This window comes from Aeromonas australiensis (assembly GCF_000819725.1).
Lineage (GTDB): Bacteria > Pseudomonadota > Gammaproteobacteria > Enterobacterales > Aeromonadaceae > Aeromonas > Aeromonas australiensis.
Genome location: NZ_CDDH01000009.1, coordinates 1 through 57,124 on the forward strand (window position 1 = coordinate 1; position 57,124 = coordinate 57,124).

At 59.5% G+C, this 57,124-nt stretch carries 48 protein-coding genes and 2 pseudogenes (1 of these 50 cut by a window edge); 29 read left to right on the top strand and 21 right to left on the bottom strand.

Translation table 11 applies throughout. The annotated features are described in order from the left end of the window. The first annotated feature begins 473 nt into the window (after positions 1 to 473). From cadB to pdxY, 3 genes are all read left to right on the top strand, one after another. Positions 474 to 1,808, top strand: coding sequence for a cadaverine/lysine antiporter (cadB, locus tag BN1117_RS01465; protein WP_040094342.1), 1,335 nt, complete (start codon positions 474 to 476; stop codon positions 1,806 to 1,808). Positions 1,809 to 1,885: 77 nt separating this feature from the next. Continuing rightward, positions 1,886 to 4,018: a lysine decarboxylase CadA gene (locus tag BN1117_RS01470; protein ID WP_040094343.1), complete on the top strand. Its 2,133-nt coding sequence runs from the start codon at positions 1,886 to 1,888 to the stop codon at positions 4,016 to 4,018. A 93-nt stretch (positions 4,019 to 4,111) separates the two neighbouring features. Further along, a complete protein-coding gene (pdxY, locus tag BN1117_RS01475) occupies positions 4,112 to 4,972 on the top strand; it encodes a pyridoxal kinase PdxY (protein ID WP_040094345.1) in 861 nt (286 codons plus the stop codon). Between the two features lie 76 nt (positions 4,973 to 5,048). On the opposite strand, the gene BN1117_RS01480 is transcribed toward pdxY, so the two are convergent. Both BN1117_RS01480 and BN1117_RS01485 read right to left on the bottom strand, forming a co-directional pair. Continuing rightward, the gene (locus BN1117_RS01480; protein ID WP_040094347.1) at positions 5,049 to 5,492 is read right to left on the bottom strand and encodes a PliI family lysozyme inhibitor of I-type lysozyme; all 444 of its coding nucleotides are present in this window, start codon (positions 5,490 to 5,492) and stop codon (positions 5,049 to 5,051) included. A gap of 58 nt (positions 5,493 to 5,550) precedes the next feature. After that, the gene (locus BN1117_RS01485; protein WP_040094348.1) at positions 5,551 to 7,584 is read right to left on the bottom strand and encodes a M13 family metallopeptidase; all 2,034 of its coding nucleotides are present in this window, start codon (positions 7,582 to 7,584) and stop codon (positions 5,551 to 5,553) included. 167 nt (positions 7,585 to 7,751) lie between these two features. Here BN1117_RS01485 and tilS point away from each other — a divergent pair, with 167 nt between their 5' ends. Beyond that, positions 7,752 to 9,110 (top strand): tRNA lysidine(34) synthetase TilS, encoded by a 1,359-nt coding sequence (tilS, locus tag BN1117_RS01490; protein ID WP_040094350.1) that lies wholly within the window; start codon positions 7,752 to 7,754, stop codon positions 9,108 to 9,110. A gap of 88 nt (positions 9,111 to 9,198) precedes the next feature. On the opposite strand, the gene BN1117_RS01495 is transcribed toward tilS, so the two are convergent. The 10 genes from BN1117_RS01495 to BN1117_RS01540 form a co-directional block, all read right to left on the bottom strand. Then, positions 9,199 to 10,101 (bottom strand): GGDEF domain-containing protein, encoded by a 903-nt coding sequence (locus tag BN1117_RS01495; RefSeq protein ID WP_040094351.1) that lies wholly within the window; start codon positions 10,099 to 10,101, stop codon positions 9,199 to 9,201. Between the two features lie 317 nt (positions 10,102 to 10,418). Then, a complete protein-coding gene (locus BN1117_RS01500; RefSeq protein ID WP_040094353.1) occupies positions 10,419 to 11,564 on the bottom strand; it encodes a patatin-like phospholipase family protein in 1,146 nt (381 codons plus the stop codon). A gap of 112 nt (positions 11,565 to 11,676) precedes the next feature. Next, positions 11,677 to 12,555 carry an alpha/beta hydrolase gene (locus BN1117_RS01505; RefSeq protein ID WP_040094355.1) on the bottom strand — a complete coding sequence of 293 codons (879 nt, stop codon included), beginning with the start codon at positions 12,553 to 12,555 and terminating at the stop codon, positions 11,677 to 11,679. An 82-nt stretch (positions 12,556 to 12,637) separates the two neighbouring features. Next, a complete protein-coding gene (locus BN1117_RS01510) occupies positions 12,638 to 13,234 on the bottom strand; it encodes a TetR/AcrR family transcriptional regulator (RefSeq protein WP_040094358.1) in 597 nt (198 codons plus the stop codon). A 113-nt stretch (positions 13,235 to 13,347) separates the two neighbouring features. Continuing rightward, the gene (locus BN1117_RS01515) at positions 13,348 to 13,992 is read right to left on the bottom strand and encodes a response regulator (protein WP_040094359.1); all 645 of its coding nucleotides are present in this window, start codon (positions 13,990 to 13,992) and stop codon (positions 13,348 to 13,350) included. A gap of 222 nt (positions 13,993 to 14,214) precedes the next feature. Then, complete coding sequence (locus tag BN1117_RS01520; RefSeq protein WP_040094361.1) at positions 14,215 to 16,323, bottom strand: alpha-amylase; 2,109 nt, start codon at positions 16,321 to 16,323, stop codon at positions 14,215 to 14,217. A 221-nt stretch (positions 16,324 to 16,544) separates the two neighbouring features. Continuing rightward, entirely contained in the window at positions 16,545 to 17,711 is a 1,167-nt protein-coding gene (locus BN1117_RS01525; RefSeq protein WP_040094363.1) for a membrane protein, read from the bottom strand. Continuing rightward, a complete protein-coding gene (locus BN1117_RS01530) occupies positions 17,711 to 18,082 on the bottom strand; it encodes a GtrA family protein (RefSeq protein WP_040094365.1) in 372 nt (123 codons plus the stop codon). Before BN1117_RS01530 ends, BN1117_RS01525 begins: the two co-directional genes overlap by 1 nt. Next, the gene (locus BN1117_RS01535) at positions 18,079 to 19,095 is read right to left on the bottom strand and encodes a glycosyltransferase family 2 protein (protein WP_040094367.1); all 1,017 of its coding nucleotides are present in this window, start codon (positions 19,093 to 19,095) and stop codon (positions 18,079 to 18,081) included. The genes BN1117_RS01530 and BN1117_RS01535 overlap by 4 nt, the downstream gene beginning before the upstream one ends. 56 nt (positions 19,096 to 19,151) lie before the next feature. Next, complete coding sequence (locus BN1117_RS01540) at positions 19,152 to 19,697, bottom strand: hypothetical protein (protein ID WP_040094369.1); 546 nt, start codon at positions 19,695 to 19,697, stop codon at positions 19,152 to 19,154. Positions 19,698 to 19,971: 274 nt separating this feature from the next. Between BN1117_RS01540 and BN1117_RS01545 the strand changes: the two genes are divergently transcribed. From BN1117_RS01545 to BN1117_RS01560, 4 genes are all read left to right on the top strand, one after another. Beyond that, entirely contained in the window at positions 19,972 to 20,736 is a 765-nt protein-coding gene (locus BN1117_RS01545) for a substrate-binding periplasmic protein (RefSeq protein WP_040094371.1), read from the top strand. A gap of 92 nt (positions 20,737 to 20,828) precedes the next feature. Further along, complete coding sequence (locus BN1117_RS01550) at positions 20,829 to 22,313, top strand: L,D-transpeptidase family protein (RefSeq protein ID WP_040094373.1); 1,485 nt, start codon at positions 20,829 to 20,831, stop codon at positions 22,311 to 22,313. A 148-nt stretch (positions 22,314 to 22,461) separates the two neighbouring features. After that, the gene (gene mepK / locus BN1117_RS01555) at positions 22,462 to 23,007 is read left to right on the top strand and encodes a peptidoglycan L,D-endopeptidase MepK (protein ID WP_040094374.1); all 546 of its coding nucleotides are present in this window, start codon (positions 22,462 to 22,464) and stop codon (positions 23,005 to 23,007) included. 47 nt (positions 23,008 to 23,054) lie between these two features. Then, complete coding sequence (locus BN1117_RS01560) at positions 23,055 to 23,306, top strand: hypothetical protein (protein ID WP_040094376.1); 252 nt, start codon at positions 23,055 to 23,057, stop codon at positions 23,304 to 23,306. An 84-nt stretch (positions 23,307 to 23,390) separates the two neighbouring features. Here BN1117_RS01560 and BN1117_RS01565 read toward each other — a convergent pair whose 3' ends face one another. Both BN1117_RS01565 and cysZ read right to left on the bottom strand, forming a co-directional pair. After that, positions 23,391 to 24,005, bottom strand: a complete 615-nt coding sequence (locus tag BN1117_RS01565; RefSeq protein WP_040094378.1) for a trimeric intracellular cation channel family protein — start codon at positions 24,003 to 24,005, stop codon at positions 23,391 to 23,393. Between the two features lie 146 nt (positions 24,006 to 24,151). Then, positions 24,152 to 24,916, bottom strand: a complete 765-nt coding sequence (cysZ, locus tag BN1117_RS01570; RefSeq protein ID WP_040094379.1) for a sulfate transporter CysZ — start codon at positions 24,914 to 24,916, stop codon at positions 24,152 to 24,154. Positions 24,917 to 25,025: 109 nt separating this feature from the next. Here cysZ and BN1117_RS01575 point away from each other — a divergent pair, with 109 nt between their 5' ends. From BN1117_RS01575 to BN1117_RS01590, 4 genes are all read left to right on the top strand, one after another. Beyond that, complete coding sequence (locus tag BN1117_RS01575) at positions 25,026 to 28,400, top strand: AAA family ATPase (protein WP_040094381.1); 3,375 nt, start codon at positions 25,026 to 25,028, stop codon at positions 28,398 to 28,400. Between the two features lie 15 nt (positions 28,401 to 28,415). After that, positions 28,416 to 29,579: a cell division protein ZipA gene (gene zipA / locus BN1117_RS01580; protein WP_040094382.1), complete on the top strand. Its 1,164-nt coding sequence runs from the start codon at positions 28,416 to 28,418 to the stop codon at positions 29,577 to 29,579. A gap of 99 nt (positions 29,580 to 29,678) precedes the next feature. Continuing rightward, entirely contained in the window at positions 29,679 to 32,042 is a 2,364-nt protein-coding gene (gene ligA / locus BN1117_RS01585) for an NAD-dependent DNA ligase LigA (RefSeq protein WP_040094384.1), read from the top strand. Further along, positions 32,032 to 32,343, top strand: a complete 312-nt coding sequence (locus BN1117_RS01590; protein ID WP_040094386.1) for a hypothetical protein — start codon at positions 32,032 to 32,034, stop codon at positions 32,341 to 32,343. The genes ligA and BN1117_RS01590 overlap by 11 nt, the downstream gene beginning before the upstream one ends. A gap of 63 nt (positions 32,344 to 32,406) precedes the next feature. On the opposite strand, the gene BN1117_RS01595 is transcribed toward BN1117_RS01590, so the two are convergent. Next, entirely contained in the window at positions 32,407 to 33,381 is a 975-nt protein-coding gene (locus BN1117_RS01595) for an ABC transporter substrate-binding protein (protein ID WP_040094388.1), read from the bottom strand. A gap of 444 nt (positions 33,382 to 33,825) precedes the next feature. Here BN1117_RS01595 and nrdD point away from each other — a divergent pair, with 444 nt between their 5' ends. The 4 genes from nrdD to BN1117_RS01615 all read left to right on the top strand — a co-directional run bounded on the left by nrdD (position 33,826) and on the right by BN1117_RS01615 (position 37,387). After that, a complete protein-coding gene (gene nrdD, locus BN1117_RS01600; RefSeq protein ID WP_040094390.1) occupies positions 33,826 to 35,943 on the top strand; it encodes an anaerobic ribonucleoside-triphosphate reductase in 2,118 nt (705 codons plus the stop codon). Positions 35,944 to 36,073: 130 nt separating this feature from the next. Next, on the top strand, positions 36,074 to 36,583 hold the full coding sequence (gene nrdG, locus BN1117_RS01605) for an anaerobic ribonucleoside-triphosphate reductase-activating protein (RefSeq protein ID WP_040094467.1): 510 nt from the start codon (positions 36,074 to 36,076) through the stop codon (positions 36,581 to 36,583). A gap of 64 nt (positions 36,584 to 36,647) precedes the next feature. Then, positions 36,648 to 36,818, top strand: a complete 171-nt coding sequence (locus BN1117_RS18830; RefSeq protein WP_005343870.1) for a YqaE/Pmp3 family membrane protein — start codon at positions 36,648 to 36,650, stop codon at positions 36,816 to 36,818. A gap of 176 nt (positions 36,819 to 36,994) precedes the next feature. Next, entirely contained in the window at positions 36,995 to 37,387 is a 393-nt protein-coding gene (locus BN1117_RS01615) for an energy transducer TonB (RefSeq protein ID WP_040094391.1), read from the top strand. Positions 37,388 to 37,443: 56 nt separating this feature from the next. Here the strand turns inward: BN1117_RS01615 and BN1117_RS01620 are convergent, their stop codons facing one another. From BN1117_RS01620 to BN1117_RS01635, 4 genes are all read right to left on the bottom strand, one after another. Next, positions 37,444 to 37,800 (bottom strand): MliC family protein, encoded by a 357-nt coding sequence (locus tag BN1117_RS01620; protein ID WP_040094393.1) that lies wholly within the window; start codon positions 37,798 to 37,800, stop codon positions 37,444 to 37,446. A gap of 236 nt (positions 37,801 to 38,036) precedes the next feature. Next, positions 38,037 to 39,134: a DUF2955 domain-containing protein gene (locus BN1117_RS01625; protein ID WP_040094395.1), complete on the bottom strand. Its 1,098-nt coding sequence runs from the start codon at positions 39,132 to 39,134 to the stop codon at positions 38,037 to 38,039. Next, entirely contained in the window at positions 39,124 to 40,179 is a 1,056-nt protein-coding gene (locus BN1117_RS01630) for an HlyD family secretion protein (RefSeq protein ID WP_040094397.1), read from the bottom strand. The genes BN1117_RS01625 and BN1117_RS01630 overlap by 11 nt, the downstream gene beginning before the upstream one ends. Before the next feature lies 1 nt (position 40,180). Then, entirely contained in the window at positions 40,181 to 40,693 is a 513-nt protein-coding gene (locus BN1117_RS01635) for a MarR family transcriptional regulator (RefSeq protein ID WP_005349886.1), read from the bottom strand. Between the two features lie 975 nt (positions 40,694 to 41,668). Here BN1117_RS01635 and BN1117_RS01640 point away from each other — a divergent pair. Genes BN1117_RS01640 through BN1117_RS01655 form a run of 4 tightly spaced genes read left to right on the top strand, consistent with a single transcriptional unit; the run spans position 41,669 to position 46,844 of the window. Further along, entirely contained in the window at positions 41,669 to 42,985 is a 1,317-nt protein-coding gene (locus tag BN1117_RS01640; RefSeq protein WP_040094398.1) for a 2-hydroxycarboxylate transporter family protein, read from the top strand. A gap of 23 nt (positions 42,986 to 43,008) precedes the next feature. After that, positions 43,009 to 44,559, top strand: a complete 1,551-nt coding sequence (maeA, locus tag BN1117_RS01645) for an oxaloacetate-decarboxylating malate dehydrogenase (protein ID WP_040094400.1) — start codon at positions 43,009 to 43,011, stop codon at positions 44,557 to 44,559. A 17-nt stretch (positions 44,560 to 44,576) separates the two neighbouring features. Further along, positions 44,577 to 46,145 (top strand): ATP-binding protein, encoded by a 1,569-nt coding sequence (locus tag BN1117_RS01650; protein ID WP_040094401.1) that lies wholly within the window; start codon positions 44,577 to 44,579, stop codon positions 46,143 to 46,145. 3 nt (positions 46,146 to 46,148) lie between these two features. Then, complete coding sequence (locus BN1117_RS01655; protein WP_040094403.1) at positions 46,149 to 46,844, top strand: response regulator; 696 nt, start codon at positions 46,149 to 46,151, stop codon at positions 46,842 to 46,844. A 74-nt stretch (positions 46,845 to 46,918) separates the two neighbouring features. On the opposite strand, the pseudogene BN1117_RS18835 reads toward BN1117_RS01655, so the two are convergent. Then, a pseudogene (locus BN1117_RS18835) lies at positions 46,919 to 47,100 on the bottom strand (EamA family transporter); the annotation flags it as partial. 13 nt (positions 47,101 to 47,113) lie between these two features. Here BN1117_RS18835 and BN1117_RS01660 point away from each other — a divergent pair. Next, positions 47,114 to 47,476: pseudogene (locus BN1117_RS01660) on the top strand (helix-turn-helix transcriptional regulator); the annotation flags it as partial. Here BN1117_RS01660 and exaC read toward each other — a convergent pair. Continuing rightward, a complete protein-coding gene (gene exaC / locus BN1117_RS01665; RefSeq protein WP_040094406.1) occupies positions 47,473 to 48,990 on the bottom strand; it encodes an acetaldehyde dehydrogenase ExaC in 1,518 nt (505 codons plus the stop codon). The pseudogene BN1117_RS01660 and the gene exaC sit on opposite strands and share 4 nt — an antisense overlap. Positions 48,991 to 49,226: 236 nt before the next feature. Here exaC and BN1117_RS01670 point away from each other — a divergent pair, with 236 nt between their 5' ends. The 8 genes from BN1117_RS01670 to BN1117_RS01705 all read left to right on the top strand — a co-directional run. Further along, a complete protein-coding gene (locus BN1117_RS01670; protein WP_040094408.1) occupies positions 49,227 to 50,906 on the top strand; it encodes a sigma-54-dependent Fis family transcriptional regulator in 1,680 nt (559 codons plus the stop codon). 130 nt (positions 50,907 to 51,036) lie between these two features. Beyond that, entirely contained in the window at positions 51,037 to 51,447 is a 411-nt protein-coding gene (locus BN1117_RS01675) for a VOC family protein (RefSeq protein ID WP_040094410.1), read from the top strand. 101 nt (positions 51,448 to 51,548) lie between these two features. Then, positions 51,549 to 52,238, top strand: coding sequence for a phosphate regulon transcriptional regulator PhoB (gene phoB / locus BN1117_RS01680; protein ID WP_040094411.1), 690 nt, complete (start codon positions 51,549 to 51,551; stop codon positions 52,236 to 52,238). 8 nt (positions 52,239 to 52,246) lie between these two features. Continuing rightward, a complete protein-coding gene (phoR, locus tag BN1117_RS01685) occupies positions 52,247 to 53,542 on the top strand; it encodes a phosphate regulon sensor histidine kinase PhoR (RefSeq protein ID WP_040094412.1) in 1,296 nt (431 codons plus the stop codon). Positions 53,543 to 53,872: 330 nt separating this feature from the next. After that, a complete protein-coding gene (locus tag BN1117_RS01690) occupies positions 53,873 to 54,847 on the top strand; it encodes a PstS family phosphate ABC transporter substrate-binding protein (protein ID WP_040094413.1) in 975 nt (324 codons plus the stop codon). Between the two features lie 180 nt (positions 54,848 to 55,027). Then, the gene (locus BN1117_RS01695; RefSeq protein ID WP_040094414.1) at positions 55,028 to 55,834 is read left to right on the top strand and encodes a M48 family metallopeptidase; all 807 of its coding nucleotides are present in this window, start codon (positions 55,028 to 55,030) and stop codon (positions 55,832 to 55,834) included. Continuing rightward, positions 55,822 to 56,328, top strand: a complete 507-nt coding sequence (locus BN1117_RS01700; RefSeq protein ID WP_040094415.1) for a GNAT family N-acetyltransferase — start codon at positions 55,822 to 55,824, stop codon at positions 56,326 to 56,328. Before BN1117_RS01695 ends, BN1117_RS01700 begins: the two co-directional genes overlap by 13 nt. Positions 56,329 to 56,435: 107 nt before the next feature. Further along, positions 56,436 to 57,124: the 5' portion of an ROK family protein gene (locus BN1117_RS01705; RefSeq protein ID WP_040094416.1), read on the top strand. Its footprint extends 214 nt past the window's final position; only the first 689 of its 903 coding nucleotides appear in the window; it begins with the start codon at positions 56,436 to 56,438; the stop codon falls past the right edge of the window.

Sequence of the window (57,124 nt, forward strand, 5' to 3'; positions counted from 1 at the left end):
ACCATTCACCATTCACCATTCACCGGCTATTGCCGTTGCGCTTTACCTCTGAGCCTGGATTGTGATGAGCCGAGCGGCGGGTCAAACAGGAGGTGAGTGGCCACTCAGGGTTATGACCCAAAGGGCGTTCAGATGATTACAAGGGGAGTGGGCGCAATGGGAGCTGCTTTATCCCGGGTTTATCTGGCCAAAAATATCAAGACGGCGAGATAAGGGGGTTATCAAGGGGCAAAAATGGGGCGGAAGGATATCAAGGTTTTATCAAGATGGTGGTGCGGTTGATGTCAACTCACTGTTTTTAAATGGTTTTTATCGAAATTAATGAGGCAGCTAAAAAAGTTGCCTCATATTTTTATCCGTTAGCTGGTCTTTATGTTTTCCGGGGATGAGAGGCCTAGTCTGTGCCCATTCTTTGGCGGGGTGTTCCGCCAAAACTGTGTGACGACCCGACTTTTTATAGAACCGGAGATCTTATGTCCCTCGATACGAGCAAGAAGATTGGCCTTATCGCCTGTACAGGTGTGGTGGCCGGCAACATGATGGGAAGTGGCATCGCGCTGCTGCCTTCGGCACTGGCCACCATCGGCTCCATCTCTGTCTTTAGCTGGGCAATCTGTCTGGTAGGCGCCATGGGCCTCGCCTTTGTCTTCGCCCGCCTTGCTACCAAGAACCCGCAAGAGGGTGGCCCCATTGCTTACGCTGGCGAGATCTCTCCGGTGTTCGGTTTCCAGACCGGTGTGCTTTATTACCACGCCAACTGGATCGGTAACCTGGCCATCGCCATTACCGGCGTCTCCTACCTCTCGGTCTTCTTCCCCATTCTCAATAGCCCAATTCCGGCCGCCGCAGCCACCATCGCTGCCGTCTGGATCTTCACCTTCGTCAACCTGCTTGGCGGTAGCTGGGTGAGCCGACTCTGTACTCTGGGTCTGGTGCTGATCCTGCTGCCGGTGGTCGGTACTGCGGTGATGGGCTGGGGTCATTTTGATGCCACCGTCTACAGCCAGAACTGGAACACCACCAGTGGCAGCGACCTGCATGCGGTCATCAGCGCCGTGCTGATCTGCCTCTGGTCCTTCGTCGGTGTTGAATCTGCCGCCGTCTCTTCCGGCATGGTGAAGAACCCCAAGCGCACCGTACCGCTCGCCACCATGCTGGGTACCGGTATCGCGGGTATTATCTACATCCTCTCTACCCAGGTGATCAGCGGTATGTTCCCGGCCGGTGAAGTGGCCGCCTCCGGCGCCCCGTTTGCCATGGCCTCTTCCGCCATCTTCGGCAGCTGGTCTGCCCCCTTCGTCTCTGCGTTCACCGCCCTGGCCTGCTTCACCTCGCTGGGCTCCTGGATGATGCTGGTGGGCGAGGCGGGCAAGCGTGCCGCCAACGACGGCAACTTCCCGAAAATCTACGGCGAAGTGGACAAGAACGGCGTAGCCAAGAAGGGTCTGATCCTGGGCTCCCTCAAGATGACTGCGCTGATGGTGGGTCTGACCGCCTTCACCTCTCAGTCCGCCCACGCTGCTGATCTCTTCAACGTGCTGACCACAGATGCGGTGCTGCTGACCATGCTGCCCTACTTCTACTCCAGCATTAACCTGATCCGTTTTGAAGGCATGACCTCCCGCAGCATCGGCGCCATGATCTTCTCCGGTGTGGCCTGTGTCTTCTGTCTGGTGGCCCTGATGGGTGCCAAGGGTTCCAACCTTACCGCTACCTTCGTGGTGTCGCTCATCATCCTGATGTTCTACGCCAAAAAACTGGGTCTGCGTCAGCACGACGCCCTGCTGAACCAACAACCCAGCAACTGATTCCCCCTTTTATCTTCCGCGCGCTCTTCACTCACCATCCCTGATGGAGAGCGCCCCTTTACGTGTGGAGCATTACGATGAATATCATTGCCATCCTCAACCACCTCGGTGTTTTCTTTAAAGAAGAACCCATTCGCCAGCTGCAAGCCTCCCTCGAGCGCAAGGGTTTCGAGGTTGTTTATCCGGTCGATGTGGCCGACCTGCTGAAACTGATCGAGAAGAACCCCCGCGTATGCGGCGCCATCTTCGACTGGGACAAATACTCCCTGGGTCTGTGCAAGGAGATCCACGATCGCAACGAGAAGCTGCCGATCTTCGCCTTCGCCAACGACCAGTCCACCCTGGATATTCACCTGACCGACCTGCGTCTGAACGTGCACTTCTTCGAGTACCGCCTCGGCATGGCTGACGACATCGCCCTCAAGATGGGTCAGGCCACTCAGGAGTATCAGGACGCCATCCTGCCGCCGTTCACCAAGGCGCTGTTCAAGTACGTGGAAGAGGGTAAATACACCTTCTGTACCCCAGGTCATATGGGTGGTACCGCCTTCCAGATGAGCCCGGCCGGCAGCATCTTCTATGACTTCTACGGCCCGAACGCGTTCAAGGCTGACGTCTCCATCTCCATGCCGGAGCTGGGCTCCCTGCTGGATCACTCAGGTCCGCACAAGGAAGCCGAAGAGTACATCGCCCGTACCTTCAACGCCGATCGCTCCTATATCGTTACCAACGGCACCTCCACTGCCAACAAGATCGTCGGCATGTTCTCCGCGCCGGCCGGCAGCACAGTGCTGGTTGACCGCAACTGCCACAAGTCGCTCACTCACCTGATGATGATGAACGATGTGACGCCGATCTACTTCCGTCCGACCCGCAACGCCTACGGCATTCTGGGCGGTATCCCGCAGAGCGAATTCAGCCGCGACACCATCGCTGCCAAGGTTGCCGCAACGCCGGGTGCCCAGGCTCCCCGTTACGCAGTGATCACCAACTCCACCTATGATGGCCTGCTCTACAACACCGGCTTCATCAAGGAGAGTCTGGATACCCCGTACATCCACTTCGACAGTGCCTGGGTGCCTTACACCAACTTCAGCCCGATCTATGAAGGCAAGTGCGGCATGAGTGGCGAAGCCATGCCGGGCAAGGTGTTCTATGAAACCCAGTCCACCCACAAGCTGCTGGCAGCCTTCTCCCAGGCGTCGATGATCCACATCAAGGGTGACGTGGAGGAAGAGACCTTCAACGAAGCCTTTATGATGCACACCTCCACCTCGCCGCAGTACGGCATCGTGGCATCGACCGAGATCTCCGCTGCCATGATGCGTGGCAACAGCGGCAAGCGTCTTATCAAGGACTCCATCGATCGCGCCATCTCCTTCCGCAAAGAGATCAAGCGGCTGCGTGATCAGAGCGAAGGCTGGTTCTTCGACGTATGGCAGCCGGACAACATCGACATCGTCGAGTGCTGGAAGCTGGATCCGAAAGATGACTGGCACGGCTTCAAGGATATCGATGACAACCACATGTACCTGGATCCCATCAAGGTCACCCTGCTGACCCCGGGTATGGGTCGTGACGGCCAGCTGCTGGAGAAGGGCATTCCTGCCTCTCTGGTCTCCAAGTTCCTGGACGAGCGCGGCATCGTGGTGGAGAAGACCGGTCCCTACAACATGCTGTTCCTCTTCTCCATCGGTATCGATCAGTCCAAGGCGATGCAGTTGCTGCGTGCCCTGACCGAGTTCAAGCGTGGTTATGACCTGAACCTGACCATCAAGAACATACTGCCGAGCCTCTATCGTGAAGACCCGAGCTTCTACGAAGGGATGCGCATCCAGGAGCTGGCGCAGCGTATTCACGAGCTGACCAGCAAGTACCGTCTGCCGGAGCTGATGTTCAAGGCGTTCGACGTACTGCCGGAGATGAAGATGACTCCGCACGCCGCATGGCAGCAAGAGCTGGCCGGCAACGTGGTGGAAGTGCCGCTGCGTGACATGGTGGATCGCATCAGCGCCAACATGATCCTGCCGTACCCGCCGGGAGTGCCGTTGGTACTGCCGGGCGAGATGGTGACCAAGGATTCTCTGCCGGTGCTCGAGTTCCTCGAGATGCTGTGCGAGATCGGTGCCCACTACCCGGGCTTCGAGACCGACATCCACGGCCTCTATCGTCAGGCCGATGGTAGCTACACCGTCAAGGTGCTGCGTTAATCGACAGTGACAACAGTCGAAAGTGACAACAACGGGCCGCAAGGCCCGTTTTTCCCTCCGGAATTCCTGTTCTTATTGCGTGAGTTGCCAACCATGAAGCGAGTGCTCTCCATTCAATCCCACGTAGTCTTTGGCTGTGCCGGCAACAGCGCCGCCGTTTTTCCCATGCGTCGCCTTGGGATCGAGGTGTGGCCGATGAACACGGTGCAGTTCTCCAACCACACCCAATACCGCGAAGGCTGGCAGGGGATGGTGATGCCAAGCGGCCATATCCATCAGTTGGTAAACGGCCTGGCGGAGATCGGCGTGCTGGCCGAGTGCGATGCGCTGCTGAGCGGCTACCTCGGCTCGGCCGAACAGGGGGAGGAGATCCTAGCGGCGGTGGCCCGGCTCAAGGCGCTCAATCCGGCCGCCCTCTATTTTTGTGACCCCGTGATGGGTCACCCCGACAAGGGGTGCATAGTGGCACCCGGCGTCGCCGATTTTCTGAAAAACCGGGCACTGGCCTGCGCCGATATGCTGGCCCCCAATCTGCTGGAGCTGGAACAGCTCACCGGCCGCGATATCCGCAATGTGCCGGAGGCCATCGAGGCGTGCCAGCAGTTGCGCGCGCAAGGGGTCAAGCTAGTGATGGTCAAACATCTGGGCAAGGCCGGTTTTGCCATGGACCGCTTCGAGATGCTGCTGGTGTGCGAGGAGGGAACCTTTCATCTCTCCCGCCCGCTCTACCCTTTTGCCCGCCACCCCATCGGGGTGGGGGATCTGCTGAGCGCCACCATGCTGGCCAATCTGCTGGCGGGTTGTACCCCGGTAGCGGCGTTCGAGCTTACCAACGCCAGCGTTGATGCAGTGCTGGCTCGCACCTGGCTGGCGGGGGCCTACGAGCTGCAACTGGTGGCGGCCCAGCACGAGATGGCGCTGCCGCAGGTCTCCATCCGGGCGACCCGCCTCTGAGCTGGTTACGCCAACAGCAGAAACAACAAAGCCCTGATCATCAGGGCTTTTTACATTGCAGATTCGAGGAGAGGGCTTAGTCCTGCGGGCTTTTGAGCGCCTTGACCACATCCTCTTTGGGCTCCAGCTCCTTGACCTGATTGAAGATCTCCAGCTCCCCTTGCGGAGTGACGGTGTAGGCATCGGCATCCTGATAGCTGCCGCTGCCCGCGCTCTCGATGATGACCACCAGCTCGGGCTGTTTGTCGCCATTCAAATCGACCAGTTTCAGCTCCCGGATAAAGCCGTTGCGAGCCATCACCTTGCCATCCTGAAACTCATCCAGTGGAAACTGGGCGTTCTGGCCCGAATAGAGCCGCACGTCATAGCTGCCGATGGAGGCGGGCTCACCGGCCCCCTGCTCCACCCGGATCACCTGCCCGGAGGGGAGGGTTAGCTGCTTGCTAAATCCCTCTTCGGCTTGTGCTTGTGCCGCCAGCGGCAGGGTCAGTAGCCCCGCCATCATCAATGCTCTGTTCATCTTGCAACCTCTTGCTCTCCCTTGAGTGCGGGCTCCCGGGGAGCCCGCCGTGATGTTGCTACCAGATCTTCACCCGTTTCTGGGGCGGCAGATAGAGTTTGTCCCCCGGCTGGATGTTGAATGCCTCGTAGAAGGCGGGAATGTTCGGCACCACGCCGTTGACCCGGTACTCGGGGGGCGAGTGGGGGTCGGAGCGCAGCAGCATCTGCATCAGCTCGGGGCGATACATCCCCTTCCACACCTGCGCCCAGCCGAGGAAGAAGCGCTGTTCGCCGGTGAAGCCATCCAGCACCGGCGCCTCCTTGCCATCCAGTGACAGCTCGTAGGCTTTGTGGGCGATGGTGAGACCGCCCAGATCGCCGATGTTCTCCCCCAGGGTGAACTGGCCGTTGACGAACTGGCCGTTGATGGGCTCGAAGCGGTTGTACTGGGCCACCAGACGGCTGGTGCGAAAGCGAAACTCCTTGAGATCTTGCGGCGTCCACCAGTCGCGCATCATGCCGTCACCATCGGATTTGGCCCCCTGGTCATCAAAACCGTGGCCCATCTCGTGACCAATGACCCCGCCGATGGCGCCGTAGTTGACCGCATCATCCGCCGTCATGTCGAAGAAGGGGGGCTGCAAGATGGCCGCCGGGAAGACGATCTCGTTGTTGCTCGGGTTGTAGTAGGCGTTCACTGTTTGCGGCGACATGTGCCACTCGTCCCGGTCGACCGGCTTGCCGAGGCGCGCCAGACTGTCTGCATATTCAAAGGCTTGCGAGCGTTGCAGGTTGCCCACCAGATCATCCGGTTTGATGGTGATGGCGCTGTAATCCTTCCACTTGTCGGGGTAGCCGATCTTGGGGCGGAACTTGGCCAGCTTCTCGAGTGCCTGCGCCTTGGTCTCGGGCGACATCCAGTCGAGTTCCTTGATGCTCTGGCCGTAGGCGGTGCGCAGGTTCTCCACCAGCTGCTCCATCCGCTCCTTGGCCGCTGGCGGGAAGTAGCGGGCCACATAGAGCTGGCCGACCGCTTCACCCAGATGATCGTTCAGCACCCCGAGCGCCCGCTCCCAGCTGGCGCGCTGCTTGGGGGTGCCGCTCAGGGTGGTGCCGTAGAAGGCGAAGTTGGCGCGGTCGGTCTCGCTGTCGAGATAGGGGGCGTAGTCGGTCAGCAGTTGCCACTTGAGGTAGGCCTGCCAGTCGGCGATGGGGGTCTGGGCCATCAGCTGATCCAGCACGCTCAGATAGGTTGGCTGACCGATAATGAGCTCCGGCTGGGCCGCAATGCCCGCGGCGTTCAGATAGGCCTGCCAGTCGAGATGAGGGGCGAGCCGTGCCAGTTCGCTGGCGGGGCGCTTGTTGTAGTTCTTCTCCCGATCCCGCAGGGCGACGTTGTCCCACTGGATGGTGGCGAGCCGGGTTTCGAGGGCCAGAATCCGCTTGGCCTTGCCGCTCGGGTCAGATTCGCCGAGGCGGCTCAGCATGGCGGCGATATGCTGCTGGTACTTCTGGCGCAGGGCCTGACTGTCGGGATCCTGCTTGAGGTAGTAGTCCCGACTCGGCAGCCCCAATCCCCCCTGATAGAGGTAGACCGCATAGCGATCGGGGGCCTTGGCATCGGCACCAACCCAGATGCCAAACGGCGCACCGCCGCCTATGCGGCCTGACTGGGCAAAGGCGCGGGCCAGCGCGGCCTGATCACCGATCCGGTCGATATCGGCCAGCGCCGGTGCCAGCGGGGTGAGTCCCTTGGCATCTCGGCCTGCCTGATCCAGATAGCTGGCGTAGAGATCGCGGATCTGCTGGGTCGGCGTGCCGGTGGCGGCCTCCTGTGTGGCCAGCCCCTCGACCAGCACCCGCACATCGGCGAGGGATTTGTCCCGCAGCATGTAGAAGGCGCCATCGGCGGGACGATCGTCGGGGATCTTGGCGGTGGCGAGCCACTTGCCATTGACGTAGCGGAAGAAGTCATCGCCGGGTTTGACCTGGGTATCCATATTGGCCAGCGCCAGCCCGGAGTGTTTGGGGGAGTCTTGCGGTGCCTGACTGCAGCCAGCCAGCAGGGCCAGTCCAATCAGGCCGGCCAGTAAGCTTTTCTTATTGTTCATCTTGTTTGATTCCAATTCGGGTTGTTTGCTTCCCTGCCCAGCTTCCTTGCTTTAACCAGATAGGTGACGCCTGGTGGAGAGGGCGGGCGAGCCTCACTCTAGCAGCAGGGTTGCAGCTTGATAAGCCCGACTCTGCTAAGATCGGCCGGTCCGTTTTGGGGAAGCCTATGATTTCTCATCTTTATTCTCGCTTTTGTCAGACTCTGCCAGCGCCGGAAGGTTCCACCGGTCTGCTGGTGGCCTTCAGTGGCGGCCTCGACTCCACCCTGCTGCTGGTGCTGGCGGCGCACTATGCCCGCGAGCACAGCCTGCCGCTGCGCGCCCTGCACGTGCACCACGGCCTCAGCCCCCATGCCGATGAGTGGGTCGCTCATTGTGAAGCCGTGTGTCAGCAATTGGCGGTGGAGCTGCTGGTCGAGCGGGTGACTCTGGCCCGCGGCAATGGCGAGAGTCTGGAGGCGCAGGCCCGCACCGCCCGTTACCAGCGGCTGACTGCTAGGATGCGGGAGGGGGAGTGGCTGCTCACCGCTCACCATCAGGACGATCAGCTGGAGACCCTGTTGCTGGCCCTCAAGCGCGGCGCCGGTCTGCGTGGCCTGGCGGGGATCTTGCCAAGCCAACCCTTTGCCGGCGGCCTGTTGCTGCGGCCGCTGCTCGATATCAGTCGCGCCGAGCTGGCCGAGGCGGCAGCGAGCCTCCCCTTTGGCTGGGTGGAGGATGAGAGCAATCTGGACGTGAGTTATGACCGCAACTTTTTGCGCCAGACGCTTATCCCCCAGCTCAAGGCGCGCTGGCCCGCCATGGCCCAGACTGCGGCGCGCAGCATGGCACTGTGCGCCGAGCAGGAGGCGCTGCTGGAGGAGCTGGCCGAGTGCGACTGGCAGCTGGCGGGCGAGGGGGAGGCGCTCCATATCGGCCCGTTGCACGCCCTCTCACCGACCCGGCGCAACAACCTGCTGCGCTACTGGATCCGCCGTCAGGGGGGCGAGATGCCATCCCGCGAGCAACTTGCCCGGTTGTGGCAGGAGGTTGCGCTGGCGCGCGGTGATGCCAATCCCCGGCTCAACTGGGGGCACCAGAGCTGCCGCCGATTTCAGGAGCGACTCTATCTGGTGAGCCCTGATCTGCAACCTTGTCATCAGGTATTGCCGCTGACCGTGGGCGAGCCGCTGACCCTGCCGGACGGGGTGGGCGAGCTGGTGGTGCGCAGGGCGGAGCACGACGAGGATCTGCTGCGTGCCCCCCGGCCGGACGAGCCGCTCTCGGTGCGTTTTCAGGTGGCGCCCGGGATCCCCCTCAAACCGGTAGGGCGAAGCGGCAGTCGGCGGATGAAAAAGCTGCTGCAGGAGTATGGCGTGCCTTCGTGGCAGCGGGGACGCATCCCCATCCTCTACTATGGTGAGCAGGTGGCGGCGGTGGTGGGGCTCTTTGTCTGCGAGGGGTTTATGGCGCAGGGAACCGGGTTGGTCTGTCACTGGCAGGAGCGCGGTGCTGCCCCTATCTTGCTCGCGCAGGATCTTGCCTGAGGTGAGCTCGGTGTGAGGGGGGATTAGCCCCAAAAAAGAAGCTCCGGTCACATGGCGCGCATGTGCCGGAGCAAAGAAGAGTTCGGGGCTACTCGAGCAGGCCTGCTTTGCCGGCTTTTTTACGGGCGTAGAGGTGGTTGTCGGCCGCTTCATAGAGGCTCGGCACATCGATACCGGAGTGCCAGCTGGCGGCGCCAAGGCTACATCCGACCGAGAAGGTACTGAGCTCCTTGTGGGTCAGCAGCATGTGTTGCAGGCGAAGCCAGACCGGGCGCCACGCCTCGGGTTCTGCTGGCTGCAGCAGCAGGGCAAATTCATCACCCCCCAGCCGGAAGGCTTGATCCGTGCTGCGGATGCACCCCTTGAGCAGCTGGGCAAAGCGGCTCAACACCAGATCCCCCACCGGATGACCCCAGGTGTCATTGATCTGCTTGAAGCGATCAAGATCCAGCAGTACCAGCACCAGACCGTGATGCTCACGGTTGTGCTGCTCGATGGCGCGACCGATAGCCTCGTCAAAGTAGGAGCGGTTGCCAAGACCGGTCAGGTGATCGAGCCGGACCAGCTGATCCAGTTTCTCCAGCCGTAGATAGAGCGGCAGCAGCAGGCAGAGTAGCTGATGGTATTGCATTAATACCCGTTGCTGGCTACCACTGAGTGGTTGCTCCAGCTCATAGTGGAGCTGGCCCAGCAACTGGCCATGCTGACCGCGCAGCTCGAACGGATAGTTGTGCAGGTTGAGGGTGGCCAGCGGCGGGTGCTGGATCAGCACATGGGGCTGGCCACAATCGAGGTAGAGGCCGTGGATCCTGACAATTCTTGCCGCACGATCGGCAAAAGTTGTCAGCAGACCGCCGAGATCGCTCTGCCCCAACAACTGCTCGAGCAACTGGTTGCGTTCAACGCTGGGCAAGGGCGTGAGCCGCTCCATCTGGCGAACCCACTGCTCGATGCCATGGCTAAAGCCATTGAGTGACGACGTATTTTCCATGGTCTTCCACCTGTGTACCTGACTACTGCTCACCCTTTCCTAGCAATTGGCGTGCCCAATATATCTTTTCTGCCCGCCAGTGCGACTGGTCAAAGTTAAGTCGATAAAAAAGAGGTGAAAATTTGTACGTCGATTGATTGATGCAGTTGTTCGTCGCCGCTCTGTTGGCGGCAACTTGCGGCAACTTTTTGGCGCATGGGTGTGCCGGTGACAGATTAATTCGGTTTGGCGTGGTGATGACGTCGAAGCGTGATGCTGGCAGGTTGGCAGGTTGGCAGGTTGGCAGGAGGTTGTGTGCTTTCGCGGCTGACGACGGCTCACTCCCGTTTTGTTGTTATCGACTCGATATCGAGGAAGGCGGCAACGCGTTCTCGCTCTTTGAGGGCATCCTGATAGCCCAGCTTGATCAGTTGCTGGCAGTAACCGGGATAGAACATCAGGAAACTGGCCAGACTGCTGGTCTCATCCCCTTTGACCCCGAGAACCCGTAGCAAGCGGCGCAGATGCAGTGGTAATTTGCGCAGATAAGGTAACGCAATGGCATCGAGGTCCTGACTCGGTTTGAGTACGCAGGTCTCTACCCGCTTCAGTTTAAGCTGTCTGCGCTCTCGCTCGGGGATAAGATCCAGGGTCTGGTTGATGCGCCACAGCCGTTCCAGATCGGAGTTGAGAGTGTCGGTAAAGACAGTATCCAGCAGATGACTGGCAATGTTGGAACTGGTGATATGGGTATGGTGGCGGGCCGATATCGAGTGAGCGGGCGGATCCAGGGTGATCAGCAGGATCCGCTCCGCCCCCAGATGGATGGCGGGGCTGAGCGGGCTTAACTGGTGGATGGATCCATCGCCGTAGAACTTCTCGCCGATATGGGTGGCCGGAAAGACAAAGGGCAGCGCCGAGGAGGCGAGCAGATGCTCCGAGGTGAGCAGGGTGCGCACCCCGCGCCGTCTGGCTCGCTCCCAGGGATGGTGGTCGGCCCGCCCCTGAAAGAAGGTGGTGGAGAGGCCGTCATCGTAATCCGACGCCGTGATGGCCAGCGCCTCCAGACTGCCATAGAGAATATTGTCATCGATACGGTGATAGTCGATGAGCTGATCCAGCAGGCGGCGCAATGGCGCGTTGTCAAAGAGGTGAAAGGCGTGGTTGGTATCGGGAGTGATCAGCCCTGCCGACCCTTCGTAGAGCAGTCGCCACAGCAGTCGACCGGGGTGAAAATCGAAGATGTGGTGCGTCTCGAAGCGGCGCCATACCCACTCCAGCTTGCGTACCCCCAGATGAAAACAGGAGGCGTAGCAGGCCAGCGCGGTGACATTGATGGCCCCTGCCGAAGTGCCGCACAAGATGGGAAAAGGGATGCCGAGATTGCGCGGGTAGAGCTCCGCAATCGCCTTGAGGGCGCCGACCTGATAGGCGGCGCGAGCACCGCCACCGGTGAGCAATAACGCTGTATTGGGTCTGGCCATATGCTGGCGCCTTATGGTGTTCTGACAATAATGTTCCCACTGACAAATTAACTATAAGGCGCTGTATCAAATATAAAAACGGGTGCTCGCCCATTTTTTTCATGGCCCCCTGTCACAGGACCCGGTGAGTAGGTTCCGGCCGCGCCAGCTGATCGAAGGCGGCGAATACCGGGGCGCTGGCGAGGATGCGACCGTGGCCCAGACCCCGGGTACTCACCAGCAGGGTATGGCCATCCTGGCTGGCCCGCAAGGAGTCGCCGTGGGGGGCAAATCTGTCCTCCTCGTCGTGCACGATTATCGCCGCGCCGCTGCGACTGGCGAGCCGCCCCAGCGGATCGACCGTGCTCAAGGGGTGCTGGTACTCCTGCTCAATCTCCTTGACCACCGCATCGAACAACCGGATCGAGTAGCCGGAGCGCGCCACCATGCCGTAGAGCTGAGGCACATAGTCGAGTACTGGCGAGACGAGCAACAGCGGCAGCTTGTCGATACCCGGCTGACGGCTGGAGAGGGTGACGGCGCCCCCCATGCTGTGGGCGATGACTCCGTGCAGCGGACCTGTTTCGCTGATCAATTTGGCTGCTAGCTCGTCGAAGGCGCGCACGAAGCGGGGCAGGTGGCCGGTGTTGCCTGCACTCTGGCCGTGGGCCGGATGATCGTAGGCAATGGCGGTGAACCCCTGTGCGGCGATATGGCTCATCAGCGGATAGAACTGGCTGGCGCTGCCGGACCAGCCGTGCATCAGCAGCCACAGTGGACCCTGACCGAGCCGATAGCTCATCAATACCCCTTCGCTGGTATGGACGGCCTGCTTCACCAGACCGGCAGGCTCGTGGCCATTCCGCTGGTTGCGCTGGGGTGTGAGCAGCAACTTGCTGGCGGTGCGCTTGGCATGGCTGGGGGCGAGTCTGTGGTGCAAGCGGGTGCCGATCCCCAGCAGCCATTTGCTTGGGCTGAAGCGGCGGGTGTTGAAGTAGATCTTGCTGCTCATGGTCATCCTGTGGTTTTTGTATGCGAACGGTCGTGCTTTTTTATCGGTTTTTAAAAATTCGTGTTGAACGGATGCCAAAATATCAGCGCCAGCTGCTCAGCAGCGCGTCCACCTCGGGCCAGAAGTGGCGGGCCGGATCCTGACACAGTTCGAGATCGTTGAACACCTGATCCGCCAGATAGAGGCCATAGAGGCGGTAAACGGCGCGCCAGGGATCCATCTCCTGTCGCCACTCACCAGCGGCCTGCCCCTGCACCACCTGACGGGCCAGATAGTCGAGCCAGAAGCGCACCAGTTGCCGGGCGGCTTGCTGCACCTGGCTCTTTTGCTCATGGCCATCCTGCACCGAGGTCCAGGCGTCGAGGAACATGCAGCGTCCGGCAAAGCAGTGGTTCCACGCCTGCCAGGCGCGCAGCAGGGCGATCAGCTTGTCGTGCTGGCTCTGGTGCTCCTGCTGGCGTACCGGCTGGATCACCCGTAGCCGAAACACCTCGGCGGCGTACTCCAGCACGGCGATCTGCAGATTGTCGCGGGATTGAAAGTGGGCAAACAGGCCGCTTTTCGACATCTCGCAGGCGCTGGCCAGCGAGCCGATGGTCAGGCTCTCCAGCCCTTGCTGGCTCGCCTGCTCGAAGGCAGTCTGCAAAATGGTTTCCCGGGTCAGGCGCCCTTTACTCATCGCTATCTCCTCGTTGGCGCTGGCAGCATAAAGTACGATCGTGCTAATTGTCGAGCAACAAATAGCCAGCATGGCTGGCCATGTCGTCTCCCGCGTGTCACTGCGCGCGGATTTCAGCTCTCCCTGATATCGAGCTGTTGCAGGGCGATCACCGCTTGAGTGCGGTTCTTGACCCCCAGTTTTCTGAAGATGGCGGTGATATGGGCCTTGATGGTAGCTTCGGAGACATTTAGCTCCCAAGCGATCTGCTTGTTGAGGCTGCCATCGCGCAGCATGATCAGCACCTTGTATTGCTGGGGGGTGAGGCTGGCCAGCTTGCTGGCGAAATCGGGGCCATCTTCCGATTCAGGATGGAGCGAGATGCCTTCCGGCACCCAGTTATCCCCCCCGATCACCGTATTGAGGGCGTTGACCAGCTCCTTCATCGGCACCGACTTGGGAATAAAGCCGAGCGCCCCGAGCCGCAGCACCTGCTGGATGATGGCGGGGTCTTCCGAGGCGGATACCACAACGACCGGCAGGTCGGGATATTGGCCGCGCAGGTGAGCCAGTCCTTCAAAGCCGTTGGCACCCGGCATCTTGAGATCGAGCAGCAGCAGGTCAACCTCGGGGTGCTCACCGAGCAGATTGGTCAGGCTGTCGATGGAGTCCGCTTCCAGCAAATGGGCATCGTTGATGGCCATGTGCACCGCTTGGTAAAGGGCGCCCCGAAACAGGGGGTGGTCATCTGCGATGACGATGGTAAATGGGCTGTCCATATCTCGGTTAATGACTCACATTGTTGCTAACTGATTGTTTTGAAAAATCAAACTAGCATCGCTCATCGGGAGGGTCAAACCTGCCGGTGTGCAAATGTGAAGCAACCATAGGTGTGTTGCTATCAGGCCAGACTGGCAGTGCGCCTGTTATCTGGTTAATGAGAAATGAAAGGGGGGAGCACTCGGCTCCCCTCTCTGCTGCTGGTCAATGTGGCTTAAGGGTTACTTCTGCCGGCCGGCAAAGACCACCACCACCTTGTCATCCCCCTTCTCCCGCACGAAGGCGTAGGGGGCATCCGAGAGTTTCTGGTGGCTGCCTGCCGCGATGGCCGGGTGGGCGGCGCGGAACTGGCCGAGCCGCTGCCAGTGTTTGACCAGCTCAGCCTTGTCGCCGCTGGCCAGCTCCTGCCAGTTCATGTCGGAGCGCAACGCTTGATCGAACACCCCGCCATCCTTGGCCAGCCCGCGACCTGACTCGTCACCGTAGTAGATCTGGATGCCCCCCGGCAGCAGCATAAAGCTGTTGGCGACCCGGCGCTGTAGCGGCACATCCTGATAGTCGCCAAAGAACAGCTTGGTATCGTGGGAGCTGATATAGCTCAGCACGTTGAACTCGGGATCCTGGTTGATGCGGCTAGCGTAGCTGGCATAGGTGGGCTCTGCGCTGGCCATGCACTGGGCCTGGGGCAAGGCGAACTCGCGCTGATAGTCGAAGTTGATCAGCGAATCGAAGCCGTGCTGATACCAGAGATCTTTGGCGACCCCGTGATCCCACACCTCACCCACCATATAGAACGGCAGGTCATCGAGGGCCTTGTCCGGGTTGGCGGCCTTCCACTCCTTGAGCGCCGCGGTGGCCGCCTGCTTGAGCCTGGCCCACACTTCGGGCTCCAGATGTTTGACGGTGTCGGCGCGGAAGCCGTCGATGCCAAAGCGGCGCACCCAGTCGGTGTGCCAGGCGATGAGATAGTCGCTCACGGTAGCGTCGGGTATCGCCTTGGCGAGGGTATCCTTTTTCGCTGCCAGCAACGGCGGCAGCCCTACCGGTTTGGTCGATTCGGTGAGAAAGTCCGGCAGCCCCGCCACCGTGCCGGTGACGTCGTCGGTACCGGGTTGCGGGTAGCCGGGCAGACCGGCGCGCACCCAGTCACCACTCCACCACTTGTTCCACGCGGGTGATTGATAGTCGATGAACTGGTTGTAGCCATGCCAGTTGAGGCCGCCGCTCGGGCGCCACTGGTTCCAGACGGTTGGCAGTTTGCCGCTGTTTTGGGTCAGCTCGGTGAGCCCCAGATCCTGCAGATCCGCCAGGGTGGCATAGCCTGCGTGGTTCATCACCACGTCGAGGATGATCCGCATGCCGCGCTTGTGGGCCTCGTCCACCAGGGTTTTCAGGCTCTCCTCGTCGCCGTAGTTGGGGTCAATCTTGGTGAAGTCGAGCGCCCAGTAGCCGTGGTAGGCGTAGAAGGGGAAGTTGCCCTGCTCACCACCGCCGATAAAGCCGTGCACCTGTTCCACCATGGGGGTGATCCAGATGGCGTTGATGCCGAGCTGCTTGATGTAGTCGAGCTTCTCGGTGAGCCCCTTGAAGTCGCCGCCATGCCAGGTGGCGACTTCGTCCTGACCATCCTTCTGGCGACCGAAGCTGTGATCGTTGGTCGGGTCGCCGTTGTGGAAGCGGTCGGTCAGCAGGAAATAGACGCTCGCCTGATCCCAGCTGAAAGACGCTGGCTTGGCGGCCTGGACCGGCTCGAGTAGCAGCAGGCCACCGCTCTCCTTGCTCGGGGTCAGGCTAAGCTTGCCGTCTTTGACCACAGCTTCCTGTCCCGAGTAGGCATCCCGCAGCCGGGTGCCATCGGGCCAGACCCCTTTAAGGGATACAGTGACCGGGCCGCCATCCCAGCTGATGCAGGGCTCTTGTGGTGGCTGGCGCTTGAACTCGCTCTTCTTGGTCGCCCGCAACACCTTCAGGCTGGGGGTATCCGGGTTGAAGGTGAACTCGTAGTCTCCCGCCAGCATCACCTTCAGATTGAAGTCTGTCCCCTTGCTGCATTTGTCCATGGGCTGGGCGGTGCCGAAGGGGAGCGGCTTGCTCTCGGTCGGGCCAAAGCTGGTACCGCAACTGTTGTCTGCGTCGCTGATGCGGATCTGGTGGCTTCCCTTGGCCAATGGATGAGTCAGAGTCACAGTGCCTTTATCCAGCGCGATCGGTGTCGCGACCGGCTGCCCATCCACATAGAGGTGCACCTCGGCCGCCTGTGCCAGCGGGGTAAACAGCGGGCTGGCCAGCAAGGCAAGCCAGAGGGGAGAAGCGGGGTAAGAGAGACGCATAAGCCATTCCTTGAGCAAGAGTAATCGGACCAGATCCCGTCAGAGGGGCTCATTCTAGGAGGCCTGATGGCTTGCTTGGACAGGCAAAATGCTGATTTGTGAACTCAGTTCAAATGGTTACGTTTTCAAGCCAGGAAAAGTGTGAGCGAGGTGTCACCCTCTCACAATCGGGCTCATAAAAAAGCCGGTCGGTTGACCGGCTGGAGGAGGCGGGCAGGTCGTCAAACTGTGAAAAACTTGTAGTTGACGAAAGCGACTGCGATGAAGGAGGCAACCATGCCGCTGATGCAGAGCACAGCCGGGCGGATGGCGGGCCAGCGATGGGTTAGCAGAATAATGGCCAGCAGGGTCGGGTAGAGCCCGAACATATAACGCGGCATGGCGTTGAGGCCGGTCATCAGCGGAATGGTGCAGCAGATAAACATCAGGGTCGCTTCGGCCCAGCGCTTCTGGCTAAACAGGTAGCCGTTGAGGCACCAGCCGAAGATCACCATGATGGAGAGGTAAGCCTTGCGACCGCCCAGTTCGAAACCAGTGAGCCACCAGTCCAGTGGGCTATCCATGTAGCGACCCCAGGCCACCTGAATGTGCTTGAAGGCAAAGGCATCGCCGGTCAGGTGATAGAGGTAGACCATATAAGCAAACAGGCCAAACGGGATCATCCAGAGGGTGAACACCACCTTGAAGGCGCGCTCGGTAAAGCGGAAGAACTCTCGCCAGCCGTAGGCTTGCAGCGCCAGGATCAGCACCGGGAAGACCATCATCACCCCCAGGTTGCGGGTGGCGGAGAGACAGACCCCCAGCACGGCCACCATCAGCCACTGCTCCCGATAGGAAAACAGGAACATCCCCAGCATCAGCGCCATGAACATCGACTCGGTATAGCCTGAGACGAAATAGGCGGAGAAGGGGGAGAAGGCGAGCAACCAGACGCCGAAGCGGGCAGTGTCATCACCCAGCTTGAGCTGGCGCAGCACCAGCAGCATCAGCGGCAGGCTGATGAAGAAGGCGATATTGGTCACCAGCATCAGGCCGATCAGACTCTCGACGTTGAGCAGGGTGGAAAGCGAGCCCGCCAGCATCGGATAGAGCGGCATAAAGGCCCAATTGGCCGCGTTACCCTTGCTCAACCAGCGTGGATAGAGATCGTAGCCGTTTTCGATGATGCGTTGGAACCAGACGCAGTCGAACTGGCAGTAAGCCTGCAGCGGACCTATGTCGGGGGAACCATAGAGTTGGACACCGAAGTAGCCCATGCCATACAGCGCCACCCGACTCAGCATGAAGGCGGCGATGATCATCAACCAGTCACGGCCGCTGATGCGCAGTGACGGGCGATAAGGGAGTGCAGCCCCGGTTAGCGGGGCTGTATTGGTCATATCATTCATCAGGCAAAAACCCAGACGCGAGAGAGAACGTAAGTGAGGATGGTCACGGTCAGGGTGGCAATCACCACTGGCAGCAGACCGGAGAGTCCGGCAAACAGCAGGCCGCTCAGGATCAGGTTACGCACCGCCAGCGAAAAGAGGGCGACCAGCAGAAACTTGCTGGCGGCTCCCTGCTTCTGGAAGGTGATGTAGCGGTGACCAAAGAAGGAGAACCAGAACGCGATGGCAAAGGCCAGGGTGGTGACCAGGTGCTCCGAGATGGCGGGCCAGGTATGAAACAGGGCGATGGAGGTACCCAGATCGACGAGGGTCGCCCCCCCGCCGACAAAACCGAAACGTACCAGCCGCCAGCATTCCTCGCGGGAAATCATGGCGCAGCTTGCTCCTGTTGCTCTTGCGGATGGCTTGCTGTTTGCGCTTTGGCTGCATCCTGCCTGGCATACTGGCCATAGACCCCTTCAATGAGGTAGACCGGACGTTGCTTGATCTCCACGAACATGCGGCCGATGTACTCGCCGATGATGCCGAGCGACAACAGCTGGATGCCACCGAGGAACAGCACCGCGGACATCAGGGAGGCGTAACCGGGCACATCGATACCGAAGAAGACCACCTGAGTGACGATCTTGAGGATATAGAGGAAGGCGACGAAGGAGACGCCGACACCCACATAGCTCCAGACTCGCAGCGGCCAGCTGGAAAAACTCAGCAGACCGTCCAGGGCGAAGTTCCACAGTTTCCAGTAGTTGAATTTTGTCTCACCGGCGTGACGAGCGGGGCGCTCGTAGGGTACGCCAACGGCACGGAAACCGGCCCAGGCAAACAGACCCTTCATAAAGCGGTTGCGCTCCGGCAACTGCTTGATCGCCTCCACTACCTTGCGATCGATTAGACGGAAGTCACCGGCATTTTCCGGCAGCTTGGTGCTGGTGGAGAGGGCGTTGAAGAAACGGTAGAAGCCACCGGCGGTGAGGCGCTTCATGGGGGTATCAGCGCTGCGATCGACGCGGATGCCGTAGACGGTGTCATAGTCACCGCTCTGCCACAGTTTGACGAACTCCAGGATCAGGGCAGGAGGGTCTTGCAGATCCACGTCCATCGGCACCACTGCATCCCCTTTGGCATGATGCAGGCCGGCGGTCAGCGCGGCTTCTTTACCGAAGTTGCGGGCCAGGTTGACCAGGGTCACGCGGGGATCACGGGCGATGGCTTGCTCGACCACTTCACGGGTGCGGTCACGGCTGCCATCATTGACGAATACAATTTCAAGCTGGTCTTTCAGCGGGGCCAGTTCGTTGTCAATCGCGTTGATGAAGGCATCGATGCTCTCTTCCTCGTTATAAACGGGAACGACCAGAGAGAGTCGAAAATCTGGATGCGACATAAGAACGTCCTTAGTATGGGATAGTTGTTTTTATTAAACGGCAATCAGGGCAAGGATCACTGGGCTACGGTCAAACGTACCGACTGGACATTGATGGGGGTCGGTGCCGAAAGCGCCAGAAAATTGGGGTGCTTGGGGTCTGCCGTGAGCGAGTCACCAGGCAGGTTGAGACGGATTTCGTTGATTCCCGCTTTGGCCAGTTTGACCGTGGTGGTGAAGTCATGGCCAAGGGCAATCTTCAACAGGGCGCCCGCTTCCGGGCTATTGATCCGTGCATGTACCGTCATCTGTTCCGGATTGGCCGCCTGTTTGGGCAGCACGAAATAGAGGCCGCCTTTACCAGTCAGCTCGGTACCCGCTTCACTGGGCTTTTTGGCCCAACCTTCGCTGGAGAGAAAACGGCTAGGCTTGGTCAGATTCAGCTCGTTACCAGGCTGATAAGTCATGCTGGAGTTATGCTCCCAGAAACGGGTTTTACCCTCCATGTAATAGAGGCGGTAGGCAAGGCTCACATTGGGATGAGCAGCCAGATAGAGGGTGTACAGATAAAAACCGCTTAACGCCAGAATGGCAGTCAGAAAACCGAACTTTTTGTACGTCATATAACTCTTTACGCCTGACAGAGTGGGTAGGCCGATGTCGCGCCTATGCTAATCCAATTGCAAAAAAAGCATAGTGGATCACAAAAAAAAATTTGGTTATATATTAACCCTTCTCACCCCGTTCTAAAGGTGACCAGCTCCCGTCAAGGAGAGTGGGGAGCTAATCAGGGTATTGCTACGTCATTTTCTTGCAGATGCCATGGTCATAAGGCCTTTATCGCCATTTGGCTGGTGGCGGCATATGATGAAACCTCTTATTCGTCAAGGATGACATATGAATTGGTACACCTGCGTTCTGTTGTTTTCACTATGGGGACCAAAGGTCTTTGCCAATGTGATGTGTCCCGAGCCCATTCGGGTCGGTTACGATAACTGGCCTCCCTACCATTATTACGATGCCGATTCACCGCAACAGGTGCGAGGTTATGCCGCTGCGGTGCTGACGGCCGTTCTCACTTCGATGCACTGCCAAGTCAACTATGTGGAGCTGCCCTGGAAGCGGGTACTGCACGAGATGGAGTATGGTGGGATCGACATGGCGATGGAGGCGAATATCAACGAAGATCGCGCCCGTTATGCCTGGTTTTCCGACTCCTACAACCCGGGACGCACCTTGCTGTGGGTCCGCAAGGGCAGCCACTACAATGAGGAGGACCTGGCTAGCTGGTTGGCCAAGGGCTATTCCCTCGGCGTCACCAAAGAGTACTTTTATGGTGATGAAGTGATGTTACTGCTCGCTCGTTATGCCAAGCAGGTGAGTGCGGTGAGCGATAAACAGAATGTCGCGAAGCTGGCCCGCGGGCGTATCGATGGCTTTCTGGGTGACGCGCTGGCAACGCCGAGCACTCTTGAGAAGGAGGGGATGAGCGGTCAGTTCACCCATCACCCCATGGTGGTGTATGAATCGCCAAGCTTTTTTATGTTGAGCAAGCGCAGTTTTTCGCTGCAGTTCTTGCAACAGTTCAACCAGAAGTTGGCCGCATTAAAAGGGACGGATGCCTATGACATTATCTGGCAACGTTATGCCTCCGAGCGCTAGCAAAGTGTTGGCCGTTCACGCATCATGAGCGGCCTGAGCATCGGGTCTGCCTGTCAGGCTCGGCAGAGTGAACAAACCGTTTTGAGGTATCCATGGGGATGAAGTATTGGCTAGCCCTTGCCAATCTGGTGTGGCTGGGATGTTTGCCCGCTGGCGCGGTACATGCAACCCAAGCACAAGTCGTAGTGGCGGCCAATGAAACCGGCCATGACTGGTATCAGGGCCGTCAGGCCGAACAGGCCCGTGCCGAGCTGGAGCAGCAGTTGCAAGAAGCGGTGCTGGCTCAGCTGCATCCCGATTTTTTCACGCTGTGGAAGCGCCTGCAGGCCACCTCTGCAGACAAGCGTGGGGCCATCTATGACGACATTTTTGCCAAGTTGAGCCGTTTTCAGCACCTCTGGCGGGGGATGGACCTGGTCTCTCGAGAGCAGATGAAGACCCTCAAGCTCGATTTGAATCACCCGGCGGCCAGCCAGCCAAGTGATGATGACCTGCTCACTCAGGTGAAATCCCTGCGCCCCCAGGTGGCAGAATACGAGGCGGTGCGAGCCAAGGTGCACAAGCTGCTGGCGATGCCGATGGCCAACCAGTGGCCGACCCTTGATATGCCGACTCTGCGCGCCGGAGATAGCTCAGCTGAACTTGGTCAGATCCGTGCCATGCTCAACGAGCTGGGCGATAGCGCCCCAAGTCATGGTGATCTGATTTACGATGGCGATACCGAACAGGCCATTAAACAGTTCCAGCGTCGTCATGGCCTCACCGCGGATGGCATCATTGGCCGCCAGACCCGTTCCTGGCTCAATACCGGCCCCCAAGTACGCGCCAGTTTGCTGCTGCGCAACCTATGGCGGCGTGATCTGGTGGATCACCTCTCCAGCGGGCGTTATGTGCTGGTCAATATTCCTGATTACCGGTTGAGCGTAGTGCAGTCCGGTAACGAGGTGTTCAGCAGCCGGGTTATTGTCGGCAAGGAGGATCGGGCCACCCCTATTCTGGCCAGCGAAATTCGCTCCATCGTGCTCAACCCCTCCTGGCATGTGCCGCGCTCCATCCTGAGCAAGGACATTCTGCCCAAGCTGGGGCGTGATCCCGCCTATCTCAGTCGTGAGCAGTTCGAGGTAATCGACAGCGAGGGCAATCCGGTCCAGTTTACCGAAGAGGGGTGGTATCAGGCACTGGCCGCCGGTTTCCCCTATCGTTTGCGGCAAAAACCGGGTGACCACAATGCCCTGGGTCGTTATAAATTCTATCTGCCCAACAATGACGCCATCTATCTGCATGCTACTTCGCGTAAAGGCTTGTTCGAGCAGGGGGCGCGCGCCTTCAGTTCGGGCTGCATCCGGGTGGAACATGCGGACGATCTGGCCGAGCTGCTGTTGGCAGACTCCCGTTATCAGCCGGACAAGGTGGCCAATATCCTCAAAGAGAGTCAGACCAAATGGTTGCCGCTCACCACGCCAATTCAGGTCTTTACCGTCTACTGGAGTAGCTGGCTTGACGAAAATGGTCGCCAGCAACTGCGTAATGACATTTATGGATTTGATCGGGTCAGCTTTCAGAGTCGCCTGTTGTGATCCTCCCCACAGAGTGAGAAGCCCGGCCTGCGGCGGGCTTTTTCATGACCGCTTGTGGTTTGACAGCGGTGGATGTGAACGGTAGTTTCAAGCGCCAGAACCAATTGTTTCGACCATTTCACCTTATATTGCGATGGACCTATCAGGGATGCTTGATCAAGAGATAAGTCGACGTCGTCTGTTGCTGGGAACCGGTTGCCTGCTGGGCAGCTCGCTGCTCTCCTTCCCGGCACTGGCCAGCCGCAGTACCACCGGACGTGAGCTCAGTTTCTTCAATCTCAATACCGGCGAGCGGGTGCGCGCCAGCTATTGGGAGAATGGCCACTATCTGAGCGATGGCTTGGCCGAACTCAACCACATCTTCCGCGATTATCGGCGCAATGAAGTGTTCAATATCGACAAGAAGCTGTTCGATCAGCTGTTCTTGTTGCAGCACAAGCTGGGCCGGCGCGGCGAAATTCAACTTATCTCCGGCTATCGCGCCCCGGCCACCAATCGCCAGCAGCGCCACAAGAGCCGCGGTGTCGCCAAACGTAGCTACCATACTCTTGGGCAGGCGGTGGATGTGCGGATCCCCGGCGTGCAGCTGGCCCATCTGCGCAAGGCGGCGCTCCAGCTCAAGGTTGGCGGGGTTGGTTACTATCCCCGTGATAACTTCGTTCACCTCGATACCGGCCCTGCTCGCAGCTGGTAAAGGGGTTGGCAAACTGCCAAGATCTTCCCACCAGAGAGGAGATAGCGATGAACAAGATAGTGATTGGCGGCCTGATTGCCCTGTTGTTGGCCGGTTGCAGCAAACTCAACCGTGAAAATTACGACCAGTTGAAGATGGGGATGAGTTATGCCGAAGCCAGCGCCATCCTTGGCAAGGCGGAGCGCTGTGATGATGCACTGGGCACCACCAGCTGTATCTGGGGCGGGGAAGGGAAGAACATCAAGATCCGCTTTATCGCCGACAAGGCGACCTTCTTCAGCTCGGAAGGAATTAACTGAGTCACTCAGTGCCCATGAAAAAAGCGCCAGAAGGCGCTTTTTTGTTGCTCGCAATCCAACCTGCCTTGCCAGAAGCTGGCGTACTTAATGGGCTGCGTACTGGTAGTTGAAGGTAGGCAGTCCCCACTTGAATCGTACCGCCAGCAACCGTAGCACGAAGCCAATTCCGATAGAGCCGAAAGCCGCCCAGTTGGTCGGCAAGCCCTGATCCAGCGCCAGACAATAGAGCGCAGCTGTGATCAGTGAAATGGCGGCATAGAGCTCGCGGCGAAACACCAGCGGAATGCGCTGGCAGAGCAGATCCCTGAGCACTCCGCCGAAGGCCCCGGTCACTACCGCCATGATGCAGGCAATACCGGCACCATGGCCCATCTCCAGTGCTCGGGCGGCGCCGAAGATGGAGAAGACCACCAGTCCCAGCGCATCGAGGGCCATGAACAGTTTGCCGAGATAGCGCATCAGGGGGGCAGAGACCACTCCCGCCATCGCTGCCGCGGCAACCAGCAGCACATATTCGGGATGCTCAACCCAGAGCAGTGGATAATGGCCGAGCAGCACATCGCGAATGGTGCCACCACCGATGGCCGTCGCCGAAGCGATGATTACCACCCCAAACAGATCCATCCGTCGCCGACCCGCGGCCAGCGCGCCGGTCATCCCTTCGGCCACCAGGCCCAGCAAGAAGAGTGCATGTAACATGAGATATCCCAGGGAACGAGAAAGGCCAGAATCCTACCAACTCGTGTTATATGGGACAAGCGATCGAATACATGCATTAATTTAATTCATGCTAAATGCGAAAAAGGCACCCTTTCGGGTGCCTTTTTCTAATCAATGTTCAAGGGTTAGCGCCCCAACTGCTCCTGCCGGTAGTGATCGACCCACATGGCGGTAGCGCCACAGATGGCGACCGGCATTACAAAGAGGTTTACCACCGGAATGGCGGAGAAGAGGGTGACCAGGGCGCCGAAGCTCAGGCACTTGCCGCGCCGTTGCTTCAGGGCATCACGCATGGTGATAAAGCCGATCTTGTGGTTGTCGAACGGATAGTCGATGTACTGGATCGCCATCATCCAGGCGCTGAACAGGAACCAGAGTAGCGGTGCCAGGGTCTGGCCCACCATCGGGATCAGAAACAGGATCAGGCAGCCGATGGCCTTGGGCAGGTAATACTTCAGCTTGGTCCATTCGCGGCCGAAGGTGCGTGGCACATCCTTGACGATATCCAGCATGCCGCTATCGCTAACAGTCTCGCCGGTGAGGATCTGTTCCACCTTCTCCGCCAGCAGGCCATTGAAGGGGGCCGCTATCCAGTTGGCCACCGAGCTGAAGATAAAGGAGAAGACCACCAGTATGGTGATGAGGGCAATGGGCCAGAGTAGGTAATCAAGCCAGGAGAGCCAGCTCGGGATCTGCTGATGGAGCCAGGCGAACAGGCCGTCGAGCTGCAGCAGCAGGGCATAGAAGGCCCCGGCAAACAGCACGAAGTTGACCAGCAGGGGGATCAGCACAAAGGTGCGGATGCCGGGTTGGCGGATCAGGGAAAATCCGCGCAGAAAGTAGTCTGCGCCGCTGATTGAATCTTTGACCATATGGGGTGATTGGCTCATCTGAGCTCCATCTGTGCATGGGAAACTGCCAGCATATTACAAACAAGCTTTTGATTTGGTAAAGTCGCCTGCCCGCCTCCTCTTTATTTAGCCACTGATACAGGTCGCCATGCGTCTGAAACTGATCAAACTCGCCGGCTTCAAGTCGTTCGTCGAGCCGACCCGCATCGAACTGTCGGCAGACATGACCGCCGTGGTGGGCCCCAACGGCTGTGGCAAATCCAATGTCATCGACGCGGTGCGCTGGGTGTTGGGGGAGAGCTCCGCCCGCCATCTGCGCGGCGAGAACATGACCGATGTCATCTTCAACGGCTCTATCAATCGCAGTGCGCACGGGCGCGCCTCGGTGGAGCTGGTGTTCGACAATCCCCACAACCGGGTGCCCGGCGAGTTCGGCCGCTTTACCGAGATCTCGGTGCGCCGCGAAGTGCTGCGCGACGGTTCTAACCACTATCAGATCAACGGCCAGAAGTGCCGCCGCAAGGATGTCACCGATCTCTTCCTCGGCACCGGTCTTGGCCCCCGCAGCTACGCCATCATCGAGCAGGGCACAGTCAGTCGACTGGTGGAGTCGCGTCCGGCCGATCTCAAGCTCTTTATGGAAGAGGCCGCCGGGGTTTCCCGCTACAAGGAGCGGCGCCGCGAGACCGAGCAGCGCATTCGCCACACCCAGGAGAATCTGGAGCGCCTCGGCGATATTCGCGGCGAGCTGGGCTCGCGCCTTGACCACCTCAAAGCCCAGGCCGAAACCGCCGAGCGCTACAAACAGCTCAAGAGTCGTTCCCGCGCAGCTCGCGCAGAGCTGATTGGTTCCGAGTTGTGGGCGCTGGAGACGCGTCTGGGCGAGGCCAAAACCGAGCTGGCGCAGGCCGAGCAGGCGCTGGCGGCGCTCGATGCCAAACGCACCGCCGATGAGGGGCGCCACGTCACCCTGTCAGTCGCCAGACAAGAGGCGCAAGCGGAGCAGGCGAGCCGTCAGCAACAGATTTTTCTCGGCGGGCAGGCCATCGCCCGTCTTGAGCAACAGCAACTGCACCAGAGTGAACTGGGGCGCGACTGGCAGGCCCGTGCAGAGGCGCTCGGCGAGCGGATCGCCAGCCGCAAGGCGCAGCTTGCCAGCCAGCAGGATCAACTGACCGAAGGGGTATTGCGCGCCGAGCAGGAGAGCGCCCGGCTTGAGCAGTGTGAGCAGTTGCTCACCGAGCAGCAGGAGGCCCGCCAGCAGGCCAGCGAGCAGCTGGAGCAGGCCCGCTTGCGCCAGCAGCAGTGGCAGCAACAATTGGCCGGGTTGCAGGGCCAGCTCAACCAGACCCGTACCCGCTTGGGTGGTTTGCAGGAGCTGCAAGCCAAGACCCGGCTTGCCCGCCTCAAGCTGGAAGATGAACGCGCTGGCCCCCTCGGCGCAGAGGCCGATGACCTGCAACCGGCCCTCGATGATTTGAGCGGCCAACTTGAGCTGACGCGGGCGGCCACCGGCGAGCTGACCGAGCAGCTGGCGCAGGCGGTCGACACCCATGAACAACTCAAGCAGCAGCATGGCCAGCAGTTGAGCCTGCAACGGGAGCTGGAAGCGCGGCTGGCGACGCTGGATCAGATCCTCGGTGAGCAGATGGAGGGGGCGACCCTGGCGGATCGACTGCAGGTTGCCCCTGAATGGGCACAGGCGCTCGATAAAGTGCTCGGCCGCTGGCTCACCGCAACGCCGGCGGACGAGTGCGATCTGATGCACGAGGGGCTCTGGATCGGCCCGGCGCAACCTGCGGTTGCCGGTACCCTGGCGGCGCAACTGGGTGGTGAGCATATTCCCGCCTTCCTCAATACCATCTGGCTGGTGGAGAGCCGGGAGGCCGCATTGGCCCGCCAGCCAACCCTTGCGGCCGGTGAGTCGGTACTGACTCCTGCTGGCGACTGGTTGGGGCCAAACTGGGCAGATCTGGGACAGGGCGCGGCGCTCGGCACCATGGCGCTGCTCGGTGAGCGTGAGCGGTTGCATACCGAGCAGGAGAAGGTTGCCGCGGGGCTGACACAGCTGAGTGAGCAACTTGTGGCTGCCGATGCCAGGCGCGCCCAGCTTGCTAGTGCGCAGGAGTTGTCGCAGCGAACCTTGCGCGAGCAAGAGCAGAAATGGCAACAACTGCGCGAAGCCTGGAGCCTGCAACAGGGTCAGCGGCAGGCGCGATTGCAGCGGCTCGGTCAGCTCGGCGAAGAGCTGATCCGGCTCGATCAGGAGCAGGCCCAAGAGGCAGAGCGACTGGTCAGCACCCGTGAACAACTGGAACTCGATGAGGCGCGCCTTGCCGAGCTGCAGGAGCAGGGGGAGCCGCTGACGCAAGGGGTGCAGCTCGCGCAAGAGCAGCTGACCCGCAGCGAGCGGGCGGTCGACGAGGCCCGTGCGCGCCGCGAGCAGCAACAAGCAGCCTGCCAGCGTTTGCAACTGGAGTTGGGCAATCTGCGCCAACTCATTACCCTGGGCGAAGAGGAGTTGGCGAGGCTCGGGCTGGAGCTGGCCGGGCTGAAAGGGCCGGATAGTGAGGCGGTGCCGGATCTGGCGCCCCTGCTGGCCGAGCAGCGCAATTTGGAGGCGCAGCAGCTCGCTTGCCATCAACGGCTTGCGGAGCTGGAACGTCAATTGAGCGAGCTGGATCAGGCGCGCAGCATCGATCACAAGCAGTTGGTGGTGCTGCAGGAGAAGCTGGCAACCCTGCGTCTTGAGCGCGAACGCAACCTCACCCGTCGACAGGGGTTGCACGAGCAGTTTGAAGAGCTGGGGATTCGACTGGTGGATCTCGATCAGGCGGTGTTGATCGCCGCTGATCGTGGCAAGCTGCGGCAGGAGATCCAGACCCTGGAGGCGCAAGTGGAGGCACTCGGCGCCATCAACCTGGCGGCGCTGGAGGAGTACGAAGAGGCGAAAACCCGGGCAACCTATCTTGAAAATCAGTGTCAGGATCTCGAGCAAGCGCTGGAAACCTTGAGCCAAGCCATTAAAAGAATTGATAAAGAGACACAAATACGGTTCCGGGACACTTTCGATAAGGTCAACGAAGATTTAAAATCCCTGTTTCCAAAAGTGTTCGGTGGGGGCAGTGCCTGGCTTGAGCTTACCTCCGATGATCTTTTGGAGGCCGGAGTGAGCATCATGGCGAGACCTCCGGGTAAGAAGAATGCTACCATTGCCCTGCTTTCCGGGGGGGAGAAGGCGTTAACCGCGCTTGCGCTGGTTTTTGCCATCTTCAGACTCAACCCAGCACCTTTTTGTCTGCTGGATGAGGTGGATGCACCGCTCGATGAAGTGAACGTCGGTCGCTTCTGTTCTCTTGTCAAAGAGATGTCGAGCACAGTACAGTTCGTTTACATCAGTCATAATAAGGTCTCCATGGAGATGGCTGAGCAGCTGGTTGGCGTCACGATGCAAGAGCCCGGGGTTTCTCGCATTGTGTCGGTCGATATCGGTGAAGCCGTCGCTTTGGCTGAGCAAAACTAGAAAGAGAAGCAGCTAATGCAGGAATTGCGTTACATCTTGGTTGCCCTGGGGGGGATTGCTATCGCGGCATTGCTCATCCATGGGTTGTGGAGCAACAAAAAGAATCGCCAGGCTCCTATCAAAGAGAAACCGGCTGGTCGGATGGAATCCAAGTCGCGTAACCGCGATGATGACGCCTTTGACAGCGATGGCATCGGTCAGGTGCGGGTAGTCAGCAGTGGCCGTCGTGCCGAGCCCAAACTCCACCATGATGAACCTCGCCAGCCGGAACTCGGCCGTCGCCCTGCCGTCCCCGCCTTTGATGATGAAGATGACGAGGACGATCTGCCAACCCCAGCAGTACGCAAGCCTGCTGCTCGTCCGGTTCCGCCACCTCCTGCTTACGAGGAAGAGGAGAGGTTCGACGAACCGCTTCATCAGGAAGTCGAGGAGACGCCTGCCGTCCCGGTGCGCAAGCCTGCTCAGGTCAATCGCCGCACTCCGGTTTACCGTTCTCGCCCGCAGCATGAACCTGTGATGCAGATAGCGGATGAGGAGCCGTTGGTTGAGCCTGCCTATGCAACGGCCCCGACCTTTGGTGCCCGCGCCGAGAATGCTCGCCATGATCAGCGTGCCGCCTCACACCGTGCCAGTGAGCCCGAATATCAGCCACAGCCCCGTCATGTGGCTCCCGAGCCTGTTTATGAAGAGCCAGCTTATGTGGCGCCCGCCCCTGTGGTGGAAGAGCCGCGCATGGTGCCCCAGCCGGTCGAGAAAATCTGGCAGGATGTTTACGTCATCAACCTGATGGGCCGCCCGGGTCACGACTTGCAAGGGGCAACCCTGCTCTCCTCCCTGATGGCGCTGGGCTTCAAGTTTGGCGAGATGGATATTTTCCACCGTCACGAAGATCCCAACGGCAAGGGTGAAGTGCTCTTCTCCATGATCAACATGGTCAAGCCGGGCACCTTTAACCCGTACCGGATGGAGCAGTTCACCACGCCGGGTGTTTCTCTGTTCATGCAACTGCCGCTGCGCAGCAACGCTGCGTTTGCCTTCGAGGATATGCTGCAGGCAGCCGATCAGCTGGCCAGCGACCTCGATGCCATGCTGACAGATATGGATCGCAGCCCGCTGAGCGACGAGACAGTTGCCCGTTACCGTCACGAGTTGGCTGCCTACGAGGCCAGCCGCGACTAATACGTCATGCGGGTCGAGTGAATAAAAAGTGCGGTACCCTGGTACCGCATTTTTGTTTCTACCCCGGCCTGATGTTCAATCACACTTCGAGACTTTTTCATGAGCGACACCCTCTCCCGCCACCGTCAATTGTGTGAACTGCTTACCGAATATGGTCACCAGTACTATGTGCTGGATAACCCCACAGTGCCGGATGCCGAATACGATCGCCTGATGCGCGAGCTGATTGCGCTGGAGGCTGAGCATCCCGAGCTGAAAACGCCCGCCTCTCCCAGCGTACGGGTTGGCGGCCAGCCGCTGACGGCGTTCCGTCAGGTGCGTCACGAGATCCCCATGCTGAGTCTGGATAACGTCTTTAGCAGCGAAGAGTTGCAGGCGTTCGAACAGCGCATGAGCGATCGCCTCAAGCGTGAGGTGCGTTTCACCTTCTGCTGCGAGCCCAAGCTGGATGGTCTGGCAGTGAGTCTGCTCTATGTGGATGGCCAGCTGGTGCAGGCGGCCACCCGGGGCGATGGCGCCACCGGCGAGGAGATCACCGAGAACGTGCGCACCATCAAGGCCATTCCGCTCGCGCTGCGTGGCACTGGCTGGCCCGAGCGGCTGGAGGTGCGTGGCGAAGTCTTTATGCCCAAGGCCGGTTTTGAGGCGATGAACGCCAAGGCGCTGGCCGCAGGCGAGAAGGTGTTCGTCAACCCGCGCAATGCCGCCGCCGGCAGCCTGCGTCAGCTCGATTCACGCATCACCGCCAGCCGTCCCTTGAGCTTTTACGCCTATGGCGTAGGGGTGGGGGGCGAACAGTTGGGCGATTCCCACTTTGGCCGTCTCAACCAGCTCAAGGAGTGGGGGCTGCCGCTTAGTCCCGAGGTGAAGCTCAAAGAGGGGGCTGCCGGCTGTCAGGCGTTCCACGACGATATTCTGGCTCGCCGTGGCGAGCTCCCTTACGAGATCGATGGCGTGGTCTACAAGGTGGATGCCATCGCTCTGCAAGAGGAGCTGGGTTTTGTGGCCCGCGCACCGCGCTGGGCGACTGCCCACAAGTTTCCGGCGCAGGAGGAGATGACTCTGCTTGAAAACGTCGAGTTTCAGGTCGGCCGCACCGGCGCCGTGACCCCGGTGGCCAAGCTAAAACCGGTGTTTGTCGGCGGCGTCACCGTCTCCAACGCCACCTTGCACAACGCCGACGAGATTGAACGCCTTGGCGTCATGATCGGCGATACGGTGATCGTGCGCCGGGCGGGGGATGTGATCCCGCAGATCGTCGCCGTGGTAGAGGCGCAGCGCCCTGTTGATGCGCGCGAAATTCTCTTCCCGACCGAGTGCCCGGTCTGTGGCTCGGATATTGTTCAAGAGAAAAAAATCGTCCAACAAAAAACCAAAACACTCGAAAAAATACTTGCGACTCGTAAATGTACGGGAGGGTTAAATTGTCTAGCTCAAGTCAAAGAGTCTCTCAAACATTTCGTTAGCCGCAATGCGGTTGATATAGAAGGTGTTGGTGATAAAGTCATTGAACAGTTAGTAGATGGTGGATTAGTTAAACATCCAGCAGATCTATTTAGACTGAGTGTTGATGACTTTTTAAAATTAGATGGTTTTGCTGAAGTTTCAGCAAAAAATGCATTTGATGCTATCCAGGCTAAAATTGGTACAACATCCTCTATCGACTTTTTGTTTGGATTGGGAATTCCATCTGTTGGTCAAGTTGTTGCAGAAAGATTGATTGTTGAGCTTGGATGCTTGGATAATATAATGTCAGCGCCGAGAGGAATTATTAGTCAGATAAATGGTATCGGTTTAGATATTGATGCAGAAATATCAGACTATTTTAGTGCTGCTTCAGTAAGCGATTCGGTTATGGAACTAGCCGATGTAATGGGTGTGGAAAGATCTGGAGTATCAATATCCAGAATGTATAAAAGAAAATTTTCAATGGCAAAAATCATTGAAGGTTTAAATATTGATGGTGTTGCTAAGACTTTCTCTGAAGCTATATCTAAAGAAATAACTTTGGATCAGTTGTGTAATGGTTTGCAGCATGGTGATTTGGTTGGTATCACAACCACAGCCGGCACAAGTATCAGCAAGCAAAAAATTGATGCAGTTGTCAAAGGTATTAAAGAGAAAAAGCCCTTGCTTGATGCGGTCAAGATCTATGTTGATAAACATGCACTATTGGATGTTGACGATTTATTGGATTCTGAGCCAGCGGAAAAATCAGATAGTTTTATCGCGGGTAAGTCATTTGTAATCACTGGCAGTTTTACTTTTATGTCGAGGGATCAATTGAATTCAAAACTAAAGGAGCTTGGTGGTGAATCTAAAACTTCAGTGTCAAAAAATACAGATATGTTGATTATGGGGGATAAGGCTGGTAGCAAGTTGAAAAAAGCGACCGAGCTAGGTATAAAAATCATCAATGAAGATGAATTACGTTCTCTTCTGGAGTCTGAAAATGGAATTTAAGTATTCTGTTGATGGAAGTGAAGGTAATGTGTACACCGTTATTGTCAAAGAAAGTAATGGCGTATTCAATTTATATTGTGATTGTGCTGCTGGTTCTTATGGAAAGAAGTGTAAGCATAAATCAGGAATAATTGAAGGTATATTGAACGGCCAAATCAATGATGTTTTTAGGTCTGATTTTTTAGGTTCCGAGTTGTGTTCTCATTATATTTCCTTGAAAGAGAGTGAAGCAGAGTTGGAGCAGATGAAGAAAGCCGTTAAACGTAAGACCGCTCGTTTTGAAAGAGTCATGGCTGGATAAAAATCATCAATGTCTATGAACCCGGCCTTAGTGCCGGGTTCTTTTTTCTGGATGTTTAGGTTCTCACTCACGCCAGCGGATCTTGTGCTGCCACTTTTCGGGCACGGTGAGCTGCCAGCGGGCCAGCTCGCTTTTGCTGAAGACATATTCCCCGCGCGTGGCCACGCGTGGGGAGAGTGGGCGGGGCAGGGGATCTGCCAATATGGTGTTGATGAGGGTGGCTGCTTGTATCCCCTGATCGTGGCCGTCCAGCACTAGCCCGCCGATGGCCATCCCCTTGCCAACGGTAAACTCCCAAAAGCAGAAAACGGGTACCGGACTGTTGGCGCTGGTCCACTCCAACACCGTCTGTTCGCTCACATGTTTGCCGTCATCGTTGACCAGCGTGTGGTAGAGGCCGAGGAAGATCGCCTGATAGCCGTGCTTCTTGGCGTTGAGCACCGCCTCCTGCCAGAGGCTGTAATCCCCCATCAGCTGGCTGTTGACCCTGGTCTGACCGACCCGCAGTTCAGTCTGGGTCTTGAATTCATCCTCGATGGCGGTGAGGGCCACATTGCTGGAATCAAACAGCACCAGTGCCCTCTCGAGCCCTCCCATCATCTGGCTTATTTCGCTGATGCTGCGCTTGAGCAGCGGCCGCTCCAGCACGCCGGTGATCTTGGGGTGGCCGACAAAGCCCTTGAGGCGGGGGTTCTCGTTCATGCCGAGAAAGACCACCGGGGTGCCCAGCGAGGCGATCTCGTTGGCCAGATAGTTGATGGAGTTGTCATCCCCCAGCACCACCAGGTCCGGTTTGTTCTTGAGGTAGAGAGCGATAGCTCGCTGAGCTATGCCGTCGAATGCTTCCCGTGGCTGGCGTTTGGTGTCCATATAGAAGTGAGAGATCTTGTGCTCCCCCTGCAAGCCATCGAGCAGCCCTTTGTTGTAGCTTTGGTCCCACAGGTATTCGGGATGGTAGCTGCTGATCACCAGAATGTTGGCGGCCCAGAGCGGCAGAGAGAGGGTGGATAACAGTAGCAACAGCAGGGAGGTGTGCATGAGGGGCCCTTGTCGATGAAGAGAGTATGCGTTCAGTATGGGCAGTTTTGGCTGTTAGGGTGATCCCCCGGAAGCGGGTATGGCTGGGGGGCGATTTTTTCGGTTGTTCGGATCGGACGCCAGCCCGCACCCTGCTTGAGATTGGATTTGAATGGGGCTTTTTATGGTTGGTCGTGAACTGTCCCGCTCGCTGAAAAACCTGTCCTGGATCAAGAAATGAGGCTGCGCTTTGGTGCCTAATAGACACCACATATAGGGATGTATTCGTTTTTAATCCCTATATGTTGTGTTATTAAGCTGTGTATAAGCTGTTCCCTTCCTATCTTCAGCCCAGGCTTGTCAAGCCTCGGCTGAATTTATTTGCGTCCAGGACGAGATGCCGGGAGGGGGGCCCAACAAGGGGGAGCCAGAGGCAAATGCCTGGCCTTTTAACGGGGAAAATCCATGAAACCGGTTGTGATCAAACGTGACGGATGTCGCGCACCATTCAATGCCCAGCTGATCAGCGATGCGGTCAGCCGCGCGGCGGAAGCGGTCAATCAGGCCAACCCGGCATTGGCGCTGCGCATTTCAAGTGCGGTCAGCCAGGAGCTGGAAGGGCGTGGTGAAGTTGATATCCACGAGATCCAGAACCGGGTCGAAAACCACTTGATGGCCTCTGACGACAAGGCCATCGCCCGCGCCTATATCGAATATCGCCACGACAGGGATCAAGCCCGCGAGGCGCGCGGCCGTCTGGCGCAGGAGATCCGTGGTCTGGTCGAGCAGACCAACGCCGCCCTGCTCAACGAGAACGCCAACAAAGACTCCAAGGTGATCCCGACCCAGCGCGACTTGCTGGCCGGTATCGTCGCCAAGCACTATGCCACCAGCCACATGCTGCCCCGTGATGTGGTTCAGGCCCACGAGAGCGGTGATCTGCACTTCCACGATCTCGATTACTCACCTTTCTTCCCGATGTTCAACTGCATGTTGATCGATCTGAAAGGGATGCTGACCCACGGCTTCAAGATGGGCAATGCGGAGATCGATACTCCGAAATCCATCAGCACCGCCACCGCTGTGACCGCCCAGATCATCGCCCAGGTGGCGAGCCACATCTATGGCGGCACCACCATCAACCGCATCGACGAAGTGCTGGCTCCCTATGTGACCATCAGCTGGCAGAAGCACCGTGAAGTGGCCGAAGAGTGGGGCATTGCCGATGTGGAAGCCTACGCCATGGCCCGCACCGAGAAAGAGTGCTACGACGCCTTCCAGTCGCTGGAGTACGAAGTCAACACCCTGCACACCGCCAACGGTCAGACGCCGTTTGTCACCTTCGGCTTTGGCTTGGGGGATAGCTGGGAGTCGCGGATGATCCAGCGCGCCATCCTGAGCAACCGCATCGCTGGCCTTGGCAAGAACAAGAAGACCGCCGTGTTCCCGAAACTGGTGTTCGCCATCAAGGATGGCCTTAACCACAAGCAGGGCGATCCCAACTACGACATCAAGCAGCTGGCGCTGGAGTGTGCCTCCAAGCGGATGTATCCGGACATCCTCAACTACGACCAGGTGGTCAAGGTGACCGGCTCCTTCAAGACCCCCATGGGTTGCCGCTCCTTCCTCGGTGCCTACGAGGAGCATGGCGAGCTCGTCCACGAAGGTCGCAACAACCTGGGTGTCGTGAGCCTCAACTTGCCGCGCATCGCCCTGAAATCCCGTGACGAAGCGGACTTCTGGGATCGTCTGGATGGCTCCTTGCGGGTCGCCAAGAAGGCGCTGATGTATCGCATCACCCGTCTGGACGGAGTGAAAGCACGGGTTGCACCGATCCTCTATATGGAAGGGGCTTGCGGCGTGCGGCTTAAGGCGGACGACAACGTCAGCGAGATCTTCAAGAACGGTCGCGCTTCCATCTCCTTGGGGTATATCGGGGTGCACGAGACCATCAATGCCCTGTTTGGTGATTCGGTACACCTGTTTGACAGCGCCGAGCTGCAACAGAAGGCCATCGCCATCATCGCCCGTCTCAAGGCAGCCATCGACGAGTGGAAAGAGGAAACCGGCTACGGCTTCAGCCTCTACTCCACTCCGAGCGAGAACCTCTGCACCCGTTTCTGCCGCATCGATGCCAAGGAGTTTGGCGTGGTATCCGGCGTGACCGACAAGGGTTACTACACCAACAGCTTCCACCTCGATGTGGAGAAGCAGGTCAATCCGTACGACAAGCTGGACTTCGAGGCGCCCTATCCGCCCATCGCCAGCGGCGGCTTCATCTGCTACGGCGAGTACCCCAACATCCAGCACAATCTGGAAGCGCTTGAGAACGTCTGGGATTACAGCTATGACAAGGTGCCCTACTACGGTACCAACACTCCCATCGACGAGTGCTACGACTGCGGCTTCACCGGCGAGTTCGAGTGCACCTCCAAGGGCTTCACCTGCCCGCGCTGCGGTAACCACGACCCCGCCAAGGTGTCGGTGACTCGCCGTGTCTGCGGCTACCTCGGCAGCCCGGATGCGCGCCCCTTCAATGCGGGCAAGCAGGAAGAGGTGAAGCGCCGGGTCAAACATATGTAAGCCGAGCCCTCTCCCAAAGGGAGAGGGAACCGGCCGATGTACTGTTTGCGCTGCTTTGCTCCCTTCTCCTGCTCACGTTGCAAATAGTGGGAGAAGGGCCAGCGAGGAGGGGCCGTAATAGAGAGAGATGATGCACTACCACCAATACTACCCGGTCGATGTGATCAACGGCCCCGGCACCCGTGCCACCCTGTTTGTCTCGGGCTGCGAGCACCAGTGCCCGGGTTGCTACAACCAGAGCACCTGGCGGCTCGATGGCGGCAAGCCGTTCGATGAGGGGATGAGCGATCGCATCATTAGCGACCTCAACGACAGTCGGATCAAACGGCGAGGTCTGTCGCTCTCCGGCGGCGATCCGCTCCACCCGGCCAACGTGCCCCACGTGCTGGCGCTGGTGAAACGGGTGCGCGCCGAGTGTCCGGGCAAGGATATCTGGTGCTGGACCGGCTACCGGCTCGGCGAGCTGTCAGAGGCCCAGCGCGAGCTGGTGGCCTTGCTGGATGTGCTGGTGGATGGCAAGTTCGAGAAGGAGCTGGCAGACCCCGGCCTGCTCTGGCGTGGCAGCAGCAATCAGCAGATCCACGACCTCAACGCCTGGCGTGATGGGGCTGAGCGAATTCCCTGCCTGGTTTGCAGTTGACGCCCGGGATGGTTATGGTGAGCCCATTCCAATCCTGACGACTTTTTTGAAAAGGAGAGCCGAGATGAACAATCTGCTCAAGATCCTGCTGGCCATTTTCCTGCCCCCGGTGTGCGCCTTTATCCAGGTGGGCTTTAGCCTGCACTTTTTAATCAACATAGTGCTGACCCTGCTGGGCGGTCTGCCGGGCATGGTCCATGCGCTCTGGCTGGTGGTGAGCGACAAGCGCGGCTGAGAATATGCCTTACTAATGAGTTTATTGATGATAAAAGGGCCAACCTCTCGGGGTTGGCCCTTTTGTTCATGTTCATACGAAGACTTTTTGGTTAGGATGGATGACTGACCCAGGGGGCGCACGTTGAGCGTTCCGCAGTTCGGCCACAAGAGCCGGCAAAGAACAAGGAGTGTTTTATGAAGTGGAAAGTCGCAATGTGGTCAGGGTTGATAATGACGCTATTGTCGGGGTGCTCATCTCGTCAGGAGGTCGTGCTCGACCGTGAGCCGATCACCATTCCCCTTGAGCAACTCTCCCGTTACTGGGTACAGGAAAAAAAGTGGTCATGGTTTGGCAATGACGATCCTGTGCTGCCGACCAAGCCGGTCAAGGGGTATGTTGAGGTGCGCTACCAGATCGATGCCAGCGGCATGCCGGTCAAGCCTGAAGTGGTGGCGGCCGAGCCCCCCGGCGAGCTGGAGCAGAGCGCGCTGGCGACACTCTCGCGGATCCGCTATAGCCCGGCAAAGGGCAACCCGGATGCCATTCCGGTCGAGGTGATCAACCGCTTCGACATCGAGATCAACTGATACCCCATCACTCTGATGTCAGCGAAACAGAGACCCCGGCCAGGCCGGGGTCACGTTTATTGCTGTTTGCAGTCGTTGTAGGCGGTCTGCCACTCGCCATCCTCATCCCGAAGCTCGACAAAACCCTCATCCCCCTTGTTCCACCAGACGGCTTCGTGCTCGTCCGTATAGCGGGCACCGGAAGCCGAAATGGCCTGGGGCAGGGTGTAATCCTTGCCATCTGGCAGGGATAGCTTGATAAAGCTGAGACTCTGGTCGGAGAGAGAGAAGTAGCGCACCTGCACCTTCTTGCCCTGCTCGCACTGATAACTGACCGGTTCACCACCGGTGACGGAGAGGGTATTGCCCTGATTGCAGCCGGCAAGTAGGGCGAGGGCCAGCCCACTAGCGGCCATCATATGTACTTTATTCATGATTACGGTTCCATTGGCGTGATATGAGCGTGAGCCTAACAGGTTGTTGTTATTGCGCAATCATCTGAGTCATGTTGTGCGTCGCTGACTGTCCGGCCTGCCTGCCTCGGAGGTACTTTTAAGTTGCGGCAGGGATGGCGAGGTAGGAGTAAACGCGGAAGACAAAAAAGCCCCGGCAGGCGACGGGGCGAAAGAGAGCTCATCCATGGGCTGACAACAGTGCTTACAACAGGAGATCAATAACCGAAGCGGGTTGCCTCGAAGCGGTTGAGCAACCGGTGAACGAGGTAGCAGGCCAGCAGGGTGACCACGATGGCAAACAGGATGCTGCTCACCCGGTAGAGGGCGCTGAACACCAGATCGTTGCCCGGGGTGAGGTACTGGCCAAACAGGATACCGAGGGTGGTGAGGGCGCCAAAGCCGACCCCGGAGCCGCCCGCCTCCTTGAGGTGGGCATGGCTGAACAGCATGGCGCCGAGCCACAGTAGCGGGGCGACCAGCAGCAGTTGCCCTGACCAGTCATAGAGCAACAGCTGGCCGAGCAAGCCGAAGGTGACCCCCAGCAAGGTGCCCATCGCCCTTTTGCGGGCATAACTGAGGGCGCCGTTCCAGTGCATGGGGAACAGCACCAGCAGGGTCGTGGCCTGGGCAGACATGGAGTCGCGCAGGTCAAACACCTGAAATACCAGAAACGACAGGGTGGCCACAGTGGCACCCAGCAGGGCTTCATGGCGCATCCGGTGCGGCGCCTTGGCGGTCGGGGCGGGCTTGGGTCTGGCCTCCACGTCCGGGATCAGCATGGTCATCAGGTAAGCGATCAGCACCGACAGCACGCTCGCCCAGATATTGTTGAGGATCAGGTCGTTGAGGTCGGTCTGCGGATAGCTGGCAAAGTGCAGCATGATACTGAGGCTCAGCACCCCGTTGGCCCCGAACAGAAACAGGCTGCCTCGCGACATGGCGGCGAAACGGTAGAGAAACAGCAGGAAGGCGATGGGGGTCATCAGTGCCGGATGGCTGCCAAACAGCCCCCCCAGCAGCCCGACCTCCACCCCGCAGACCACTGCCGCCCCGATCAGTTGGCGCGCGGCATGGCCATTCATCACCGGCACCATCCCCAGCAGCAGCACCGGCGTGACCGTATAGAAGACCCCGTAATTCCAGCCAAACAGCTTGCAGAGCAGAAAGCCCGTGGTGCAGCCAAAGGCGATGCGCAGGCACTGGCGCAGCTCGTTGCCGGTGAGGGGCCGATACCAGAGGTGAGTGGCAGCACCACCGGCGGGGTGGACTGAGGCGGTATTGGCCGACGGGTGAGTGGCGTGGTTAGTAGACATAATGGAGCAGGCTGAGCAGGTGGATCTGGCCCCGTGCCAGCATGGCGGTCAGGGCATTGTCCGGCAGCAGTTGCACCGTGGCCCGCGCCCCGGCTGGCAGATGGTCAGGGAGCTGCTCCAGCTCGAGGTGCAGCCGCATCCGCTGGGCATCCCGTACCCAGCGATCCGACTCCACCGGCGCGGCCAGCCGACCATTGGCATCAAACTGACCGGCACTCACTCCGGCATCCAGACTACTTACCCGGGCAGGATAGAGCTGACCCGGCTCGCCATCGAAGGCGACCAGTGCGCGGGTTTGCGCGCCGACATGGCGCAGGCTCTTCTCCCTAAAATCGGCAATGACATCCACCTGTTCCGACACCAGCGCCAGCAGCGGGCTGCCGGCGCTGGCGATACTGCCCGGCTTGAGCTGCAGATTGGTGATGGTGCCATCCTGATCCGCGTGGACCTGGCTGTAAGATAGGGCCAGCTCTGCTTGCGCCAGTTTGTTGCGGGCCTGGCGCAGCAACAGATTATCCTCACCGGTCACGCCACGACTGGCCTTGATCTGGGCCAGTTTGGCCTGACTGGCGCGCAGGTTGGCCTGGGCGCTGCGCAGGGCGCTGTCAGCCTCATCTTTTTGTTGCAGCGAAACCATGTGGCGTTGGTACAGCGCATCGATGCGCTCAGCCTCGCGCCACTTCTGGCTGGCCAGGGTCTCTTTGGCGTTGATCTCGGCAACGGCGGCGGTCAGGGCGGCATCCAGTTCACTGTTCTGCTGCACGGCCTGCGCCAGCGCAAGGCGAGCCTGCTCCACCGCCAGTTCAAAAGGGGCCGGATCCAGCCTCAACAGCAGCTCCCCTTTCTTGACCTGCTGGTTGTTGTGAACAGCGACCTCGATCACCTTGCCGCTCACCTGGGGGGCCAGCTTGGTGACCACCCGGGTCGCCATCGCCTGAGGGGTGAGGGGCATCAGCAGGTCGGCTATCAGAAAATAGGCAAACAGGGTGGCAAAGCCCGCCATGGACCATTTGATCCAGCGGGTAAATTGTTGATCCGGGGTCATCTTATTCTCTCTCTGTGTCGGTCTCGGGAGGGCTTGTATCGCCTCCGGCTTGTCGGTCGTGGTGTTGTTCAATTTTGCTGAGGGCGTTGGCCGAGATCCGCTGCACCGTGGCTTCAAACAGCTGCAGGGTCTGCTCGTCGATGCCCCCCAGCAGCTCCCGGCGAATATTCATGATGCGGTCTGCGATCTGATCGAGCAGGGTCTGGCCAGCCGGGGTCACGCAGACGATGCGGGCCCGCTTGTCCTGACTGCAGCAGTGGCGCTCAATCAGACCCTGCTCTTCCAGCTGGCCCAGGGTGCGCATCAGGGAGGGGAGCTCTATCTCGAGGGCTTCGGCCAGGGTCTTCTGGCTGACATGGTTCCCCATGCGGGAGAGCTTCCACAGCGCGGTCCAGCGGGGATGGGTGAGGCCAAGGGGAGCCAGCTCCAGATCGGCGGCAGTACGCCATAGCCGGTGCATCCGCGCTATCTGCTCGGCGAGCGACAGCTCGCGCAACCTTTCCAGGTCCGTCATCTTCTCATCCTCAATGTACTTAGCCTGCTAAGTATCATACTTGTTTAGCAGGCTAAGTAAATGGTGTGATGCGGATCATGTTTCTGGTCGGATCTTTCGTTGATGTGAGCGAGCATAGTGCGAGCCCCTGATATGTTTTTGGATGCCGATCCACTCGAGGCTCTTTTGTTGGTTCGGATATGGCATCCTGAATGAAGGATATCCGGCAGCTATTTTCATGAAATTTTCAGCTTCAGCGAGCAGCTCTTTTTTTATCCGCTAATATTGATGGGGTTATAAAGCAAGGGGGGAACGGGTTGTGGATGGATATGACAGTGGATGTGTGTATCTGGCAATTGAAATGCTGTTGAGTGATGGGGAATATGGTGCCGAATCACATCATGGTGCGAATCGGGAGAGCGCTATCAGAAGTACCGATATCAGTCATGATTTTGACCCCGCCAATATTCCATTGCTGTTGACAGAATAGACCTGACCGTGTGTGATCCTTGTGAGCTCAAGCCAGTGTCCTGGTATTTGCTGGCTTGACTCATCACTATTTCAACGATCTTCCTTGCCTCTCTCCTCTCACTATTTTCATCGTGTGTGCTTCTGCTGCGCTTGCACAAACCCTGATATGGCCTGTCATGGCGCTTGAGTCAGAGTGATAACCTTGCCCGCTGATTATCATTCACAGGGTCTGTGAGGATACATGATTGCAGGGCTTGCCATCTGGTTCTGGTATTTTCCCGGAGGGGAGAGGCCATCATATCGTTATTACTATTAGTCATCTAAATAACCACAGTATGGCTCGCTCGTTTTATCGTCCAACTGCTTGGTCTGGCCGGCTATCGATGGTGTGCTGAGCTGCGTGCGTTGGTGGCGCCATGATGTTTAAGTTTTTAATGTTTTTATATGGCTTTGCAGTCTGGCTAACCGACAGGGGCGAGGGGGATCAATAAAGTAGCGCCACAATCACACGCAGAGTACATAACAATGAAAAACCTCTCACCCCTACAAACCACACAAGAAAAGGCCGCCTTGATGGGCGGCCAACAAATTGCCGGGATGCCGCTCTTTATATTTCTCGGGCTGGCAACCTGCGTTCTCTTTTCCGGCTTTAATGGCTCGTTGCCGCTGGGCATGGTTGGTGCGCTGGCGCTGATGTTCGTGCTGGGCACCCTGCTGACCGAGCTGGGTGAGCGGATCATGCCGATCCGTGAATACCTGGGGGGTGGCACCATCCTCGCTATCTTCGGCGGCGCCGCCCTGTTCGAATACCAACTGCTGCCGGTACAGGCCGGGCAGGTCATCACCAACTTTATGAAGGAGGGGGGCTTTCTTAACTTCTTTATCGCCAGTCTGGTGACCGGCTCGGTGTTTGGCATGAGCAGTGCTCTGCTGAAAAATGCCGCCATGCGTTATCTGCCGGTGATCCTCGGCGGTGTGACGCTGGCGCTGCTGAGCGTGGGGCTGGTCGGCTCTCTGATGGGTTACGGCTTCAAGAGTGCGGTGCTGCTGATCGGCCTGCCGATCATGGGCGGTGGCATGGGCGCTGGCGCGGTGCCGTTGGTGGAGATCCTCTCCGGCCCGATGCAGATGTCCAGCGCGGATCTATTGTCACGCATGGTACCGGCGGTGGTGATCGCCAATACCCTGGCGATTCTGGTGGGTTCCCTACTGGTGCGCCTTGGTCGTCGTTACCCTTCCCTGACCGGCAACGGCACACTGATGGTGAAAGAGATTGATCAGAATATCGCTGACGAGCAGGTCGAGGCACCGACCCTGCAGAGTCTCGGTATGGGACTTTTCATCAGCTCCAGCATGTTTGTGTTGGGCTCCCTGCTTGGCAATTTTATTCCCATGCACCCCTTCGCCCTGATGATTTTGGCGGTTGCCTTTATCAAGGTGAGTGGCCTGTTGCCGCGCCGTTATGAGCAGGCGGCGGCCGACTGGTATCAGTTTGTGGTGAGCAACCTCACCCCCTCCCTGCTGGTGGGGATCGGCGTCGCCTACACCAGTATTCCGGAGCTTATCAGCGCTTTTTCCATCAGCTACGTTGTGCTGGTCATGGTCACTGTGGTGGGGGGCGCCCTTGGTGCGGCGCTGGTCGGCAAGCTGATCGGCTTCTATCCCATCGAGGCGGCCATCACTGGCGGACTCTGTATGGCCAACATGGGGGGCACCGGCGATGTCGCTGTGCTCTCGGCGGCCCAGCGCATGAAGCTGATGCCCTTTGCCCAAATATCTTCTCGCCTTGGCGGTGCCGTGATGCTGATTTTGGCCACCGCCCTTATCTCCCTGCTTGCCTGATACCGGATTGAGGAACAAACAAGATGAACGACATCATGATGGGTACCAGCCTGCCCTATGCCGAGCGCAAACGTCAGGGCGTGCGGGGTCGTATGCCCCATAAGGAGGAGTCCCTCTCTCAGCAGCGGCGGCGGATCTACCGGCTGGTCAGCGCCATGCAAAGCCCGTTTGACCAGCATCTGCTGTTGCGTCAGCTGCAGGAGGACAATCCGGTGCTGTTCTACGATCTGGTGCGCCACCACCTGCCGGAGCTGTTGCCGATCATCTATACCCCGGTGGTGGGGGAGGCGTGCCAGCGCCACAGCGACCTCTATCTGCGCAGCCACGGCCTCTATCTCTCCTGGCACGACAGGGATGATCTGGATGATATCCTCGAGTCGGTGGAGCAGGAGGTGGACGTGATCGTCATCTCCGATGGCGAGCGGGTGCTGGGGCTCGGCGATCTCGGTATCGGCGGCATGGGGATCTGTATCGGCAAGTTGGCGCTCTACTCCGCTGCTGGCGGCATTAATCCGGCGCGCACCCTGCCGCTCTGTGTCGATGTGGGTACCAACAACCCCGAGCTGCTGGAGGATGACTCCTACCTCGGCTGGCAATCGCCGCGCATTGACGGCGAGAGCTACTACCACTTTATGGACAAGGTTGTGGCCGCCATTCGCAAGCGCTGGCCGCAGGTGGTGCTGCAGTTTGAAGACTTTGCCGGCAAGCACGCCGCCAACTTGCTGACCCGCTATCGGGACGAGCTCTGCATGTTCAACGACGATATTCAAGGGACGGCGGCGGTCGCCTCTGCCTGCGTGCTGGCCGGGTTGCAGCAGGCGGGTACCGCCCTGGGCGATGTCCCGGTGCTGATCGTCGGCGCGGGTTCGGCCGGTTGCGGCATCGCCGCCATGCTGGCCCAGCTGGCGGGGCGCTGCGATGGCGTCTGGCTGTTTGATCAGGATGGAGTGGTTTGCGGCGATCGTCCCAATCTGACCCGTACCCAGTTGCCGTTTGCCCGAGCCGTGGAGGAGGGGAGCAGTTCGTTGCTCGACACTATTCGCTTGGTGCGCCCGGCGGTCTTGATTGGGGTGAGCGGTCAGGGCGGCCTCTTTACCCGCGAGGTGTTGCAGGCGATGGGGGAGGTGTGCGCGCAGCCGGTGATCCTGCCGCTCTCCAACCCGACCCGCAGTGCCGAGGCTACCCCCGATCAGGTGTGGGATGCCACCGCAGGTCGCGCCCTGCTGGCCACCGGCAGCCCCTTTGCACCTGTGACGGTAGCAGGAGAGCTGCGGCTGGTCTCCCAGTGCAACAACGTCTATGTCTTCCCGGGGATTGGTCTGGGGGCCTGCGCCGTCAAGGCGCGCCGCATCAGCGATGGCATGTTGCTGGCCGCGGTGCGGGCGGTCGGTGCCTATCCACTGGAGGCTGGGCGACTGCTACCCCCGATTGAACAGGTGGGAGAGGTGGCCCGCGCCGTTGCCAGAGCGGTGGCGCTTTGTGCCCGCGAGGAGGGGCTGGCCGATTTTGTCGGCGATCCGGCACCTTTGATTGACCAGACCTGGTGGCATCCGCACTATTGGGCAGCGTCCTGACGTTTTAAGGTATGTGTATGAAACTTCGCCACCAGCTGGTCACCCTCTCGCTTGGGCTCTCTCTGCTGCTGATCCTCATTTTGGGTACTCTGCTTGCCCTCTTCATCCGCCATATTCTGGAGAGCAACCTGGAGGAGAAAGGGAGTGATCTGGCTCGGGTGATGGCGGCGGATACCCGGGTGGTTGAAGCGCTGCGCCAGGGGAGTGATCCGAGCCTGCGCGACTACATAGAGGCGGTCTGCAACCGCACCGATGCCACCTATATGGTGGTGACCGATGAGCATGGCCACCGTCTCAGCCACCCTAACACCGAGCTGGTCGGGCAGAAGTTTCGCGGCGAGGATATCTGGCCGGTGTTGCATGAGCGGCGCAGCTACTGCTCGCGGGATATGGGTACGCTAGGGCCTGCCATTCGTTGTTTCTCCCCGGTGGTGGGCGGTGACGGGCGCGTCATGGGGGCCGTGGTTGTTGGTTATCTGATGCAGCAGGTAGAGGGCATCTATATGGAGCGGGTGGCCCTGCTCATCAGTGCCATCGTGGCCGTATTAGGGTGCGGCCTGCTGCTGGCACTCTGGGTGCAATACCTGCTGCGCAAGACCCTGCTCGATCTGGAGCCGGAGGCGATCGTGCGCCGCTTTACTCTGCAAGATCTGGTGCTGGAGCACATCACCGAAGGGGTCATCGCCCTCGATGGCCGCGGCAACATCAACATGATCAACAGCACCGCCAGCTACCAGCTGCGGCTGCCGGTTACCGGGCGCCATGCCCTGCAGGGGCAGTCGCTGGCGGAGCTGGTGCCGCCCCTTGCCCCCTGTCTGGAGCAGGAGGGTGGCGAGGTGACCTTCACCATTCAGGGAGAGTCATTTGTCGGTCGCTGGCAGGCGGTGCAGGGCAAGGCGCCGGGACGGCTGTTGATCTTCAGCCGTCCGGAGGTGGCTGCCAGTCTGGGGGTGCAGGTGACCCATCTGCGCCAGTATGCCGAGATGCTGCGGATGCAGAGCCATGAGTTTGCCAACAAGCTGAGCAGTCTCTCCGGCCTGTTGCAGCTGGGCCATGTGGATCAGGCGGTGGAGCTTATCCAGCAGGAGAACGAAGCGTGCCAGACCATGCTGCAGGAGCTGCTGCGGCTGATCGACAACAAGCCGGTGGCGGGGCTTATTCTCGGCAAGTTCAGCCGGGCCCGCGAGCTGGGGGTGACCCTGGAGCTCGATCCCGACTCGGCGCTGGCGGAGTATCCGGCTTCGGTTTCGGCCGATCTCATCACCCTCATTGGCAACCTGCTGGACAACGGCCTGCAGGCGGCCTGGCGCAACCGCCAGCAGCGGCCGCCGCGGGTGCTGCTCTCCCTGTGCGATGTGGGGCGGCGGCTGGTGATCGAGGTGGAGGATAGTGGCGAGGGGGTCGACGAGGAGCTGGCCGATCATCTGTTCGATTACGGGGTGAGTCGCCAGAGCGGCGATCACGGGGTGGGTCTGTTCCTGGTCAAGGAGACCGTGGGTCGGCACGAGGGTGTGATAGAATGGCGGCGAACCGCCGAGCAGACCACCCTGTTTGGTATCTACTTGAATAAAAACCAATTAATGTGAGCCATGGACCCAATAATCACGCTTGTTATTGAAGATGACGATCGGATCGGTGCCATCTTGTCAGAACTGGTGGCGGCGACCCCCGGTTTCTCCCTGCTGGGGCGGGCCGGCACCCTGGCCCAGGCCGATGCCATGATGGCCGGTGTGGTGCCCCAACTGTTGCTGGTGGATGTCTCCTTGCCCGATGGCTCAGGCCTGGAGTGGGTGAGCCGTCTGCGCAGCCACAACCGCGAAGCCTATGTCATCATGGTGACTGCCTCGCGGGATGTGGAGACCATCCAGCAGGCCCTCAATCTGGGGGTTCATGACTACGTCATCAAGCCATTGCGGCTGTTTCGCATCCAGCAGAGTCTGGACGAAATCCAGCAACTGCACAGCCGCCTCTGCGAGCGGGGTCGGCTGGAACAGGAAGATCTCGACAAGCTGCTGGGCAAAGGAGGGCGCTCCCAGATCAAGGAGATGCGCGTCACCCCCAAGGGGATCGACAGCATCACCCTGCGTCAGGTGCTCGACCTGCTGGCGGGCGAGCCGGAGAGCGTCTTCTCCACCGACACGGTGGCGCTGCGACTCTCTCTCAGCCGCACTACGGCGCGTCGATATCTGGAGTATCTGGAGTCGGAAGACAAGGTCGATGTGGATCTTAACTACGGTCAGCGGGGGCGCCCCGAGCGGCGTTATCGCTGGCGCCGGGCAGGCTGATATGCTGTGTCTGAGTGCATTTGAACAGGAGGAGGGAGCCAGCGGCTCCCTCCTTTTTTATGCTGGATGAGCCGTCAGGCGGCGTTACCTGCTGGCTGAGTAGGGCCTTTTTTCAACTGGGAGGCCATCACCCCGTCCAGGATCAGCCCGCCACCCAGCAGGTGATAGCCGTGGTTCGGTTCGCCCAGCCCAATAACGGCGATAAGCGCATACAGAGCGGTAGCAGGTTCATAAAAATTGAGGTGCGTTCTGCCCCATACAGGCGAGGCGCGCTTCATAGTGACCCGGCAGATCCGCGCACCCTCGCTCAGTGGGCTGCGCAGCTACATAGCACTGAGCTGACCCTGGCTCGCCGCTGCTTGCGGGAGCTGGGGATGAGCTTCGGTCAGTGGCGGGCGCGCTTGCGATTGATCAAGGCGCTGGCTTGGCTCAAGGAGGATCTGCCCGTTCAGGAGGTCAGCTGGCGGCTCGGTTATGGCTCCACCTCGGCCTTTATCGCCATGTTCCACCGCGAGCTGGGCTGTTCACCCCAGCGCTATCGCCAACAGCTGGCCACCGGGGAGCGCAGGCTCATCTATCGTAATAAAGGGGCGCCCGCAGGCGCCCTTTCTGATGACATTTGCTTGTGCTAGAAGAAGCCGAGCGGGTTGATGTCGTGGCTCACCAGCAGGTTCTTGGTGTTCTGGTAGTGGTCCAGCATCATCTTGTGGGTCTCGCGGCCAATCCCCGACTTTTTGTAACCGCCAAAGGCGGCGTGTGCCGGGTAGGCGTGGTAGCAGTTGACCCAGACCCGGCCAGCCTGAATGCCACGCCCCATGCGCCAGGCCAGGTTGCTGTCGCGGGTCCACAGGCCTGCTCCCAACCCGTACTGGGTGTCGTTGGCAATGGCCAGTGCCTCTGCTTCGTCCTTGAAGGTGGTGACCCCGAGCGCAGGCCCGAAGATCTCCTCCTGGAACACCCGCATCTTGTTCTGACCGGAGAAGATGGTGGGCTGGATGTAGAAGCCCCCCTCCAGCCCGCTCACCTTGGCCGGGCCACCGCCGATCAGCATCTTTGCCCCTTCACCGCGACCAATTTCCATATAGCTCAGGATCTTGTCGAACTGCTCGCGGGATGCCTGCGCCCCCACCTGAGTGGCGGTATCGAGGGGGTTACCCTGCACGATAGTGCGGGCGCGGGCCAGCACCCGGTCCATGAAGTCGTCATAGATGCTGGCCTGCACCAGGGCGCGGGAGGGGCAGGTACATACCTCGCCCTGGTTGAAGAAGGTCATCAGCATCCCTTCTACCGCCTTGTCGATATAGCTGCTCTCGTGCTGCATCACGTCGGCGAAGTAGATGTTGGGGGACTTGCCACCCAGCTCCACGGTGGAGGGGATCAGCTTGTCGGCGGCGCAGCGCAGGATATGGGCGCCCACTTCGGTCGAACCGGTGAAGGCGAGTTTCTGGATCCGGTTGCTGGTGGCCAGCGCCTGACCTGCCTCTGCGCCGAAGCCGTTGACCACGTTGACTACGCCGGGGGGCAGGATGTCCTTGATGAGATCCATCATCAGCATGATGGTGACCGGGGTCTGCTCGGCGGGCTTGAGCACGCTGCAGCAACCCGCTGCCAGCACCGGGGCCAGCTTCCAGGCGGCCATCAGCAGCGGGAAGTTCCACGGGATGATCTGGCCGACTACGCCGATGGGCTCCTTGAAGTGGTAGCTGACGGTGTTCTGATCCAGCTCGGCGGCCGAGCCCTCCTGAGCGCGAATGCAGCCAGCGAAGTAGCGGAAGTGATCCACCACCAGCGGCAGGTCTGCCGCCAGGGTTTCACGCACCGCCTTGCCGTTCTCCCAGGTTTCGGCGATGGCGAGCCGTTCGATGTTCTGCTCGATGCGATCGGCGATGCGCAGCAGCAGGTTGCTGCGCTCGGTGACGCTGGTCTTGCTCCAGCTGGTGAACGCCTTGTGGGCGGCATCCAGCGCCAGCTCGATATCGGCGGCGTCGGAGCGGGCGACCTCGCAGAATACTTTGCCATCCACCGGCGAGATGTTTTCAAAGTAGCGGCCGGCGCGAGGAGCCACCCACTCACCACCGATGAAGTTGTCGTAACGGGACTTGAAGCTGACCAGGGCACCTGCCTGACCGGGAGCGGTATAAATCATCGCATCATCCTTTATGTGTGTGGTCCTGACCGGACTGGCTGACAGACCGGTTGCCAGCTGATATCGCAAGGGGCGTGCCAAAGGGTCTGACCAGCAGACAGAAGGTTACAAAAACGTTATCAAACGGGGTGTGGCAGCGTATCTTGGTTAACCAATGACCACGGCTATTGCGATAAAACTGTACCGTTTCTGGACAGTGGCCGAGACAGTCGTGCTGTTTGTGAACAGGAGGCGTGATGAGTGAGTCACTTCAACCCGGTCCCGGTCCGATCCTGCGTTCCTGGCAGCGTTGCCTGCATCAGGGGCTGAGCCGCCAGCAGAGTGCCGATCTGGACTTGCTGCCCCAAGGGGAGCTGTCGGCCCGTCAGGAGCAGCACAGGGCGCTGATCGCCTGCTTCCAGCGCTTCGTACTGCCGCTGTTTGCCCAGTTGCTGGCGGGTCGCCCCTGTCGCCTGTTGCTGTGTGACGGTGAGGGGGCCATTCTGGCCGCCAGTGGTGATGAGGGGTTCGCCCGCCATGCCGAGCGTATCTTTTTGCGCAGTGGCGTCCGCTGGGGGGAGGCGAGCAAGGGCACCAACGCCATCGGTACCGCGCTGGCCGAGCAGAGTGAAGTGCAGGTGCTCGGCAATCAGCACTTCTTCGCCCAGCACAGCTTCCTCAGTTGCAGCGCCTGTCCGTTGCTCGGGCCGAATGGGCAATTGCTCGGGGTGCTCGACATCTCCACCGATGCGGCCCATCACGATGGCGACATGTTGGGCACGGTGCGGCTCTTGGCCATGACGCTGGAAAACGCACTATTGGCGCGTCAGCCGGGCTGGCTGGTGGATCTGGAGCCCCAGAGCCTCTGGTCCGCTCGCCTGTTGCTGGGAGAGGAGGGGGAACTGCTCGGCGCCAACCGGGCAGGCCGACTCTGGCTCGGCCAGCACCCTTTCGATGGCAGGCAACTGCTGCGGGAGGGGCGTGGTTTGCGGCTGGTGCCAGCAGCGGACACGACCTCTTCCCGCGCCGTGCTGCCGGGTCACTCAAGCCCGGTGCCACATCCGCAGCAGGTGCCGCTCAAGATGCTGGAGCGCGGAATTTCGCTGCTTATCGAGGGGGAGACCGGCAGCGGCAAGGAGCATCTGGTGCGGGCCCTGCACCGGGCGTCCAGTCGGCGGGAGCAGCCACTGGTGTGCGTCAACTGCGGTGCGTTGCCAGCAGATCTGGTGGAAGCCGAGCTGTTTGGCTATGTGGGCGGAGCCTTCAGCGGTGCCCGCAGCCAGGGCAGCCAGGGGTATCTGCGCGCAGCCCATGGCGGTATGCTGATGCTCGATGAAATTGGCGAACTGCCGCTGCAGGCTCAAACCCGACTGCTGCGGGTATTGCAGGAGCGCAGCGTGACACCGGTTGGCAGTCACAAGCCGGAGGCGGTGGATTTCTGGCTGGTCAGTGCCAGTCACCGGGATCTGGCGGCCATGGTGCAGAGCGGCGCATTTCGCGAAGATCTCTATTACCGGATCTGCGGCTGGCGCCAGCAGCTGATGCCGCTGCGCCGTTGGCCTGCCGCTGAGCGTCTGGGGCTGATCCAGCGACTGCTGGCAGAGATGGACCCGACCCTGCGTCTGACCCGCGATGCGGAGCAACAACTACTGGCCCATCCGCTGCCCGGCAACGTGCGTCAGCTCAAGCAGGCACTGGAAGTGGCCTGTGTGCTGGCCGAGGGGTTGGGCTGGATTGAGCCCAACCACCTGCATCTACCCAGTGTGGCCACAGCGCCCGGCGCCTTGCCGATGGGGGAGGCGACCAGCTTGCGTGAACAAACCCGGCGGCAGATACAGCAAACGCTGGCGGCATGCGGCGGCAATGTGAGCGAGGCGGCGCGCCAGCTGGGGATCAGCCGCACCACTCTCTACCGGGCGCTGCGCGAAGTGCCCTGAGTTATCCCCCCCTCTTACCGGTTGTTTTCAAGACGCACATGACGGCTGGAGCCCTGCCCATCCAGCCGCTATGATGCGCCCTTGCCGGGGGCATTGCGCCCGTTGACTCATCCGTTGAGGATTTTCTGCCATGTCACAACACATAGGGGCGCTGACCCTGCTGGTGGCTGATTACGATCAGGCCATTCGCTTTTTTACCGAGGGACTGGGTTTCGAGTTGTTGGAAGACACGCCCCTCGATGAACCGGGCAAACCGGGCAAGCGCTGGGTGCGGGTTGCCCCCAAAGGCGCTCCCGGTTCCGCGCTGCTGCTGGCACAAGCGGCCAATGCGCAGCAGCAGGCCGCCATCGGCCAGCAGGGCGGTGGCCGGGTATTTCTGTTCCTCGAGACCACTGATTTCTGGGGGGATTACCAGCGCATGCAGGCCTGCGGTGTGCATTTTTGTGAACAGCCCCGTGACGAGCCTTATGGCACAGTGGTGGTGTTTGAGGATATCAGCGGCAACCGGTGGGACTTGTTGCAACGTACTGCTGCCAACTGAATCTGAAAACGTTTATCATCCCGCCTGTCATAAAGTCATAAAAGTGTCACAGAAAATTCTAATAATTGGCGCACCCATCTTCACAGAGGAGAGAGAAGGGAATGGCTAAGCGAATTCTGGTGGTCGAGGACGAAGCACCGATCCGCGAAATGCTCTGCTTCGTGCTTGAGCAGAAGGGATATGAGACGATTGAAGCGGAAGATTACGCCGATGGACTGACGAAGGTGCGCGAACCCTACCCCGAACTCATCGTGCTCGACTGGATGATGCCGGGTGGCAGTGGCATCCAGTTTATCAAGCAGCTCAAGCAGGATGAGGTGACGCGCCAGATCCCGGTGGTGATGCTCACCGCCCGCGGTGAAGAGGAGGACAAGGTGCGTGGTCTGGAGGCAGGAGCCGACGACTACATCACCAAGCCATTCTCGCCCAAGGAGCTGACCGCTCGCCTCCATGCGGTGATGCGCCGCGTGTCGCCCACCTCGGTGGATGAGGTGATCGAGGTGCAGGGGCTGAAACTCGATCCTGTCTCCCACCGGGTCAGTGCCGAAGAGAAGGCGCTCGACATGGGGCCGACCGAATTCAAGCTGCTTCACTTCTTTATGACTCACCCCGAGCGGGTCTACAGCCGTGAACAGCTGCTCAATAATGTCTGGGGTACCAATGTGTACGTCGAGGACAGAACCGTGGATGTGCATATTCGTCGCCTGCGCAAGGCGATTGAAGAGACAGGGCACGACAGATTGATCCAGACGGTGCGTGGAGCCGGATACCGCTTCTCAACCCGTCTCTAGAGGCAGTTATGTTGCAACCTTACGCCTGGCGGCGACAGTTGTGGCGAATGGCGTTTTTCTACGCCCCCTTCGCATTGGTTGGCTGGTTGATTGATCATCTTGCCCTCTGCCTGCTGGTGGCGGCCGTGTTGCATCTGGGCTGGCACTATCGCTTCCAGAAGCGGCTCTCTGACTGGCTGTGGCACGACCGCAGCTTGGTGCCCCCCAGCGGCAATGGCAGCTGGGAGTACATCTTCAACGGTATCTACAAGCTGCAGCAGCGTCACCGCGCCCGTCGCCGCGAGCTGGCGGGGCTGATCCGCCGCTTCCGGGAGGGGGCCGAGGCGCTGCCCGATGCCGCCGTAGTGTTTCGCACCGATGGCAGCATCCTTTGGTGCAACCGGCTGGCGGAGCAACTGCTCGGTTTTCGCTGGCCGGAGGATGCCGGCCAGCATATCGGCAACCTCATTCGCAATCCGGCCTTTAACGCCTATCTGGGTAAGGGGGCGTATGACGAGCCCCTCGAGATGCACTCCCCGGTCAACGAGGAGAAGTTTCTCGAGTTTCGCATCATGCCCTACGCCTCCGATCAGGCGATGCTGGTGGTGCGGGATGTCACCCGTTTGCGCAGTCTCGAAAAGACCCGCAAGCACTTCGTCTCCAACGTCTCTCACGAGCTGCGCACCCCGCTGACCGTGCTTAAGGGCTATCTGGAGATGACCGAGGAGCCGCCCCCGCCCGCCATGTGGGCCAAGGCCCATCGGGTGATGATGGAGCAGACCATCCGGATGGATAATCTGGTCAATCAGCTGCTCACCCTCTCCCGTATCGAGGCGGCCCCGACCGTGGATCTCTCTCATCTGGTGGACATGCCTGCCATGCTGGGGCTGCTGGAGCAGGAGGCGCGGGCGCTCTCGGGCGAACGGGCCCACCAGATCGAGTTTATGGTGCAGCCCAATCTGCTGGTGCGCGGAGATCAGGAGCAGCTGCGCAGTGCCGTCTCCAATCTGGTCTATAACGCCATCCACTACACCCCGGCGGGGCGCAAAATTACCGTGGAGTGGCGCAAGCAGGGGGCAATGGCGCTGTTTGCCGTGAGCGATGAGGGGGAGGGGATCCCGCCTGAACACCTGGCGCGGCTGACCGAGCGGTTCTATCGGGTCGACAAGGCCCGCTCCCGCCACACCGGCGGCTCAGGACTCGGCCTTGCCATCGTCAAGCATGCTCTCAGTCACCACGATTGCCAGCTCGATATCGAGAGCCGGGTCGGCCTTGGCAGTCGCTTCAGTTTTCTTATTCCTGGCCGCATGGTGGTGGTTAAATAGGTTTTTATAACAATGAGTTATCTGCTAAAAGAGGGCCGCTGAACGGGCCCTCTTTTCATCTGTTCAAATCTGCTGTCATGTCATTAAAGTGTCACATTAAATCCATAAATTTGTCACTGCCAGGTCAGATACTGGCGCCGTCTTAAGAACGGACCTTCTGTAACTTTGGAGAGTGAGTCGGAATGGAACTCACCGCTGACTCAGTCGAATTGACTAATGCAAGACGGTGTTAATCGGCGCCATGTATTGGCAATAGCCTTCTGTCACCTTGGAGAGAGGAGACAGAATGAAACTCAAGGTAATCGCCTTTTGTAACTTTGGAGAGATTGGATGAAACTCAACAAACTGGCTGGTGTAATCGGATTCACCGCAGCAACCCTGTTTTCTGTCAGCGCCCTGGCTGCTGGTGTGGATAAAGATCTGCCGGATTACCAACCGACCAGCGGCATTTCGGGCAACCTGTCCTCGGTCGGCTCGGACACCCTGGCCAACATGATGACCCTGTGGGCCGAAGAATTTAAGCGTTTGTACCCCAACGTCAATGTGCAGATCCAGGCCGCCGGTTCTTCTACCGCACCGACTGCCCTGACCGAAGGTGTTGCCCAGTTCGGTCCGATGAGCCGTGCCATCAAGGCCGGTGAAGAGGAAGCATTCGAGAAGCGTTACGGCTACAAGCCGACAGCCGTCCGCGTCGCTATCGATGCCCTGGCTGTGTTCGTCAACAAGGACAACCCCATCCAGGGCCTGACCATGCAACAGGTTGATGCCGTTTTCTCCAGCACCCTCAAGTGCGGTGAAGCCAAGGCAGCCACCAAGTGGTCTGATCTGGGTCTGGACGGTAACTGGTCCGGCAAGGATCTGCAGCTGTTCGGTCGTAACTCGGTCTCCGGCACCTACGGTTACTTCAAGGAGCAAGCGCTGTGTAATGGCGACTTCAAGAGTGGCGTGAATGAGCAACCGGGTTCAGCCTCTGTGGTGCAATCCGTCTCCTCTTCACTGAACGCTATTGGTTATTCCGGGATCGGTTACGTTACCTCCGGCGTGCGTGCGGTACCGCTCTCCAAAGATGGCAAAACCTTCATTGAAGCGACCTCCGACAATGCCATCACCGGCAAGTATCCGCTCTCTCGCTTCCTGTACGTTTATGTGAACAAGCATCCGAACAAGCCGCTCTCCCCGATGGAGCAGGAGTTCGTCAAGCTGATGCTCTCCAAAGCGGGCCAAAATATCGTGGCCAAAGATGGTTACGTGCCGGTGCCGGCCAAGGTGGTACAGGCTGACCTGAAAAAGCTGGGTATCATGTAACTGCCAGCAGTCAGCATGCCCTGATAAAGCGAGCCCCAAGCGGGCTCGCTTTTTTTTGGCTGCTGTTGTTTTTGTTAATAGATTGGGGTGGATATTTTTCCGTCAGCCGAGGGCTGGTTCCCTTGCGAAGCACGGCGGCATTTCCGAGAATAGGGCAACGTTACGGCAAAGGATCCTCTCATGATTGCGCCCCTTACCAAGTTTGGCCTGGTAGCCCTCTGTAGTTCCCTGCTGGCCGCCTGTGCCCAGTCCCCTACCGGTCGCAGCCAGATGCTGCTCTATTCCCCCCAGCAGATGAACCAGCTGGGTGCTGACTCCTTCGAGCAGATGAAGAAGCAGCAGAAGGTGAGCCAGGATGCCAAGCTCAACGCCTATGTCTCCTGTGTCGCCAAAGCGGTGACTGCCCAGGTGCCCACCAGCTATGGCATTACCAGCTGGGAGGTGGTGGTGTTTGACTCCAAACAGGTCAACGCCTTCGCCCTGCCTGGCGGCAAGATCGGCGTTTACAGCGGCCTGCTCAAGGTGGCCAAGAATCAGGATCAGCTGGCGACCGTCATCGGTCATGAGCTGACCCACGTGCTGGCCCAGCACTCCAACGAGCGGCTCTCGCGTAGCCAGCTGGCCGGGCTCGGTCTGGCCGCTGCCGACATCGCCATGGGGAGCAGCGAGTATCGTGGCGCCACCATGGCGGCCCTGGGACTCGGGGTCGAGGTGGGGGTGATGCTGCCCTATGGTCGCGAGCAGGAGAGCGAAGCAGACCGGCTCGGGCTGGAGCTGATGGCCCGTGCTGGTTTCAATCCAGCGGAAGCTGTTCCCCTGTGGCAAAACATGAGTGCTGCTGCCGGTGGTAATACCCCGCCGCAACTGCTCTCCACCCACCCCAGCAACGAGAGCCGGATCGCCGAGTTGCAGGCGCAACAGGCACAAGTGCTGCCGCTCTATGAGCAGGCCCGCGCCAATGGCCTGGTGCCCCGATGCAAGGTATAAGCCTGCGCATGGCGCGCAGCGATGATGCTGCCGCCATGACGGTGATGCAGCGAGCCAGCTGGCTCGCTGCCTATGGCCAGGTGTTCGGTGCCGATATGCTGGAACAGCTGAATGTCACCGCCCATCTGCAGGTCTGGCAGACCCGTCTGGCAGAAACGGGCCCCAGGCCCATGCTGCTTTGTCTCGATGAGGTGGTGATAGGCCTGCTCTACTGGCAACCACAGCTGGAAGCAGGGCAGAGCTGCGCCTTGATCCGCGCGTTCTACCTCCATCCCGACCACTGGCGACAAGGCTATGGCAAACGGCTGTGGCAGGCGGTAGCGATGCAGATGCGCCGCGCCGGTTGTGGTCGCGTAAAATTGTGGCTGCTCGATAGCAACCATATCGGCGAGGGGTTCTACCTGCGCCGCGGCTTCATCTTTGACGGCGAGGAGCGTACACTGATCAGCCTCGGTCAGCCCTGCAAACAGCGACAAATGAGTCGTTTGCTCTGATGGCTCTTGCCGTTTTTCGCCCCCGGTCACTTTATTTTTTTTGCGAATTAATACAATGTCCTCTTGGGAAAAAGTGGGATAACACGGGCTGACAAGGGAGTGCGGGCATGTTTTACGGCTTTGATATCGGTGGCACCAAGATCGCCTTTGCGGTCTATGACGGTGCATTGAACCTCTGCCACGAGGAGCGCATGAGCACCCCGGGCAACGATTACCAGGGGTTGCAGCAGCTGATCCGCTCCCGGGTCGAGCAGGCGGATGCCCGCTTCGGTGCGCGGGGCTCGGTCGGTATCGGTTTTCCCGGCGTCATCAACAGCCAGGATCACAGCATAGTGGCGGCTAACCTGCCCTCCATCAATGGTCGCCATCTGGGCGCCGATCTGGCCGAGCTGCTGGCGCGGCCGGTCAAGGTGGATAACGACGCCAACTGCTTCCTCTGGTCCGAAGTGCATCAGGGTGCAGCCGATGGCGCAGGCAGTGCGCTTGGTGTCACCATCGGCACCGGCATCGGCGGCGCCGTTTATCTGGCGGGCAAGCTTATTCAGGGGCGCAACTGGCTGGCTGGCGAGATTGGTCACTACCCCTTGCCTGCGACCATGCTGATGAAGTACCCCGAGTTGCCCCGTCCCCGTTGCGGCTGCGGCCGTCTGGTCTGTTTTGAAACCTATGCCTCCGGTACCGGTCTGGAGCGCCTCTATCACCATTTCCATGGCCAACGTGCCACGGGTCACCAGATTGTGGGACGCTTCGAGGCCCATGAACCCCATGCGGTCGAGACGGTTGACTGCTGGCTGGA

Excerpts from the sequence above, each read along its gene's own strand:
- cadB (WP_040094342.1), top strand. The coding sequence starts at position 474 with ATGTCCCTCGATACGAGCAAGAAGATTGGCCTTATCGCCTGTACAGGT.
- BN1117_RS01470 (WP_040094343.1), top strand. The coding sequence starts at position 1,886 with ATGAATATCATTGCCATCCTCAACCACCTCGGTGTTTTCTTTAAAGAA.
- pdxY (WP_040094345.1), top strand. The coding sequence starts at position 4,112 with ATGAAGCGAGTGCTCTCCATTCAATCCCACGTAGTCTTTGGCTGTGCC.
- BN1117_RS01480 (WP_040094347.1), bottom strand. The coding sequence starts at position 5,492 with ATGAACAGAGCATTGATGATGGCGGGGCTACTGACCCTGCCGCTGGCG.
- BN1117_RS01485 (WP_040094348.1), bottom strand. The coding sequence starts at position 7,584 with ATGAACAATAAGAAAAGCTTACTGGCCGGCCTGATTGGACTGGCCCTG.
- tilS (WP_040094350.1), top strand. The coding sequence starts at position 7,752 with ATGATTTCTCATCTTTATTCTCGCTTTTGTCAGACTCTGCCAGCGCCG.
- BN1117_RS01495 (WP_040094351.1), bottom strand. The coding sequence starts at position 10,101 with ATGGAAAATACGTCGTCACTCAATGGCTTTAGCCATGGCATCGAGCAG.
- BN1117_RS01500 (WP_040094353.1), bottom strand. The coding sequence starts at position 11,564 with ATGGCCAGACCCAATACAGCGTTATTGCTCACCGGTGGCGGTGCTCGC.
- BN1117_RS01505 (WP_040094355.1), bottom strand. The coding sequence starts at position 12,555 with ATGAGCAGCAAGATCTACTTCAACACCCGCCGCTTCAGCCCAAGCAAA.
- BN1117_RS01510 (WP_040094358.1), bottom strand. The coding sequence starts at position 13,234 with ATGAGTAAAGGGCGCCTGACCCGGGAAACCATTTTGCAGACTGCCTTC.
- BN1117_RS01515 (WP_040094359.1), bottom strand. The coding sequence starts at position 13,992 with ATGGACAGCCCATTTACCATCGTCATCGCAGATGACCACCCCCTGTTT.
- BN1117_RS01520 (WP_040094361.1), bottom strand. The coding sequence starts at position 16,323 with ATGCGTCTCTCTTACCCCGCTTCTCCCCTCTGGCTTGCCTTGCTGGCC.
- BN1117_RS01525 (WP_040094363.1), bottom strand. The coding sequence starts at position 17,711 with ATGAATGATATGACCAATACAGCCCCGCTAACCGGGGCTGCACTCCCT.
- BN1117_RS01530 (WP_040094365.1), bottom strand. The coding sequence starts at position 18,082 with ATGATTTCCCGCGAGGAATGCTGGCGGCTGGTACGTTTCGGTTTTGTC.
- BN1117_RS01535 (WP_040094367.1), bottom strand. The coding sequence starts at position 19,095 with ATGTCGCATCCAGATTTTCGACTCTCTCTGGTCGTTCCCGTTTATAAC.
- BN1117_RS01540 (WP_040094369.1), bottom strand. The coding sequence starts at position 19,697 with ATGACGTACAAAAAGTTCGGTTTTCTGACTGCCATTCTGGCGTTAAGC.
- BN1117_RS01545 (WP_040094371.1), top strand. The coding sequence starts at position 19,972 with ATGAATTGGTACACCTGCGTTCTGTTGTTTTCACTATGGGGACCAAAG.
- BN1117_RS01550 (WP_040094373.1), top strand. The coding sequence starts at position 20,829 with ATGGGGATGAAGTATTGGCTAGCCCTTGCCAATCTGGTGTGGCTGGGA.
- mepK (WP_040094374.1), top strand. The coding sequence starts at position 22,462 with ATGCTTGATCAAGAGATAAGTCGACGTCGTCTGTTGCTGGGAACCGGT.
- BN1117_RS01560 (WP_040094376.1), top strand. The coding sequence starts at position 23,055 with ATGAACAAGATAGTGATTGGCGGCCTGATTGCCCTGTTGTTGGCCGGT.
- BN1117_RS01565 (WP_040094378.1), bottom strand. The coding sequence starts at position 24,005 with ATGTTACATGCACTCTTCTTGCTGGGCCTGGTGGCCGAAGGGATGACC.
- cysZ (WP_040094379.1), bottom strand. The coding sequence starts at position 24,916 with ATGAGCCAATCACCCCATATGGTCAAAGATTCAATCAGCGGCGCAGAC.
- BN1117_RS01575 (WP_040094381.1), top strand. The coding sequence starts at position 25,026 with ATGCGTCTGAAACTGATCAAACTCGCCGGCTTCAAGTCGTTCGTCGAG.
- zipA (WP_040094382.1), top strand. The coding sequence starts at position 28,416 with ATGCAGGAATTGCGTTACATCTTGGTTGCCCTGGGGGGGATTGCTATC.
- ligA (WP_040094384.1), top strand. The coding sequence starts at position 29,679 with ATGAGCGACACCCTCTCCCGCCACCGTCAATTGTGTGAACTGCTTACC.
- BN1117_RS01590 (WP_040094386.1), top strand. The coding sequence starts at position 32,032 with ATGGAATTTAAGTATTCTGTTGATGGAAGTGAAGGTAATGTGTACACC.
- BN1117_RS01595 (WP_040094388.1), bottom strand. The coding sequence starts at position 33,381 with ATGCACACCTCCCTGCTGTTGCTACTGTTATCCACCCTCTCTCTGCCG.
- nrdD (WP_040094390.1), top strand. The coding sequence starts at position 33,826 with ATGAAACCGGTTGTGATCAAACGTGACGGATGTCGCGCACCATTCAAT.
- nrdG (WP_040094467.1), top strand. The coding sequence starts at position 36,074 with ATGCACTACCACCAATACTACCCGGTCGATGTGATCAACGGCCCCGGC.
- BN1117_RS18830 (WP_005343870.1), top strand. The coding sequence starts at position 36,648 with ATGAACAATCTGCTCAAGATCCTGCTGGCCATTTTCCTGCCCCCGGTG.
- BN1117_RS01615 (WP_040094391.1), top strand. The coding sequence starts at position 36,995 with ATGAAGTGGAAAGTCGCAATGTGGTCAGGGTTGATAATGACGCTATTG.
- BN1117_RS01620 (WP_040094393.1), bottom strand. The coding sequence starts at position 37,800 with ATGAATAAAGTACATATGATGGCCGCTAGTGGGCTGGCCCTCGCCCTA.
- BN1117_RS01625 (WP_040094395.1), bottom strand. The coding sequence starts at position 39,134 with ATGTCTACTAACCACGCCACTCACCCGTCGGCCAATACCGCCTCAGTC.
- BN1117_RS01630 (WP_040094397.1), bottom strand. The coding sequence starts at position 40,179 with ATGACCCCGGATCAACAATTTACCCGCTGGATCAAATGGTCCATGGCG.
- BN1117_RS01635 (WP_005349886.1), bottom strand. The coding sequence starts at position 40,693 with ATGACGGACCTGGAAAGGTTGCGCGAGCTGTCGCTCGCCGAGCAGATA.
- BN1117_RS01640 (WP_040094398.1), top strand. The coding sequence starts at position 41,669 with ATGAAAAACCTCTCACCCCTACAAACCACACAAGAAAAGGCCGCCTTG.
- maeA (WP_040094400.1), top strand. The coding sequence starts at position 43,009 with ATGAACGACATCATGATGGGTACCAGCCTGCCCTATGCCGAGCGCAAA.
- BN1117_RS01650 (WP_040094401.1), top strand. The coding sequence starts at position 44,577 with ATGAAACTTCGCCACCAGCTGGTCACCCTCTCGCTTGGGCTCTCTCTG.
- BN1117_RS01655 (WP_040094403.1), top strand. The coding sequence starts at position 46,149 with ATGGACCCAATAATCACGCTTGTTATTGAAGATGACGATCGGATCGGT.
- exaC (WP_040094406.1), bottom strand. The coding sequence starts at position 48,990 with ATGATTTATACCGCTCCCGGTCAGGCAGGTGCCCTGGTCAGCTTCAAG.
- BN1117_RS01670 (WP_040094408.1), top strand. The coding sequence starts at position 49,227 with ATGAGTGAGTCACTTCAACCCGGTCCCGGTCCGATCCTGCGTTCCTGG.
- BN1117_RS01675 (WP_040094410.1), top strand. The coding sequence starts at position 51,037 with ATGTCACAACACATAGGGGCGCTGACCCTGCTGGTGGCTGATTACGAT.
- phoB (WP_040094411.1), top strand. The coding sequence starts at position 51,549 with ATGGCTAAGCGAATTCTGGTGGTCGAGGACGAAGCACCGATCCGCGAA.
- phoR (WP_040094412.1), top strand. The coding sequence starts at position 52,247 with ATGTTGCAACCTTACGCCTGGCGGCGACAGTTGTGGCGAATGGCGTTT.
- BN1117_RS01690 (WP_040094413.1), top strand. The coding sequence starts at position 53,873 with ATGAAACTCAACAAACTGGCTGGTGTAATCGGATTCACCGCAGCAACC.
- BN1117_RS01695 (WP_040094414.1), top strand. The coding sequence starts at position 55,028 with ATGATTGCGCCCCTTACCAAGTTTGGCCTGGTAGCCCTCTGTAGTTCC.
- BN1117_RS01700 (WP_040094415.1), top strand. The coding sequence starts at position 55,822 with ATGCAAGGTATAAGCCTGCGCATGGCGCGCAGCGATGATGCTGCCGCC.